This window comes from Hymenobacter sp. B1770, from assembly GCF_049896385.1.
GTDB lineage: Bacteria > Bacteroidota > Bacteroidia > Cytophagales > Hymenobacteraceae > Hymenobacter.
In genome coordinates this window covers 57,672-112,262 of sequence record NZ_JAFCUF010000014.1, presented here as the reverse complement: position 1 = coordinate 112,262, position 54,591 = coordinate 57,672, and the positions used below count along the sequence as shown (strand labels likewise).

General features: G+C 57.0%; 44 protein-coding genes and 1 tRNA gene (1 of these 45 cut by a window edge). 27 read left to right on the top strand and 18 right to left on the bottom strand.

What is annotated here, in order from left to right; all coding sequences use genetic code 11:
* Positions 1–2,816: PA14 domain-containing protein (locus ACP7AJ_RS20260; protein ID WP_426062029.1), on the bottom strand; the 2,816-nt coding region annotated here is incomplete at its 3' end.
* A 997-nt stretch (positions 2,817–3,813) separates the two neighbouring features.
* Between ACP7AJ_RS20260 and ACP7AJ_RS20255 the strand changes: the two genes are divergently transcribed.
* Complete coding sequence (locus tag ACP7AJ_RS20255) at positions 3,814–4,671, top strand: hypothetical protein (protein WP_426062028.1); 858 nt, start codon at positions 3,814–3,816, stop codon at positions 4,669–4,671.
* On the opposite strand, the gene ACP7AJ_RS20250 is transcribed toward ACP7AJ_RS20255, so the two are convergent.
* The 6 genes from ACP7AJ_RS20250 to ACP7AJ_RS20225 all read right to left on the bottom strand — a co-directional run bounded on the left by ACP7AJ_RS20250 (position 4,668) and on the right by ACP7AJ_RS20225 (position 9,394).
* Entirely contained in the window at positions 4,668–6,011 is a 1,344-nt protein-coding gene (locus ACP7AJ_RS20250) for a sensor histidine kinase (RefSeq protein WP_426062027.1), read from the bottom strand. The genes ACP7AJ_RS20255 and ACP7AJ_RS20250 overlap by 4 nt on opposite strands.
* A 203-nt stretch (positions 6,012–6,214) precedes the next feature.
* On the bottom strand, positions 6,215–6,889 hold the full coding sequence (locus ACP7AJ_RS20245) for a response regulator transcription factor (protein WP_426062026.1): 675 nt from the start codon (positions 6,887–6,889) through the stop codon (positions 6,215–6,217).
* A gap of 20 nt (positions 6,890–6,909) precedes the next feature.
* On the bottom strand, positions 6,910–7,821 hold the full coding sequence (locus ACP7AJ_RS20240; RefSeq protein WP_426062025.1) for a hypothetical protein: 912 nt from the start codon (positions 7,819–7,821) through the stop codon (positions 6,910–6,912).
* A 20-nt stretch (positions 7,822–7,841) separates the two neighbouring features.
* Positions 7,842–8,252, bottom strand: coding sequence for a hypothetical protein (locus ACP7AJ_RS20235; RefSeq protein WP_426062024.1), 411 nt, complete (start codon positions 8,250–8,252; stop codon positions 7,842–7,844).
* Between the two features lie 142 nt (positions 8,253–8,394).
* Complete coding sequence (locus ACP7AJ_RS20230; protein WP_426062023.1) at positions 8,395–8,826, bottom strand: hypothetical protein; 432 nt, start codon at positions 8,824–8,826, stop codon at positions 8,395–8,397.
* Positions 8,827–8,968: 142 nt separating this feature from the next.
* Positions 8,969–9,394 carry a hypothetical protein gene (locus tag ACP7AJ_RS20225; RefSeq protein WP_426062022.1) on the bottom strand — a complete coding sequence of 142 codons (426 nt, stop codon included), beginning with the start codon at positions 9,392–9,394 and terminating at the stop codon, positions 8,969–8,971.
* Between the two features lie 689 nt (positions 9,395–10,083).
* Between ACP7AJ_RS20225 and ACP7AJ_RS20220 the strand changes: the two genes are divergently transcribed.
* The 4 genes from ACP7AJ_RS20220 (at position 10,084) to ACP7AJ_RS20205 (ending at position 14,869) form a co-directional block, all read left to right on the top strand.
* A complete protein-coding gene (locus tag ACP7AJ_RS20220; RefSeq protein ID WP_426062021.1) occupies positions 10,084–10,497 on the top strand; it encodes a hypothetical protein in 414 nt (137 codons plus the stop codon).
* An 18-nt stretch (positions 10,498–10,515) separates the two neighbouring features.
* Positions 10,516–11,427: an isoaspartyl peptidase/L-asparaginase family protein gene (locus tag ACP7AJ_RS20215; RefSeq protein WP_426062020.1), complete on the top strand. Its 912-nt coding sequence runs from the start codon at positions 10,516–10,518 to the stop codon at positions 11,425–11,427.
* Positions 11,428–11,725: 298 nt separating this feature from the next.
* Positions 11,726–12,571: a cyanophycinase gene (locus ACP7AJ_RS20210; protein WP_426062019.1), complete on the top strand. Its 846-nt coding sequence runs from the start codon at positions 11,726–11,728 to the stop codon at positions 12,569–12,571.
* Between the two features lie 96 nt (positions 12,572–12,667).
* Positions 12,668–14,869 carry a bifunctional alpha,alpha-trehalose-phosphate synthase (UDP-forming)/trehalose-phosphatase gene (locus tag ACP7AJ_RS20205; RefSeq protein ID WP_426062018.1) on the top strand — a complete coding sequence of 734 codons (2,202 nt, stop codon included), beginning with the start codon at positions 12,668–12,670 and terminating at the stop codon, positions 14,867–14,869.
* 13 nt (positions 14,870–14,882) lie between these two features.
* Here the strand turns inward: ACP7AJ_RS20205 and ACP7AJ_RS20200 are convergent, their stop codons facing one another.
* Complete coding sequence (locus tag ACP7AJ_RS20200) at positions 14,883–15,140, bottom strand: hypothetical protein (protein WP_426062017.1); 258 nt, start codon at positions 15,138–15,140, stop codon at positions 14,883–14,885.
* 289 nt (positions 15,141–15,429) lie between these two features.
* On the opposite strand from ACP7AJ_RS20200, the gene ACP7AJ_RS20195 reads away from it, so the two are divergent.
* Positions 15,430–15,807 (top strand): SPW repeat domain-containing protein, encoded by a 378-nt coding sequence (locus ACP7AJ_RS20195; protein WP_426062016.1) that lies wholly within the window; start codon positions 15,430–15,432, stop codon positions 15,805–15,807.
* A 98-nt stretch (positions 15,808–15,905) separates the two neighbouring features.
* Here the strand turns inward: ACP7AJ_RS20195 and ACP7AJ_RS20190 are convergent, their stop codons facing one another.
* The gene (locus ACP7AJ_RS20190) at positions 15,906–16,571 is read right to left on the bottom strand and encodes an MOSC domain-containing protein (protein WP_426062015.1); all 666 of its coding nucleotides are present in this window, start codon (positions 16,569–16,571) and stop codon (positions 15,906–15,908) included.
* A 939-nt stretch (positions 16,572–17,510) separates the two neighbouring features.
* Here ACP7AJ_RS20190 and ACP7AJ_RS20185 point away from each other — a divergent pair.
* Both ACP7AJ_RS20185 and ACP7AJ_RS20180 read left to right on the top strand, forming a co-directional pair.
* Complete coding sequence (locus tag ACP7AJ_RS20185; RefSeq protein ID WP_426062014.1) at positions 17,511–20,864, top strand: SBBP repeat-containing protein; 3,354 nt, start codon at positions 17,511–17,513, stop codon at positions 20,862–20,864.
* A gap of 440 nt (positions 20,865–21,304) precedes the next feature.
* Positions 21,305–22,774 carry a phage integrase SAM-like domain-containing protein gene (locus tag ACP7AJ_RS20180; RefSeq protein ID WP_426062013.1) on the top strand — a complete coding sequence of 490 codons (1,470 nt, stop codon included), beginning with the start codon at positions 21,305–21,307 and terminating at the stop codon, positions 22,772–22,774.
* Between the two features lie 28 nt (positions 22,775–22,802).
* Here the strand turns inward: ACP7AJ_RS20180 and ACP7AJ_RS20175 are convergent, their stop codons facing one another.
* Together ACP7AJ_RS20175 and ACP7AJ_RS20170 are read right to left on the bottom strand one after the other, a co-directional pair.
* Positions 22,803–23,447, bottom strand: coding sequence for a DUF6030 family protein (locus tag ACP7AJ_RS20175; RefSeq protein WP_426062012.1), 645 nt, complete (start codon positions 23,445–23,447; stop codon positions 22,803–22,805).
* A gap of 58 nt (positions 23,448–23,505) precedes the next feature.
* A complete protein-coding gene (locus ACP7AJ_RS20170; protein ID WP_426062011.1) occupies positions 23,506–23,979 on the bottom strand; it encodes a hypothetical protein in 474 nt (157 codons plus the stop codon).
* Between the two features lie 294 nt (positions 23,980–24,273).
* On the opposite strand from ACP7AJ_RS20170, the gene ACP7AJ_RS20165 reads away from it, so the two are divergent.
* From ACP7AJ_RS20165 to ACP7AJ_RS20155, 3 genes are all read left to right on the top strand, one after another.
* Positions 24,274–24,501: a hypothetical protein gene (locus ACP7AJ_RS20165; protein ID WP_426062010.1), complete on the top strand. Its 228-nt coding sequence runs from the start codon at positions 24,274–24,276 to the stop codon at positions 24,499–24,501.
* Positions 24,498–24,896: a hypothetical protein gene (locus ACP7AJ_RS20160; RefSeq protein WP_426062009.1), complete on the top strand. Its 399-nt coding sequence runs from the start codon at positions 24,498–24,500 to the stop codon at positions 24,894–24,896. The genes ACP7AJ_RS20165 and ACP7AJ_RS20160 overlap by 4 nt, the downstream gene beginning before the upstream one ends.
* Before the next feature lie 367 nt (positions 24,897–25,263).
* Entirely contained in the window at positions 25,264–28,272 is a 3,009-nt protein-coding gene (locus ACP7AJ_RS20155) for a DEAD/DEAH box helicase family protein (protein WP_426062008.1), read from the top strand.
* A gap of 226 nt (positions 28,273–28,498) precedes the next feature.
* Here the strand turns inward: ACP7AJ_RS20155 and ACP7AJ_RS20150 are convergent, their stop codons facing one another.
* Both ACP7AJ_RS20150 and ACP7AJ_RS20145 read right to left on the bottom strand, forming a co-directional pair.
* A complete protein-coding gene (locus ACP7AJ_RS20150; RefSeq protein ID WP_426062007.1) occupies positions 28,499–28,762 on the bottom strand; it encodes a hypothetical protein in 264 nt (87 codons plus the stop codon).
* Entirely contained in the window at positions 28,716–29,141 is a 426-nt protein-coding gene (locus tag ACP7AJ_RS20145; protein WP_426062006.1) for a hypothetical protein, read from the bottom strand. Before ACP7AJ_RS20145 ends, ACP7AJ_RS20150 begins: the two co-directional genes overlap by 47 nt.
* Before the next feature lie 475 nt (positions 29,142–29,616).
* Here ACP7AJ_RS20145 and ACP7AJ_RS20140 point away from each other — a divergent pair, with 475 nt between their 5' ends.
* From ACP7AJ_RS20140 to ACP7AJ_RS20130, 3 genes are all read left to right on the top strand, one after another.
* Positions 29,617–30,105 (top strand): hypothetical protein, encoded by a 489-nt coding sequence (locus tag ACP7AJ_RS20140; RefSeq protein WP_426062005.1) that lies wholly within the window; start codon positions 29,617–29,619, stop codon positions 30,103–30,105.
* Between the two features lie 220 nt (positions 30,106–30,325).
* Complete coding sequence (locus tag ACP7AJ_RS20135; RefSeq protein ID WP_426062004.1) at positions 30,326–30,682, top strand: hypothetical protein; 357 nt, start codon at positions 30,326–30,328, stop codon at positions 30,680–30,682.
* 332 nt (positions 30,683–31,014) lie between these two features.
* Positions 31,015–31,665 (top strand): recombinase family protein, encoded by a 651-nt coding sequence (locus ACP7AJ_RS20130; protein WP_426062003.1) that lies wholly within the window; start codon positions 31,015–31,017, stop codon positions 31,663–31,665.
* Here the strand turns inward: ACP7AJ_RS20130 and ACP7AJ_RS20125 are convergent.
* The 3 genes from ACP7AJ_RS20125 to ACP7AJ_RS20115 all read right to left on the bottom strand — a co-directional run bounded on the left by ACP7AJ_RS20125 (position 31,662) and on the right by ACP7AJ_RS20115 (position 34,575).
* A complete protein-coding gene (locus ACP7AJ_RS20125) occupies positions 31,662–31,919 on the bottom strand; it encodes a hypothetical protein (RefSeq protein WP_426062002.1) in 258 nt (85 codons plus the stop codon). The two genes, ACP7AJ_RS20130 and ACP7AJ_RS20125, sit on opposite strands and share 4 nt — an antisense overlap.
* 243 nt (positions 31,920–32,162) lie before the next feature.
* Positions 32,163–34,046 (bottom strand): AIPR family protein, encoded by a 1,884-nt coding sequence (locus tag ACP7AJ_RS20120; RefSeq protein ID WP_426062001.1) that lies wholly within the window; start codon positions 34,044–34,046, stop codon positions 32,163–32,165.
* Between the two features lie 457 nt (positions 34,047–34,503).
* A tRNA-Glu gene (locus ACP7AJ_RS20115) sits at positions 34,504–34,575 on the bottom strand.
* A gap of 314 nt (positions 34,576–34,889) precedes the next feature.
* Between ACP7AJ_RS20115 and gap the strand changes: the two genes are divergently transcribed.
* The 5 genes from gap (at position 34,890) to ACP7AJ_RS20090 (ending at position 38,473) form a co-directional block, all read left to right on the top strand.
* Positions 34,890–35,897, top strand: a complete 1,008-nt coding sequence (gap, locus tag ACP7AJ_RS20110; protein WP_426062000.1) for a type I glyceraldehyde-3-phosphate dehydrogenase — start codon at positions 34,890–34,892, stop codon at positions 35,895–35,897.
* A 136-nt stretch (positions 35,898–36,033) separates the two neighbouring features.
* On the top strand, positions 36,034–36,903 hold the full coding sequence (locus ACP7AJ_RS20105) for a diacylglycerol/lipid kinase family protein (RefSeq protein WP_426061999.1): 870 nt from the start codon (positions 36,034–36,036) through the stop codon (positions 36,901–36,903).
* Positions 36,904–37,095: 192 nt separating this feature from the next.
* On the top strand, positions 37,096–37,440 hold the full coding sequence (locus ACP7AJ_RS20100) for a translation initiation factor (protein WP_426061998.1): 345 nt from the start codon (positions 37,096–37,098) through the stop codon (positions 37,438–37,440).
* A gap of 66 nt (positions 37,441–37,506) precedes the next feature.
* The gene (locus ACP7AJ_RS20095) at positions 37,507–38,028 is read left to right on the top strand and encodes an HPP family protein (protein ID WP_426061997.1); all 522 of its coding nucleotides are present in this window, start codon (positions 37,507–37,509) and stop codon (positions 38,026–38,028) included.
* Positions 38,029–38,041: 13 nt separating this feature from the next.
* On the top strand, positions 38,042–38,473 hold the full coding sequence (locus tag ACP7AJ_RS20090; RefSeq protein ID WP_426061996.1) for a DUF1622 domain-containing protein: 432 nt from the start codon (positions 38,042–38,044) through the stop codon (positions 38,471–38,473).
* 50 nt (positions 38,474–38,523) lie between these two features.
* Here the strand turns inward: ACP7AJ_RS20090 and kdsB are convergent, their stop codons facing one another.
* A complete protein-coding gene (gene kdsB, locus ACP7AJ_RS20085) occupies positions 38,524–39,270 on the bottom strand; it encodes a 3-deoxy-manno-octulosonate cytidylyltransferase (protein WP_426061995.1) in 747 nt (248 codons plus the stop codon).
* 190 nt (positions 39,271–39,460) lie between these two features.
* On the opposite strand from kdsB, the gene ACP7AJ_RS20080 reads away from it, so the two are divergent.
* From ACP7AJ_RS20080 to ACP7AJ_RS20045, 8 genes are all read left to right on the top strand, one after another.
* The gene (locus tag ACP7AJ_RS20080) at positions 39,461–40,423 is read left to right on the top strand and encodes a LysM peptidoglycan-binding domain-containing protein (RefSeq protein ID WP_426061994.1); all 963 of its coding nucleotides are present in this window, start codon (positions 39,461–39,463) and stop codon (positions 40,421–40,423) included.
* Between the two features lie 159 nt (positions 40,424–40,582).
* Positions 40,583–41,350 (top strand): TIGR02757 family protein, encoded by a 768-nt coding sequence (locus ACP7AJ_RS20075; RefSeq protein WP_426061993.1) that lies wholly within the window; start codon positions 40,583–40,585, stop codon positions 41,348–41,350.
* A 23-nt stretch (positions 41,351–41,373) separates the two neighbouring features.
* The gene (locus ACP7AJ_RS20070; RefSeq protein WP_426061991.1) at positions 41,374–42,048 is read left to right on the top strand and encodes a hypothetical protein; all 675 of its coding nucleotides are present in this window, start codon (positions 41,374–41,376) and stop codon (positions 42,046–42,048) included.
* Positions 42,049–42,194: 146 nt separating this feature from the next.
* Positions 42,195–44,639, top strand: coding sequence for an endonuclease MutS2 (locus ACP7AJ_RS20065; protein WP_426061990.1), 2,445 nt, complete (start codon positions 42,195–42,197; stop codon positions 44,637–44,639).
* A 540-nt stretch (positions 44,640–45,179) separates the two neighbouring features.
* The gene (locus ACP7AJ_RS20060) at positions 45,180–48,017 is read left to right on the top strand and encodes a right-handed parallel beta-helix repeat-containing protein (protein WP_426061988.1); all 2,838 of its coding nucleotides are present in this window, start codon (positions 45,180–45,182) and stop codon (positions 48,015–48,017) included.
* A 339-nt stretch (positions 48,018–48,356) separates the two neighbouring features.
* Positions 48,357–48,794, top strand: coding sequence for an inner membrane protein YiaA (gene yiaA, locus ACP7AJ_RS20055; protein WP_426061987.1), 438 nt, complete (start codon positions 48,357–48,359; stop codon positions 48,792–48,794).
* Between the two features lie 62 nt (positions 48,795–48,856).
* Positions 48,857–49,516 carry a hypothetical protein gene (locus ACP7AJ_RS20050; RefSeq protein ID WP_426061986.1) on the top strand — a complete coding sequence of 220 codons (660 nt, stop codon included), beginning with the start codon at positions 48,857–48,859 and terminating at the stop codon, positions 49,514–49,516.
* A 224-nt stretch (positions 49,517–49,740) separates the two neighbouring features.
* On the top strand, positions 49,741–52,611 hold the full coding sequence (locus ACP7AJ_RS20045) for an MSEP-CTERM sorting domain-containing protein (protein WP_426061985.1): 2,871 nt from the start codon (positions 49,741–49,743) through the stop codon (positions 52,609–52,611).
* Positions 52,612–52,683: 72 nt separating this feature from the next.
* On the opposite strand, the gene ACP7AJ_RS20040 is transcribed toward ACP7AJ_RS20045, so the two are convergent.
* Positions 52,684–54,591 carry the 3' portion of a phospholipase D-like domain-containing protein gene (locus tag ACP7AJ_RS20040; RefSeq protein ID WP_426061984.1) on the bottom strand. 3 nt of this gene lie beyond the right edge of the window, so 1,908 of the gene's 1,911 nt are visible here — the last part of the coding sequence; its start codon lies beyond the right edge, outside the window — the gene reads right to left on this strand; its stop codon occupies positions 52,684–52,686.

Below are 54,591 nucleotides of genomic sequence, written 5' to 3'. Positions count from 1 at the left end.
CTGGTCCAGCCGGCGCAGGAGGCGATGCGCACCTTCTTGGCCGGGTCGGCGTCGGTGCTCAGGTAGAGCTCGGCCGCGTCGTCGCCCACCACCCAGAAGGTGTAGGCCCCGCTGGTGGGGACGCAGAGGTACGCCTGCACGCGGGCCCCGTGGTTGTAGAGCGTTTGGGTGGGCGCTTCGAAGCTGGCGATGGCGCTGCTGCTGCTCGGCGTGCTGCCGGTGGGGATGTCGCTCACGGCCGTGCCGTTCACGTTGTTCCACACCTGGTACGTGGCGCTGCCCGTACCGCTGCACCCCGTGGGGGTCGGCGTGGGGGTTGGCGTCGGCGTAGTAGTAGGAGTCGTAGAGGCGTCGAAAGGCATCAGGTTAGCGCCGGGGATGGGCTCCTGGCGGGTGCCGTTGGGCAAGCGCCACGCTACCGCTAAGTAGCCCGGGCCCCAGCTCTGATGATGCAGGGCTTCGATGTAGTAGCGCGTGCCGGCCTGCAGTTGGATGGTGGCCGACTGCTGGCTGGGGTAGCGGGTGAAGTCGCGGTTGCCGCTGGTCCAGCCGGCGCAGGAGGCGATGCGCACCTTCTTGGCCGGGTCGGCGTCGGTGCTCAGGTAGAGCTCGGCCGCATCGTCGCCAACTATCGAGAAGGTATAGGCACCCGTGGCGGGGGCGCAGATGTAGCCGCGGGCCCGGGCGCCGTGGTTGTAGAGCGTCTGGGAGGGCGTTTCGAAGCTGCCCAAGGTCAAAGTGCTGTTGGGCGTGGTGCTCGTGGGGATGCTGCTCAGCAATGTGCTGTTCACGTTGTTCCACACCTCATACTGCATGCTGCCCGTAGCGCCGCAGGCAGAAGTAGTAGGAGTCGGGGTTGGGGTCGGGGTAGTTGTGGTGGGAGTAGTAGTCGGCGTAGTAGTCGCGGTGCCGAAGGGGATAAGGTTTTCGCCGGGTACGGGCACTTGGCGAGTTCCATTTGGCAGGCGCCAAGCTACTGCCAAATAACCAGCACCCCAGTTCTGCTTGTGCAGAGCCTCAACGTAGTAACGCGTACCGGCCTGCAGTTGGATGGAAATGGACATCTGGCTCTGCTGGGTGGTGAAGTCGCGGTTGCCGCTGGTCCAGCCAGCGCAAGAGGCGATGCGGACTTTCTTCGTGGGGTCGTCGCTGGTGCTCAGGAAGAGGTCAGCGGCGTCGTCGGCCGTAATCCAGAAGGTATAGGCGCCCGAAAAAGGTGCGCAGATGTAACCGCGAATACGTGCTGCGTGATTGCCCGTTGATTTAGAAGGCGTTTCGAAGCTGGTAATCGGAGCGATGCTGTTGGGGGTGGTGTTCACAGGCACGGCGCTTACGCCTGTGGCCATTATGTTGGTCCACTCCTCACGCGTCAGGCTGCCGGTACCTGGGCAGGTGCTGGCGGTGGGGGTGGTAGTAGGCGTGGTGGCCACCGGGGCGCTGCCTTCGGAGAAAAACAGGGGAGTCTCGGTCAGGGCAACGTTCTGGGCGGAGATGGTGGTGCGAGCGTTGGTGCTGGCGTGGTTCCACTCGTAGCGCTGCAAGCTGGTCAGGTTGAACGACGACGGAAAGGAGTAGGTGCCGCGGGCCGATTCCTGGTTGTCGACCAAAGCTCTGGCCCACAATACATAGGTATAGACGCCGTTTTTGCTGAAGGCAGCGCCGTTGAGGCTGCTGGGCAGGGCCAGAGCAGCGGTGCGGGCAGCATCGTAATGCCAGCCGTAGAGCAGCTTGGAGGTGGTGGCAAAAGCCTGGCCAAGCTGGGTAGACTTCTGCGAGCCGGGGGCGTCGCGCTTGAGGTTTTCGTACAAGCCCATCAGGGCCAGTTCGTCGTCGCCACTAACGGAAGTACCCACGGGCGGCGCGTTCACGGACTCACCCAACTGGTAGAAGTAGAACTGCTTAATGGCGTTTACTTGCGTCAGCACCAAGGCTTTGATGCCGAAGTTGCGCTGTCCTTCGTCAGAGGCCGTCCGATTGGCCGAAGTGCGGCGCGACACGTTGGCTTCGCTCATCAGCAGGTGCTTGGCGGGGTAGGTGCTGCCGTAGCCGTACTTAGCCATCACGTTCACCATGTCCTGGCGCTCCTTCAGCAGCTGCTGGATGGCGTAGTCAGACGTGCGGGTGTAGACGAAGTTGTTGATTGCTACGCTCCAGGAGTGGAGCGAGTAGGTGGGGTAGCTGTGGAAGCTCAGCGCGTCGAGGTAAGCACCGGCTTTGAGAGGGTACTGGGCCGAGACGGCGCCACCGTTGGGGTTGTCGGTGTAGCGCAGCAGCGCGTCCATGAACTGGGGGTAACCCACGCCGCCGGTGGTGATGTAGGCATCAGGGCGGTATTTCTTAATTACCTCGTAGCTGATGCGCAGCATGCGGATGTAGTGGAAGATAGGGGCCCGCAGGTTGGGCAACTCGTCAGGCAAGGGAGCGCGGGTCAGCCACACGTTCTTGTCGTAGACGTAGGTGAAGTCGGGCTCGTTTACTACTTCCCAGAAGCGCACTTTGTCGCCGTAAAACTGGAGTACTTTAAAGACGTAGTTGGCGTAATAGTTATTGGGGTTAACGCTGCCATCCGTGTTCCAGATGGGCTCGTACAAGTTTTTGAACAGCCGCGAGGGCTGCGTGCCGCCCGGGTAGATGGTGTTGTCACGGTGAGCTTCGGCGGGGTCTTCCAAAAAGACCGTGAGCTCTTTCATGCCATAAGTGTGCAGATACTTGTCGAAGGTGTTGGTGCGAATGCCGTAGCCAAAGTTCTCAAGAAAGCGCTCGGGTAGGGTGGGCCGAACCGAGTGTACTCCCAGGTCCTGAGAGGCCTTTGCCATCAACTCATCACTCCAATTGGTATTGTAATATCCAAAATTGACACCGTATTGAAAAGGCTCTGAATACGGGCGTACATAGTCATTTGCTGTTTGCGAAGGAGCTTGTCCATTTACGTAATAGACAGACTGGCTGACAAGTAAAAGCAGAAGTGAAAAAAGTCGTTTCAAAGGGTATTGTACTTTTGGTGAAACTTATTTATTATTGAGTGGGGTGTTGTATGGGTAGGATACAATTTCAATCAACTATCACAAAGTTACCTTCCGAATTTTAGAGCGACTAACCTAAGTGAGGAGCAAGACGAGATTATAGGGCCAGCTTTGTGAGTAAGATGATTATTTGATTAGTACTATGTTTATTATCAATGAGATAGAAAAAGCTGGGCAATACCGGCGTTTTATCCAAACCCCGAGCTGTGTCAGTATCATCTAATAGTCAAAGATTTACATCAGGATTAAGCCCGCGCTTTACATCCATTAACTTCTCTATTCCCGATATGGGAATTGGTGCGACGACCCGTAGAAAAAGTGAGGCCATAATTTTATACGTCACTTTTTTCAGGACTACACGTACGGCCGCTGTTAACCTAAATTGATTACAAAATAGAGTTAGATTCATTATATATAATGGTTGGATCCGTGCTTTCCCAATTTGGGAATAACACCCTACTGTCGAGCTGTACAAAAGCCAAGCACAACCACGTTGGTCGTTTGCACTAGCACTATTTGATTTCAATTGAGGGAATCCAGTAACGCCTTGCTAAGGCGAATGCATTGGCTTCCAATAGTTTTAGTATCAATTTTGTCATGGCTTGCTGCTAAAATTTAATACCGAAACAGATTTACATGGGTTCCCTTTTGCCAGTGAGGCAGGATAGCCAGCCGGATTTGTAGGCTCAAAACCGGAGCTTTTCCTGCTTGCTGCGTTCTGTTAGAGGAAACCTTGATTCGGGCCACCTGCTAGCCTTGGCAGAGTGGCCCAATATTATTTGCTGTGCTTATGCTGATGCTACTTCGCGATGCGCTTTTTCCCTTGATTGTGTTCCTGCACGCCGTGCTCGCAGGTGCGCCGGCCAACCACGGGCGGGGCCGGTTTGCGCACGCGGCCTATGGGGTGCGCCGGGTAGGGCGGCTGCCTCCAACGCTACGCGAAAGCTCTGGCCTAGCTCGAGCCGATTCGCTAAGCGGCCTCTGGAGCCACGGCGACGGCGGTGCTCCGGCCCTTCTTGTGCTGGTGGCGTTATCTGGCGCCCCACTGCGCACCCTCGACCTGCCGCTCTTGGTGAATACCGACTGGGAAGACTTAGCCCAGGACCGCGCCGGTAATCTCTACATCGGCGACTTTGGCAACAACCGCAACCAGCGGCAGGACCTAACCATCTACCGCCTCCGCCCGGGCGCTGGCCCGCTCGTGGCCGATACCATTGCCTTCCGCTACTCCGACCAGCACGAGTTTCCTCCCCGTCGGGGCCGCCGCAACTTCGATTGCGAAGCCTTTTTCTGGCATGCCGATACCTTGCACCTTTTCAGCAAAGACCGCAGCCTGCGCCAATGGACCAAGCACTACACCCTGCCCGCCCGCCCCGGCCACCACGTAGCCACTTTGCGCGACAGCATCCGCCTCAACCGGCCCATCACTGCTGCCGACATTAGTCCTGATGGGCACACCGTGGGCTTGCTCGCCTACGGAGGCGTGTTTTTATTTTCTACCCAGTCCGGTCGACGCCTCTTCGATGGTCCCAAAGCCTTCCGTGCGCTGCCCACCACCGGCCAAGCCGAGGGCCTGGTTTTTGTCAATGACTCCACCTTTGTGGTAAGCAACGAAAAAGGCAAGCTCTTTAGGGCCACACGGCGTTAGGCCGTGGCCAACTGCTCCACCGGCGCCGGAAAAATGAGCAGAAACGAGGTTCCCAGCCCCTCAATGGAGTTAACCTCGATAGCAATGCCGTGCAAGTCGGCAATGGTGCGCACAATGGACAGGCCCAGGCCGTAGCTGTCGGGGTCGGTGCTGCCGCCCTTGTCGAAGCGCAGAAACAGCCGTGGCAGTTGCTCCTTGGCGATGCCCAAGCCCGTGTCCCGGATTTCGAGCACGTAGCCGTTGCCCGCGGTTGCGGGCCGTCCCTTCAGGTATAACTGGCCGCCTTCGCGATTGTACTTGATGGCGTTGCTCACCAGGTTGTAGAGGAGCGTGAACAGCAGCCCGCGGTTGCAGTTCGACACTTGAAAGTCGGGTTCTACCTGGTACTTGAGGGTGAGTTGCTGCACCTCCAGGCGCTCCTGTACTTCCTCGCTCACCTCGGCCACCAGCGCAGCCAGCGACACGGTTTCGGTGCGCGGAAACTGGTCGTTCTCAATCTTCGAAATCATCAGCAGCGACTTGATGATGGTGCGCAGCCGGTGCACCGTGCGCTGCGACTCCACGATGCGCAGCAGGTTTTCGTCCGACAGGCTTTCGTCGCTCAGCATGTTGTCGAAGCGGTACTGCAGGGCCGCCAGCGGGGTCAGCAGCTCGTGCGAGGCGTCGGCAATGAACTTGCGCTCCTTGGTAAACGAGTCCTGGATGGTGGTCATCATCTCGCGCAGGCTGTCGTCGAGGTAGCGAAAGTCGGTGGTGTTGGTCAGAATGGGGTCGAAGTTGAACGCGGCCGGGTGGTGCGTGTTTTTCAGCCGCTGCCGGATGATGGTGCCCAGCGGGGCCAGCAGGTAGCGGAAAAAAGCCAGGTCGGCCAGGGTAGTGAGGGCCACGGCCACCAGTAGAATGGCAAAGGCGTAGCCGCGGAAGTTGCGCTCAGTTTCGCCGATGCTGCCCGTGCTGCGCCCAATTTCAAGCAGGTAGTACTGGTTGCCCTCGGCAAAGGAGTAGCTGAGCACGCGGTACTCCACAATCTCGTCTTCCACGGCCCGCTTGGCGTCTTCGATGAGGTCAATCTTCGGCCCGGGCGGAATTTCTTCTAGTGAAATAAACTCCTCCTTCAGCAGGTTGTAGCTGCCGTAGGAGGACTGGCCGCTTTCGATGAAGTCTGAGATGCCGTTGCGGCGAATCAGGCGTAGCACCTTTTCCTTTTTCTGCGCCAGCCGTTGGTCAGTCGAAACCAAGGCCAGCCGGCTCATCACCTGCGGCAGCACCCCCACCAGCAACAGCAGGATGGCCACCCGTGAGAGGGCGTTAAACAGCGAAAACTTGGTGCTGAGATTCAATTGTGTGGAGTGGTCTTGTTAATAGTTGTCCGTTGCAGACTAGTCGGCCAGAAGTAAGCGGAGACAAAAGCACGTCATGCTGAGCTTGTCGAAGCATCTCTACCGAACGGAACCCGAACGAAGCGGTAGAGATGCTTCGACAAGCTCAGCATGACGGCCTGATGACCCCATAAAATATTCAACTAGGAATCAAATACGCCTTCTTACAGTCGCACACGGTAGCCGAAGCCACGCACAGTTTCGAGCCATTCCACCTCGGCATACTGGCCGAGCTTTTTGCGCAGGTTTTTGATGTGGGCGTCGATGTAGTTGGAGTCGAACCCGGACTCGGGAAGGTTGCCCCAGATGTGCTCGCTCAGCTGCAGGCGCGTCAGCACGCGGTTGCGGTTGAGCACGAGGTAGCTCAGCACGTCGAATTCTTTTACCGAGAGGGTTACTTCCTTGCCCTCCTGCAGGATGCGGCGGTTTTGTAAATCAAGTTGAAACGCGCCTACCGGCACCGTGGGCTTGTGCAGCCCAAAGCGGCGGCGCGTGATGGCGTGCATGCGGGCCAGCAGCTCGGGCAGCGAAAAGGGCTTGGCCAGGTAGTCGTCGGCGCCCAGCTCCAGTCCGCTGATGCGGTCCTCCACAGCGCCCCGTGCGGTGAGGATAATGACGGCGGCGGTCAGCTCGTTTTGCTTGGCTTCGGCTAGCACGGTCAGTCCATCGCCATCGGGCAGGCCCAGGTCCAGCAGCACGAAATCGAAATTGTTGTCGGCGAGCTGCTGGCGGGCTTCGCGGGCCGTGCGGGCCGTGGTGCAGGTGAAGTTTTGCTGGTAGAGGAAGATGCCGAGCTCGCGGGCCAGGGTACGCTCGTCTTCGACGATAAGAACGGTCATGGACAGGGCGAAAAATCAGGCTATAGGTTGAGGGAGAGGCTGGTGGTGAAGTATGAGCGGGCCGTCGATACGTCGTCGGGCAGCAGGTTCACCGGCAGGGCGTAGCGCCAGGCTGCCTGCACCGACCATATGCCCAGGGAGTAGGTCACTGGCACACGCAGCTCGTAGTTGAGCACCCGGAACTGGGTAGTGGTGGTAGTGGTCGTGGTGGTCGGAGAGGTGCCCGTGCCCGCGGGGCCCCGTCCTGGCACGGGGCGCGACTGGTTGCCGCGCACTTGCTGCTGCTCGATGCTGGTTTCGGCAAAGCGCTGGGTGCCGGCCGTTACGCTCACCCGTGGCTGAATGGAGAGGTAGCCTTTCGGAGTGAGTACTTTGTCGATTTCGAAGTAGCGAGACTGGTCGAGTACCAGGAAAAAGTCGTTGGTTTCGCCGAACAGGTAGGAAGCATTCAGCCGGGAATACACATAGCCCCAATCTAGCCCCACGTACCCATCAAGGGAGTTGTTGATGCTGGACTTTACCAACGGGCTGTTTTCGGCAAACAGAAAGCGCGAGTAGCTCACCGAGGCGTCTACCTTTTTGGAAAGGTCGCCGTCCCAGCCCACCGACACGTCGGTTTCATCGATGAAGCTGCTCGTGTCGAACAAGTTGTAGCTCATTACTGAGCCCCACACCCCAACGCGGCTCTTATACGTGAGCTCGCCAGCCGCATAAGGCAGCCGGGTAGTTTGGGTGCGCCCAAAAAACGAGGAGTTGTTGCCGTAGCTGAGGGTGGCCGTGAAGCCACCGTGCCGGCTGATACTGTCAGTAGGCGCACTGGGAGTGCCGCTGGGCTGGCTGCTGCTCACTGCTTGGCCAGCAGCCGGGCCGCTAAGCCAAGCGTTGAGAAATACAATTCCCAGTAGCGGCGCGATGCCGCGTAAAAAAAACATAGTGTTTCCGGCTGTAAGGGTTATTGTCTGCGGCCCAGGCCGGCTCCGGCGGCGCGTCCGGCGCCTGATGCGGCGCCGCGGGCCCCCCGGCCGGCTTCGGAGGCCCGGCTGCCGCGGGCACTTTGCTCTGGCCGGGCACTGCGGGCACTCTGTTCCGGGCGGGCACTGCGGTCGGTCTGGTCGCCGGCCGCTACCTCGGTTGCGTCTTCGTCAACGCGCAAGGGCTTGCGCTTGCGGCCGGTCATCGGCACTGCTTTCACAGGCGGCTCGGTGGGAGCCGTTTGCGCGGGCGTTTGAGCCGGGGATGTCGGGGCGGTTTGGACCGGCTCGACAGCCAATGCCAGCTCCAGGTGCGCGTGTTGTGCCCGGGCCTGGGTGCCGCCTAACACTACCAGCAAGAAGAATAAGAAGAAGCGGAACACAATTTTCATAATAGCCAAAGGCAGGCACCTGCGGAATGCGGAAACAAATTACGGCATTTCAATTAAGGAAAAGCCGGGTTATCGGCTAACCGGGACGGCCGCGCCTCCGAGGGTATCAGAAGCACGGCCGACGGTTGGCTCAAACAGAGAGCTAGCGGCCGCGACCAGCGCTGCGCTGCTGGCCGGCACCGGCTGGACGGTTGCCACCGCGGGCGCTGCTGCGGTCGGTGCCGCGGGCCGAGCGTTCGGCACGCTCGCGACCAGCGCTGCGCTCGGCGCGGGCTCCGCGCTCCGTGCGCTGGCCCTTAGCGGCCGAGCGGCCGCCGCTGGCCAGGGTGCTGATGGCCGCGCCTTTGTCGGCGCCGGTCAGCGTGGTGCCTTGGGCCAGAGTCGAAACTGCCTGGCCATTGCCAGCCGCGGCGGCGTTGTCGCTGCGGCGGTCCTGAGCGGTGCGCTTGGCCTGGGCTTCCACCTTGCGGGCAGCCGACTGGTTGTTGGCGCCCTGGGCTGTGGCAGCAGGAGCCTGGGCCAAAGCAGCAAACGAGCAGAAGAGTGCGGCGGCGGAGAAAAGCATCTTTTTCATGGGAAGGGGTTGTTAAAATGTTGGAGAGAAGAAGATTGAGAAAGCTGTTGTCGAAGTGTTAAAGAATGATACAAACCTACCGGGCCAACATGATGCGAACATGATAAGCGGCAAGCCTGCCAGAACCAGAAAAAGCTAGGGCTTATTTGCCATAGGCCGCCAGCCAGTCGGCGGGCAGGTAACTGGGGGCCAGCTGGTATTCCTTGAGCTGCATGAAGTTGTTGAACTGGCCGGCCGTGAGCACGCGGCGCAGGGAGGCGTGGTACTGGCGGGTGAGGCTATCAAGGTGAGCTTCGGCCGGAGGGAAGCCGGCGGCCTGCCAGTCCAGCACGGTCAGCTCTTCGAGGTGCTGGTGCACGCAGTGCTGTACGGCCGGCTGCTGCCGCGCCTGCAGCCGGAGCCGGTCGGCAAAGTAGCTGGTGAGGGCGGCTGCCTGCACCCGCACGGGGTTTACTCGGGGCTCGGGCCGCTCTTGGTCGAAGGCCGCTGGCCGGGACTGGCGCGACTGAGCGGCGCAAGGTTGGATAACCAGGGCCAGGGCTGCAAGCATGATGAAAAGCTGGTTCATGGTCAGGGGATTAAGGAGCCAAAAGAATAATAGCAAACCTACCCTTGTCAGATGAAGCCAACATGATAACAGCACCTCTTTAGCAAAGAATGAGCGGAACCGCAGGCTGGTTTCCTGAGGCCGTCCGTACTGGTTACCGCTGCCACGTTCCAGTTATATTCGAGCGTACAGGTTTCGGCTAATGCTGGCTGCCTGGGCCAGTCGTGTCGGAGCTTTGAGTTTCGCTGAATTAGGTCATAAAAAAAACACCCCCAGCCGGCAGCCGGGGGTGTTTTACTATTAAAAACTAAGCAGGGCCTACTCGCGCACCAGACGGCGGGTGACGGTGCTCGCTTTGGTGGGCATCGTTGTGGTCAGTACTTCCTGGCCCAGGGCGTTGAACACCCGTAGCTGGGCCTGCTGGCAGTGGCTACCCAACTAAACGGTCACCTGGCCGTTGCGGGTGGGGCTCGCATACAGGCCTAGCGCAAAGCAGCCAGTGGCGGTAAAAAGTTGGGAGCCGAAACAGATTGATGCCTGACTTGGCCAAGCACCTGAAGAGACCTGAGCGCAGTGCCCGGGCCACTGCCTCCGTATCGGTACGGAGTAAAATCTACGTGTCTTTTACGCCAAAAACCGTGTTTATACCCTCTCTGTCGCTATGCTTCGGCCCGTTTAAGAGGTGAACCGTTCACTGCTGTATCCGCTGTATGAAACCTGCACCTGCTCTGGTTGCTGAGGACGAAAAGCCGCTCCACAATGCACCATCTTTTTGCGTGAGCCGCTCCGAACACGCCCCCACGTATTATCAACTGTCGCTGGAAGATGACAAGGGCTGCGTGGCCAACTGGGTGATTCCGCTGTCGCTTAAGAAGCTGAGCAAGCAGAGTGTCCTGCTATGGTTGCTGCCCACCACTTCCACGCCCGATTCGCTGGCCTGCGTGGAAAGCGGGCCCGTGCGGCACGTGCCCAACCGCAATGGCCAGCCCGCCAACCTCCGCCAAAAGCTAACCGAGGGCCGGCTTCAGCTCAATTTCAGCGGCCATTGGCTCAGCGGCTACCACCGGCTCCGCCGCCTGTCCGACAGCAGCGGGCAGCTCTGGCAACTCACCCCAATTAGCTAATCTCTCTTTTTAGTCTATATGAGTAACTACGCTATTGTAATTCACGGCGGCGCCGTGACCGTGAAGCCCGGCGAGCTAAGCCCTGAAGAAGAAGCCCAGCAGCGCGAAGGCCTGAGCCAGGCCTTGCAGGCCGGCTGGCAAGTGCTACATGACGGTGGCACCGCGCTCGAAGCGGTAGAAACTGCTGTGCGCAGCCTCGAAGACAACGAACACTTCAATGCCGGGCGAGGCAGCGGCCTTACCCAGCAGGGCGAGGTGGAGATGGACGCCGCCATCATGGACGGCCGCACCCTGCAGGCGGGCGCAGTAAGCGGCGTGCAGTACGTGCAAAACCCCATCAGCCTGGCCCGGGCTGTGATGGAAAAAAGCCCGCACATATGCCTCACCAATGACGGAGCCATTGAACTGGCGCTGGAACAGGGACTCCCCCTGAAAGGACCCAGTTATTTCATTACCGAAAAGAACCAGCAGAAGTGGCTGGAAATAGTGAGGGAAGAACCCATAAGCGCCATGCACGACACGGTGGGCGCTGTAGCCCTCGACAAGGACGGCAATCTGGCTGTGGCAACCAGCACAGGTGGTATCGAAGGCCAGCTAAAAGGCCGCTTGGGTGACAGTCCCGTCATCGGCGGGGGCACCTATGCCAGCAACGAAGCCTGCGCGGTATCCTGCACCGGCGATGGCGAAGTCATCATGCGCGGGGCCCTGGCCCATGAAGTGTACGCCAGGGTGAAATACGCGGGCCAGCCATTGGTTGAGGCCTGCCGGGCCGCCGTGGACCTGCGCGACGAGGACCTGAAAGGCGACAAAGGCATGATTGCCGTGGACAAGGACGGCGCCATCGCCCTGGAATTCAACAGCAACGTCATGCGCCGCGCCTTTCGGGTAGGCGAGGGCGAGCCCTACGTGGGCATCTGGAAGGATGAATAGGCACGGCTTTGCGTGAGCCATAGCCAGGCTCGGAATACGGGTAAACCGGCCCCAAATTCCGTATTTCTAGCGTCTACGGCAATATTTTCTGTCCGTAAATAAAAATGAGCTCCTCGATGCTGCGACACACAGGCGCACCGAGGAGCTGGGGAAGCTACTCGTGGACTCATTTCTTCTTCGAACATCCCCACTACCTCCACAGGCGCTCTGATGGGCTCTGCTCCCAAGAGCGTCTGTGCGCGGTAATGCCCGTGGGACCTGTATGGTCTGAACGGTTTTTTAATCACCAATCTACTTTATGACCATTCGTACCCAAACCCCCAAAGGGCTCTTGCTAGCCATTGGGGGCCGAGAAAACCGCGTTGTCCCGGGCCAAAACGGCCCCCAAAATGAAGAAGGCGTAAGGGACGAGTCGGCAGACTTTATTCTGGAGCGCTTCGTGAAAGAACTGCCAGCCAAAGGCTTGGTGGTGGTAATTCCTACTGCTTCGGAAGAACCCCTGGAGGCCGCAGAAGAATACATCAAGGTGTTCACGGCCCTGGGGGTCGACAAGGTGGAGGTGCTGGACATCCGCAACCGCATACAAGCTCATGAGGCTGAAGCTTTGGAGACTATCAGTCGGGCCGATGGCGTGATGTTCACGGGCGGCGACCAACTCAGGCTCACGGCCATTTTCGGGGGCACGCCGCTACTCAGGCGTTTGTATGAGCGCTACGTGCAGGAGCCCATCGTTATAGCCGGCACCAGCGCCGGTGCCGCGGCCATGAGCACGCCCATGATTTATCAGGGCCGCAACGATGCAGGCTTTGTGAAGGACGAAATTCACATCACCACGGGGCTGCAGCTGCTGCGAAACGTGGCCATTGACACGCACTTCGTGGCCCGCGGGCGCATCGTGCGCATGGCCCAGATTATCGCGACCAACCCCGGCTGCATCGGCTTGGGTCTGGAAGAAGACACAGCCGTGCTCGTGACCAAAGGCAGCGAGCTGGAAGTCATCGGCAACGGCCTCGTGGTGGTGGTAGACGGCCATTTTTGCACCGGCAACACCATCCACGAAGTGCGGCCCGGCGAAGTGTTTTCCATCCGGGACTTGCACGTACACCTGCTGTCGCGCGGGCAGTACTACACCCTGCCGGAGTAGCGGAAGGCCACCGTTTTTGGCTCCGTACCGTAGTGCATACTACTTACTCACCGCCGGGTATCGCCACTACGAGCAGCAGGCCAGTGTTACAATCCCATGTCTAAAACTATTATCGTTTCCAATCGTCTGCCTACCAAAGTGCAGCGCAATGCCGAGGGCCTCACTTTTCAGCCAAGCGAGGGCGGCCTGGCCACCGGGCTGGGCTCCATCTACCGGGCCGATGGCAACGTGTGGGTGGGCTGGCCCGGCTTGTTTGTAGATGACCCAGCTGAGCAGACCGAGGTATCCGAGCGCCTGAAAGCCGACAGCATGGCCCCGGTGTTTCTCACCGAAGCCGAAATCCGGGATTATTACGAAGGCTTCAGCAACTCCACGCTCTGGCCTACTTTTCACTATTTCTCCCAGTTTGCGACTTACGAAGACGCCCACTGGGCTGCCTATGTGGCCGCGAACGAGAAATTTTGCGAAGCTGTGCTGGCCCTCACTGGACCCGACGACACCATTTGGGTGCAAGACTACCAGCTGCTGCTTTTGCCCGAGATGCTGCGCAAGGCGCGTCCACAGGCCACTATTGGCTTCTTCCTGCATATTCCGTTTCCTTCCTTCGAGCTGCTGCGGGTGCTACCCTGGGGCAACGAGCTGCTGCGCGGCATGCTCGGCGCCGACCTCATCGGCTTCCATACCTACGGCTACATGCGGCACTTTCTCAGCGCCGTGACGCGCATGCTGGGCCTGCCCAACCAGAGCGGCCTGATTGAGACGCCCACACGCACGGTGCTGGTCGACGCCTTCCCCATGGGCATAGACTACGAGCGCTACGCTGAAGCCGCCAACTCGGAGGCAGCCCTGGCTCACGAGCGGACGTACCGCGAAGCCCTGCGCGACGTGCGCGTGGTGCTGTCCATTGACCGGCTCGACTACACCAAGGGCATCGCCCAGCGTCTGCGGGCCTTCGAGCAGCTGCTCATCAACCACGACGAGTGGTGCGGCAAAGTAAGCCTGCTGATGGTGGTAGTGCCCTCGCGCGACCAAGTGGCGCAGTACGCCTCCCTCAAGGAGGAAATCGACGAATTGGTGGGCCGCATCAATGCCCGGCATGGCTCCATCAGCTGGAATCCCATTCACTACTTCTACCGCTCGTTTCCTTTCGACGAGCTGGTGTCCCTTTACCGCCTGGCCGATGTAGCCTTGGTGACACCCGTGCGTGACGGCATGAACCTGGTAGCCAAGGAATACATAGCCTGCAAAACCGACCAGCGCGGCGTGCTCATCCTCAGCGAGCGGGCCGGTGCCGCAGTGGAACTCACCGACGCCCTGCTCATTAACCCCACCAATACCAACCAGCTGGTGGAGGCCCTGCACGAGGCCCTGCGCATGCCCGAAGAAGAGCAAACCACCCGCATGGCCAACCTGCAAGCCCTGGTGCAGCAGTACAACGTATTTGCCTGGACGCAGCTGTTCATGGACCGGCTGGCCTACAGCAAGATAAAGCAGCACACCCTAAGCACCGATGCCCTCGACGACGAGTCCCGGGCCCAGTTGCTGCGCGACTACCAGGCCGCGCCGCAACGCCTGCTGCTGCTCGATTACGATGGCACCCTGGCCTCGTTCCACGCCAACCCCCAGCACGCCCGCCCCGATGCCGAGCTGCTTCAGCTCCTGAGCGCCCTCTGCGACAACCCCCAAAACCAGGTCATCATCATCAGCGGCCGCGACCGGGGCACCCTGGAGAAGTGGCTGGGCCACCTGCCCCTGCATTTCATTGCCGAGCACGGTGTGTGGCTGCGCCGGGCGGGGCAAGAGTGGAGTTTGTTTCAAGAGCTGCGGGCTGGCTGGAAGCGCGAAATGCGCCCGCTACTCGACCAGTACGTGCGCCGCACGGCCGGCTCCTTTATTGAGGAAAAAGACTACTCGCTTGTCTGGCACTACCGCCGCGTCGACGCCGAGCTCGGAGCCATGCGCGCCCGCGAGCTTATGAACCACCTCACCTTCATGACCTCTAACACCGACCTGCAGGTAATGGAAGGCAACAAGGTCATCGAAATTAAAACCGCGGGCATCAACAAGGGCACGGCCGCCGCCCGCTGGCTGGCCACCGAGCATGCCGATTTCATCCTGGCCATCGGCGACGACCGCACCGACGAGGACACCTTTGCCGCCATGCCCCCTTCGGCCTACACCCTGAAGGTGGGTGGTACGCCCCGCTCGCTGGCCCGCTATGCCATCGACAGCCCGAAAGAGGTGCGCCAGCTGCTGCGCAACCTGCAGGAGGTGCAGGCGCAAGTGGGGCAGGTGTAACCCGGTTGGGTGCTTACCGCATAATTTTGCCGCGCAAGTCCCAGTGGCTGGACTTTACTTCCATGCTGCCGGGCTGCCGCTTAATGGTGCGGGTGTAGCGCTCGCCGGCAATCATGCCATCGGGGCGGCGCTTGCCAAAAAACAAGGTCACGGGCTCGCCGTGCTCGTTGGTGACGAAGGTGATGTCGTAGCCCTTGAAGACGTCGTTAATGCTGGTGGAAGGCTCGAACGTCTTGCTTAGTTTCTTGTCTAGTTCAGGGTGAAGTGGCATTCGGGTAGTAAGTAAGTACACCCGTTTTACGGTTTCCTTTCGGGCAATGGTTGGCACATTCGCTTATAATTTTTATTAGCTCAACCTTAATACAAACCAACTTGGCGACCCTGCTTGAGCCCCAAGTAGCTACTGCCATTGTTATCTGCGACCCGGTCTAGGCAAGCCGAAATTGTCACATGTAAAACGCCGACTTGCGTAGCCAGTGATTAAGCTCAGCATTATCATTATTCGGGAATAACTCGTATCCCAAATAAGTCTATTCCTTTCAATACTTACCGCTTATCTCATGAAAGTCATCTCCCCAGCCCTGCACGGCATTCTCGATTATACCATGTCCGGTGTCTTCTTGGCACTGCCTAGCGTCTTTGCATACACGGGCCCCATGGCATGGGTATGCTACGCCCTGGCAGCAGGATATCTAGTAGTATCCTTGCTTACCAATATGCCGTTTGGGCTGTTCAAATTGATTCCTTTCCCGATTCACGGTGGCTTCGAACTGGTGAGCGGGTTCGTGTTTATTGCCTCCCCCTGGCTATTCGATTTCTCTCAGGATAGTACGGCTCGCAACCTCTTCATCGGGCTGGGCGTGGTCTTCTTGGTAGTTTACTTGCTAACCGATTGGCGGCCCCAGGAAAAGCGCGATACTGAATTGGAATTAGGGTAATTCCTGGTTGCTGCTTTTGGTCTTATGTCAGCGTCATTACTACTTTTTAGTGCATTGTAATAAGCTGGAAAAAGTGGTGCCGCGGATGCTTGCCGAGGTCAAGCAAGTAGCCCGGCCTGCCGCATAAAATGCGTCCTTAGCGAGGCCGGCAGGTACGAAATGCTCAGCAGGGCCTGCACTGCCGTTGGGTCCTGCCGCACTCCGTAAAACAGGTCAATCACGTCCTGAATGGTGGTGGCGAACGGCGAGGGCTGACACAGCACCATTGCATCGCCGGCCTGCACCACCCCCGGCCGCCGCACCTGAAAATAAATGCCGCTGCGGCCCGCCGCTGCAAACCGCGGCACCATCTGCGGGTCGCCGAACCGCAGGTTGAGCTTGTAGCAGGGCTGCCGGGGCTGCACGGCGCGCAGCACGGCCGTACCGATTTCGAATTCGTCCCCCACCCGCACCTCGCTCTCCAGCAAGCCTTGCGTGGTGAGGTTCTCCCCGAAAGCCCCGGGACCCGGCAGCGTGCCGGCGGGCAGCGCGTTTTCCCAGTAGGCATAATGCTCGTGGGCGTAAGCATACACGGCCTTATCGGGGCCGCCGTGCACGCGCAAATCGGCCTGGGCATCGCCAGCCAAGTTGTGGCCCGCCAGCGCAACGGGTCCTTGCATGGGTTCCTTAAAAATGGCGGTGCGCACCACGCTGCCCTGCCACCAATGCTCCTGGGGCAAGCCTACGTTGACGGAAAGAACCTGCATAGCGGGAGGCAAAGGCATACGAATCCAGGATAGCTTCAACAACAAACGCCCCCGCGAAAGTACATGGGCTGTCTGGTTACATTTCTGGTGGCCGGAGTTCGATAAGCATTACCACACTCTTTGTGAGGCCGAAGCTGCTAAACCTTACGACTGCAGCGCATAAAATCTCACTCTGGGTAAAGTAACCTAGCGGCCGACACGTCTGCCAGAGTAACTATTCGGCGCGGGCATCGCCCTGGATTTGCCCTACTTTTTATTGCTGACTGAGGTCATGAAAGCCACTTTGTGCTGGCTTGGCACAGTCATGATTTTTGGGCGTTGCGATGTCCGTTCAATCGTAGCACCAGTCTCAATCCTCCAGTAGTGCGGACCACCTGGGTATCCCTCAAGAACGGTATACGCCTGGTGAGGCCAACAAGCACGTGGTGCAGTCGGCGGAGGCTGGGCACGTAGCGTCCATCTTGGTTTGGGCCGGAACTGATGTCGTGTAGGGGCAGTCCTTGCTCCGGCTCAGCATAGCCGTAAATACCCCCCAGCAGCGGGCATAACTGTGCCGCTCATCTTCACTGCCTCTCGCTCGTGCGGGGCGCATTGGCTGGCCGATTATGGGCCAGCTTTCCATAATGATGGTCAGCCCATCTACGCGTCTGGAACAAGGGACATTGGAGGTACTGCTGTAGGCTAGTACAAGGCAGCCATATCAGTTCTCAATCATCGGCTGTTACCTGCTGCGCAAAGATTATTTATTGCCTATGACTGTTTGAATTTAAATGAGAATTAATTAAATTTAATACATAGGGCCCAGTGTGGGCGCCTGCCCTGCGCGGCACATGAATGAGCTTTGTTCTTTGAAATAATTATTTGATTATTAATGATTTGACCGTTGAATGTTGTTTCCGGTATCCATTCTGTCAGCAAGTGTACCAGTGTATCCTGTATCATTCAAATCATTTAACCATGAAGACATTCTTTACGCGTATGGTACTGCTGGTCGGTATCTACCTAGTGGTATTACCCACCGTAATCAGTAAGCCCTTAGGGGTGCCAGGCAGTGGATTGGCTGCGGTCGCGAAAAGGGCAGGCCAGCAAGTAGCGGCCGGGCCAGTGCGGGACTTAGCACCCGCGGTGTCGACGACAGAGTTTCGCCAGGAGTGGGTGGCCCGCTACAACGCGCCGGCTTCGTTTCGGCAGGCCAGCTACGAGCTGGCCCGCGCAGTGGCGGTAGATGCGGCTGGCAACGTCTATGTGACCGGCATCTCCGCCGTGACGTCCAATTCCTTGGAGGCAGCCGACTACGTCACCATGAAGTACTCGCCCACGGGCCAGCAGCTGTGGGCGGCCCGCTACAACGGTCCGGCCAACTCCCGGGACGAGCCCAATGCCCTGGCCATGGACGCCGCCGGCAACGCCTACGTCACGGGCATCAGCACCGGTGTGGGCAGTGGTACCGACTATGCTACCGTGAAGTACTCGCCTACCGGCCAGCAGCTGTGGGTGGCCCGCTACAATGGGCCCCAGAATGGCTATGATAATGCCTGGGCGCTGGCCATTGATGCCACCGGCAACGTGTACGTCACCGGGGACTCCGACGGCGGCAGCACCTCGGGAGATTATGCCACGGTTAAGTATTCGCCGGCTGGCCAGCAACTGTGGGCCGCCCGCTACAACGGCCCAACCAATGGCGGCGATTACGCCCAGGCCTTGGCGCTTGATGCCGCCGGCCATGCCTACGTCACGGGAGTCTCGTACCGCGCCGACAACAGCACGTCTGGCGACTTTGTCACCGTCAAGTATGCGCCCACGGGCCAGCAGCTGTGGGCCGCCGTCTACAACAGTCCCAACAATGGCTATGATGAAGGCCGGGTGTTGGCCGTGGACGCGGCTGGCAATGCGTACATAACCGGTTACTCCTTCCTTAATGACGCCGCTCCCGGCGATTTCCTGACGGTTAAGTATTCGGCTGGCGGGCAGCAGCTGTGGGTGGCCCGCTACAATGCTCCGGGCAATGAATCAGACTATCCGTATGGCACCGCCGTAGACGCGGCGGGCAATGTGTACGTGACGGGTTCCTCGCAGGGCCCGGGCAGCGGCGACGACTATGCCACCGTCAAGTATTCATCGGCGGGGCAGCAGCTGTGGGTGGCTCGTTACAACGGGCCGGCCAATGGCAACGACGTAGCCCGGGGAGTGGCCGTGGATGCGAGCGGCTATGTGTACGTCACGGGCTATTCGGCGGCAGTTGGCAGTGGTACCGACTACGCCACACTGCGGTATTCGCCTCAGGGCGAACAAATCGGGCTAGACCGCTACAATGGCCCAGGCAACGCCACTGACGAGGCCCAGGCCCTTGTTGTAGACGCCGCCGGCCATGCTTACGTCACGGGCCATTCCGCTGGTGCCGGCTTCAGCAGCGGCCTGGACTTTGCTACCATTAAGTATTCTTCGGCCCTGGCTCCCTGCCAGCCCGGCGATGCCTCTCCTGTGGCCGCCGCCGACGCTTTTACAGCCCTATGCGGCCCGCTGACCATTACGCCCGCCCAACTACTGGCCAATGATTCTGACCCGCAGGGACGCCCCCTGCAGGTGGCTCGGCTGGGTACTCCCAGCCACGGCACACTCATAACCAATTCCAATGGCTCGTTCACTTACACCCCAAGCCCGGGCTTTGTAGGACAGGTTACCTTCTCATATGCAGTGCAGCAGGCCGGGCCGGTGCTGGCCTCCCCCGAAACAGGCCACTATTACGAGTTTGTGCCGGCGTCCGACATCTGCTGGACGGCAGCCAGGGCGGCAGCTTCTGCTCGTAGTTTTCACGGCATGCAGGGCTACCTCACTACTATTACCTCGGAAGACGAAAAGAACTTCTTGGCCGGCAGGGCGCAGGGGCAATACTGGTTTGGGGCGGCCGATGACGCCGTGGAAGGGGAGTGGCGCTGGAAGACCGGCCCCGAGGCCGGCCAGCTCATCTGGCGCGGCGGGCCCGCCGGCATCGGCTCGGCCTACACCCACTGGCTGCCGGGCGAGCCCAACAACTTCACGAACCAGTGGCGCCCTCAGGGCGAGGACTACGGCATGCTCCATGCAGCCTCCGGCTTGTGGAATGACTTGAATAGTTGTGGCGAAGGCAGCAGCCTGCATGGCTACGTGGTGGAATACGGGGGGCTAGAGGCCTGCACTCCCGTGCTCTTTGCGGTGGGCACGGTTACCATTACGGTGCCTGCCCCGGCCGCGGGTCCTGTGGCCAACCCCGATGCATACCGCTATAGCTGGGGACCCAAAAGCCAGCTGTTCATTAGGCCCGCCGACCTAATGCGCAATGACTTTGACCCCCTCGGCCGACCGTTGCAGGTAAACGAAATCAGCAAGCCCAGCACCGGCGACTTGTTTGCTTTCCAGGACGGCAGTGGCAACTACACGGTCAACTACGTGCCGCCTTCCCGCTTCGAGGGCACGGCCACGTTCACGTATGTGCTGGAGCTGGCTGGTTCGGTCCACGCCTTGCCAGCCACGGGCCACTACTACGAGTTTGTGAGTGCGCCCGGCATCTGCTGGTCGGCGGCTCGGGCGGCGGCTGCCGGGCGCACCTTTCAGGGCATGCAGGGCTACCTGGCTACCATCACCTCGGCAGCAGAATTAGACTACTTAAAGCGCTTCAGTGGCATCCATTGGTTCGGGGCGGCCGATGACGCCGTGGAAGGGGAGTGGCGCTGGAAAACCGGCCCCGAGGCCGGCCAGCTCATCTGGCGCGGCGGCCCGAGCGGCACCGGGTCCGCTTTCAGTAACTGGAGCCCGGGCCAACCCGATGACTACAGCAATCCCTGGCGGCCCGAAGGAGAGGACTATGGCGCGCTATACAGCGGCTCGGGCCAGTGGAATGATTTGGGCAACTGCGGCGAGGGCAGCACCGTGCAAGGCTACATTGTGGAATACGGTGGCCTGGAACCCTGCACACCGGTTCTCTTTTCGGTAGGCACCGTCACCATCACCGTGCCCGCTTCCGATTTTCCGTGGCGGTCGGCCAGTGGCTCCGAGCCAGCGGCCGGAGCAGCCATCGCGCAGCTTGAAGCTGCGCCCAATCCCAGCGACGGCCAGTTCCGGGTGTGGGTAACGGCTGGCGTCGCCGGCCCCATTCGACTGGATTTGTTTGACCTACAAGGGCGGCGCGTGCGATTGCTATTCGCGGGCACCCTCCAGACCGGTGAATCGCACGCAGTAGGAGTAGCGGCCCCTGACCTGGCGGCGGGGCTATACCTCGTGCGCCTGCAAAGCGGTGCGCAAGTGCAGCAGCTGCGGCTACACATCCAGAAATGAGGCGACTACTCGCCTCGAAAGCAGTACAAAGTTTTCCTGCCCCCTAGAATGCAATGCTTGAGTCAACATTCTGCCATTCATTTAAAGCCTTGGCAACGAAAGTGTCCAAAGTCGTGGAGCCCGGCAGGTAGCTATTAGCACAAATAGCTAAAAAGAAAAAGGCTCTCTGCGCAATGCAGAGAGCCTTTCGTGTAGTCCGTAGGGGAGTACGACTTTTTATAATATGCCATTAATACCATTTAAATAAGGTTTTTGGTATCGGAAAAAGGACATGTTGGATAGCTTTTGACTGGTGTTTGATGGAAGTGAAATGGTATTAAAATCGGGTTTAAACCCCTTTTTCGCCATATTTGATAATGTTGGATAATTATGGACTACATTCGTGAGCTGCCTAATGATGCAGTTTACCCAACACATTGAACTTTAGCTGGAAAAATAGCATGAAACCTATTATCAGTAATTCGGCTGTGTTGACCTTAATTGCTAACGGGGCAAGCATTACGCCCGATCTGGCGCGCATTTACACACAAAAGCGCAGTGGGCACCACGTTACGCTACGCGTAACCCACGCTCGAAGAGTGTTGGCATATCTGCCCACTGGGCTTTATGTAATGCCCGACGAGTTCAACCCAAAGACCAAACAGCTCGCCGACGCTTTCCTCAATGAGACGCTGGCGGCGATGCTGAGTCGAGCGGGTAAAGTGGTCGCCAGCACCTTGGATCCCGCCAAAATCAAAGCCGGATGGGAACGGCAGCGCGTGACGTTGCAAGGCGAAAGCACGGTGGAAACGATGGATTCGATAGCCGAACACCGCAGCTACGTAGAGCTTCAAAACATGGCTGCCCGGTTAGAGAAGGAGTTGGCTTTGGTTCACGAAGCCATGAAGCAGATGGAAGCCGACAACACAGGGTTGGCAATTGGACCGGTTACCTCGATAAGCGAGCGCAAGGACTTCGATCAAGCCCTCGCTGCGTTCATGGCGGAAACCGAAGATAAGCTGACGCTTAAGCCGCGTGATTTTCAAATGTGGCAGACGTGGAAGGCACGGTTGAAAGAATGTGCGCAACACCACCACTTAACCCTCACCCTGCTCGGCTTCAACATGAAGTTTTACGCCAAGTACAAGGCGTATCTGATGGATGTACGCGGAAATAAGTTATCGACGTTTGGCGCTCACGTTAAGCGGCTCAAATCGTTCCTCAAGTGGGCGGAGCAAAACGGCTACACGGTGGGCACAGGACACAAAAGCAAGGCGTTTGCCATTGTTGAGGAAGCCAAGACGATCGCCTATCTGTGCGACAAAGAGTTGGACATGCTATGGGCGTACAAGCAAGTCAAGCCCGAGCACGCGAAGCAGATCGACCTGTGCCTATTCCAGAGCCTGACCGGGCTCCGTATTTCGGATGCCGCCAAGAAGCATCATATCACCACGCTCGTGATCGACGGGGTAGCCGTTGAATACCTTGTTGGCAAGTGTAAGAAGACGGGCGGAATGTACAAGGTGCCCTTGAGCTTGGATAACCGCATCAAACAAATCTTGGTCGGGCACAACCACAACATGGCGATCATTACGGAGGCGTACTACAATCGCACCATCAAGGAAATCGTCGCCGAGATGTACGATCACCACGGTGTGTCGATGCCCACCGTAGTCGTGGTCCGCGAAGATGCCAAAGGTGTAGCGGTGTCCACCGAAACCCCGATAAACCTTGAACTAAGCACGCACAGCAACCGCAGATCCTTTGTTTCGCGACATATCAACAGCGACGAGTTTAAGCACACCGACGTATTGGAAATGCTTGGCAGCACGGATATGAAAGAGCTACAGAAATACATTCAAGTGGATTCAGGCGCGTTGAATGCGAAGGCTGTCGCCAACGCGAAGACACGGGCAAGCAAACGCCAGTAAGTAGTGTTGCCTAAGTAGCCTGATAAGTTTACTTGTTCCGTGTATTCGGAGTGATTCGGAGTTTATACGATTCGATATTGACCGGTTGTTTTGTGAGTTGAATCGTGTAGTCGGCGGTTTCGTATTCAAAGTTCTTTTTCCCAATGGAACCGACCAATAGTTTCGGCTTGGGAATGCCCATCTGAGTAAATGCCTTGCTCACCACCTTTTTATACGCGGCAAGGGCGTATCCACGGTTGGTTTCGTTGAAAATGTCCAACTGGATATCCACTTGATCCGCATACTCGGACTGTTCCCCGGTGACATAGCAGAAGATGTTCGTGTACAACCCCGAGTTGGGCATCGGCGACCCAATGTTGAGTTCTTCGGATAAGCTGGCGTATTGTTCTTCCGAGTAATGCCACGGACTTAATGCACCCACGCCGATGGTGGATAGTTTCCGTCGTAGCCCGTCAGGGTCATTGAATAACTTAACGCGGGCAACCTGCGGCGGTTGGGTCGCAGGATCCGGCAACAGATAGCCCGGGGTTTCTTGGGGTGGGGCGGCAGCAATCGGCGCGTCGGGGCTTTTAAAAGCGTTCAGGATGCCTCCCACCAGCACAAAAAACAGGGATACAGCGACCGTATAAAACAGGATGGGATAGGTGATTCGATACTTGTTGAAGATGTTCATGGTTGGTGACGAACTTAAGTAGTTATCATTTTTTTCTTAGCTGGAGAGCTACGAATGGCTACTTGGCATCGAGCACGAGGTAAACCCCGTTCTTGGTGTAATAAAACATCTGGTCGTTGAGGACGGTCGCGTTAAAGCCGTTCTTGGCGCGGTAGGTGTGCCGGATCCGCCACGCGGGCTGTCCGTCATGGGCGGCAATGGCTTGTGGCTCGCTCACCCCTCGGCTTTCGTACGAGTCCCAATCGTTGAGATTCGCCCGTAGGTAGGGGCGCAGTACCTTGTATTCAGCGTGGTTCGCGTCCGCTTCCTTGGGCTGCGCGGCTTTGGCAGCAGCTTCGGCTTCCTCGGCTTGTTGCTTATCGGCTTTGGCAGCCGCGTCGGCTAGTTCCGTTTTGGTGGGGACGTGGGGATTGATGGCGTTGCTGATGCGCGTTCCGACCACGACCAGCACCAAGAACAAGAAGAGAGACTTTTTGGGGTGGTGTAAGCGGTAAAAGTTAAGCTTGTTGTAGAGAGTGGTCAGCAACTTCATGTAGATGAAAACAAGGCGTAGATAGCAATGATACGATATTATTAGCTACGCACCCCTAAGGTCTTTTCCAAGTACGGGTGACACTGGTCCCGAAATCCCCTGAGTCCCCAAGGCGCCTTACCACGGCGCTTTTTTTATGCAGATGATCGAAATGATTGTGCTTGTAAATCAATGAGTTGAAAAATACTTTCTTGGAAATTTCAAACTAAGCCTCGCCACCGACCCATAAGTAGAAAGGGAAACACGAAGGGGCGTTTCCTTCTGAAATATATAGAGAAACAAAACTATTCAACCATGCAGACAACCATTGAAATCCACGGCATTAGCTACGTGACTGCCCGGGACATCGAAGCCTACTACAAGCTAACCCGGAAGCGGGCATGGCAAGAACTACAGAAGGCGAAGCTGAGCTACGTCAAACTGCTACAGACGCATTTCTACCCGGTTGACGAGGCACGTGGCTATTTCGACCAGTTCGTGATCGCCAATCCCCGCTTCAACAAAATTGGGCTAACGGTATGAGCCATGCCCACGACATGAACAAGCAAATGCTTGCCGTCGCCAAAGAGGCGAATGAGACTGCGAAAGCCTTTTACTACACCGCCGCAGGTAAGCTAGTTGAACGCAGAAACTGGTATGACTTAGGCGAGGGGGTATACGATGACCCACCCACTTTCCACTACCTCTATGACCACTTTAAACAGTTCAGAAACATGCTGATAGAGCGCGGGGGAACCGTTGTCTCCTTTTTGGAGGGGTTCGGCGATCACGTGGTTTATAACCTTGTCAGTGAGCCGGGCACCACGCCGCAGGTCATGACATATTGGTTTTTTAGCGAAGGCAGCTACCGGGCTTATCTCGCCTACGAACAGCGGCGCGCCCGCACCGGAAAAATTGAGAATTTATTAGATGAGTAGCTCTGAAACCCACACCTCGACAACTTGGGATGACGCCCTAGACGCGGAGTTCAAACAGATAATCGCCCTTCACGGCACGCCCTACTTTGCCGAAAAGTATCACGATTACCACACCCGGCTAGAGCGTTACCGGGAGCCGAGCGAGGCGAAATTAGACGAGATGGTGGCACTGTATCACCAGAACAGACACATTTGGGAGGATGAGCTAGGGTATGAGCACACCGACGCCCAGCGAGAAAAATTGTACCATTTGCTGTGCGCCGCGAGCGCCCGCCGGGCGTTGCGGTGGGCGTGGCACACGAACCAAAACAAGGCGTGGTACGCGAACCCACGCAACCGACACCTATAAAAAAGTAGAAAATGTAAGATGAAAGACAAAGACAAAAGCATCAGTTTTCAGAAGCATTGCAACACCGCGACCGTGCTGGAAACGAGTGCTGCCAACGTACACAACCTGCGCGAACTGCTACACGCGCTGCGTTCGAACCAATCGGTGTTCGCCGCCCTACCCGTGCCGTGCATTGCCGACGCCAAAGCGCACGGGGAACTGCCCACCGTCGTTTTTACGGGCGTTTATAGCACGCGTAGCGCAGCCGGGCTGACGAGTTGGAACGGTGTTGTGGCGCTGGATCTGGACGCGGTAAAGGAGCTAAAAAACGTTAAATCACTAAACTATTTTGACGGGGAAATACAGAAAGTTATTGCCACGTTGAAGAACGTCGGTGATAATAACCAACCGTTTCAACTACATGGCTACACGCGGTCCAAATCGGGCAAAGGGTTGAGGCTATTGTACGCGGTCAACCCGTACACCCACAATTACAAAGACGTTGCGGTTTATTATTCTGACTTATATAACGCGCTGGCTACCGTCGTTAATAACTTATTGACTCGGAACGGGATTAGCTGCTTCTTTATCGATGATCAGGCAGCCGACATCAGCCACCCGTTTGCGCTCGTTGCCGACCGATACGCGGAGTACATCGGTGCCGAGGTGCCCGTGGAAATCCTGCACAAGTTGTTGACCACGTACACCAAAAGCAAAACCCGGCGCTCGGGCAACGTTACCGAGTCCATTGACTTACAGCATTTCAGCAGCACCGTGCCGCTCTCGGCTTTTCAGTTGAAGCCGGGCGTGACACTCACTGATCACCAAACCACCTACACCGTCGCCAACGTCATCAGCTACCTGTATGGCGATACCGGTCGGGCGCTGTATGAGGGTCTGGTGAAACGGGATAACGGCGGTCAGCTACGTGCCAACTGGAAAGGCTACTACCGCACGGGGCTGAGCAACGCCGCCAAAAACGAGGCGAGCTACGTGGCGAGACTCACCAAGTCCATTAGTTACTTCAGCAACAACACGGTTAAGAAAAACTACGCGTATGGTGCCGAGAAGGGCAAGGTCTATCGGCTAACCTCCGACCACAACACGTTCGAAGGCTTTGGCGAAAAGCTGCACATTACCAAGTACTTGACTGAGCGCGAGCGGCACATTGTGTACGCGATCAAGAAGTTCAAGCGGGTGGTGATTAAATCCGACACCGGCACCGGGAAAACTACCCTTATGAAGCGGTTGGTCAACCATTTCCCGACGGAGAAAATTGATTTTATCGCCCCGACGCTTAGCATCGTTCAACAACAGGACGTGTTGCAAATCACGGGCGATAAGAGCCTCACCGACACGCAGAGCGGCGCTCGAATCGTCGCTACGACTTACGCCAGCATCAACAAGTTAGCAACCCGCGAAGCCAGCGTACTGGTGATCGACGAGGCGCACCATTTGCTGGAAGATTTCACCAAAGACTTTCGGGAGGGTAATATCAAGGACATTATGAACGCCATGAGCCGGTATGATCACGTGGTGCTATGCACCGGTACCGCCCACAACCTGAATTTCCGAGGCTTTCAACTCATCGACGTTAAGCGCGACACAAGTAAGAATATAAAGCTGGTTGAGGGAGTGGATATTGATAACTTCTTAAATCTCGCCTATACCCCCGGGCAAGTGCTGAGCAACGGGACCGTGCTGCAAGCCACCGACACGGTGCTCAAAACCATTTACGTCACGAACCGCGAAACCGGGCAGGAAATCCGTAAAACAGCCCTGCGCGGCGGGTACCGACCTGATCAAGTCGTGTTCCTGCATTCGGACGCAAAACACGACGAGGTGTACAAAGCACTCGTTACGGCTCAGGTGTTGCCCGGGACGGTGAAGCTGTTGATCACGACCAAGCTACTCGCCGACGGGGTGAACATCAACAACCGGTACGCGCAGGTTGACGTGTTGTTCTTTCCAAGTCGCAAAGACAACCTCTCGTTTAACGAGGTGAAGCAGTACAGCGCCCGGTTTCGCAACGCGCGTAACCTGACTCTGTACACGTCGGTGTACGCCCCGCGCACGGTTACGGATTACCACATTCCCTCGTATGGTAAGCTCGCCCAACTCGCCCACACACAGAACCGGACCGTGCGCGAAAGCGCGGGATTAGAGTTTGATAGCTACGGATTAGAAGCGGTGGGCGAAAACGTGAAAGCCATGCAGTCAAAGGTTGACTACGTGTACTTTAACAGCAACACCATGCTGCACGAAGTAAATGAAGTACAGCTTCTGAGGCAACACCAGTTGCGGCTGAACATGTTTTACCGCAACGTGTTGGCGGTGCGCGTAGCGGTGCTGAAAGAGCTAGGCATCGACCTTGTGCAGCACGACGTGAAAAGCAAATACGCGCTAAACAAAGAAATCAACGGCGTGGTCCGCGATCGCAACCAAGAAAAAAAGGCGGCGGATCGGGCGAACTTTGTCAACCTGTTGAACGCGACGCACCTCCTTACCGACCGTTACCAGAAGCAGTTGATCAGCCAACACAACGAGATGCTCGCCAACGGCTTCACCCGCGACAGCGTCATTGACATCATCGAAACGGGCACGGGTGACAGCATCGCCAACATGGTGCGAACCAGTCGTTATTTTCACAACTACAAGCGCCTGAAAAATGGAACGAAACCACGAATAGGCACCGACTTGGATTTGAACGACGTGGCAATGATCGCCTTTTATATACAAGTTGACTTGTACATAACCGGGCACCATATCGGGGAGTTTGACCCCAAAGACCCCGCGTTTACGGGCTACTTGAACGGGTTGCGCCGTGCGGTGAACGCGAAGTTTCAGAGCAGCCTCTCAACCACCATTAAACCGGCGGAGGTGGTGAATATTGTGAAGGTCATGTACTGCGTGGTGAGCAGTTACCGGGACGACGCAGCCGGGAAAACCTCCCGGTATTACCGGATTGTGCAGCGGTACAAATTAGCCGACTTTCAGGTGATCAACCCAATAAAAACCATTCCCTGCTTAACTGAGGGCATGTTTTAGGCTAAATTGTCCACAGTTATAATGTAAACTATATTAATATAAATTACATTATAACTGTGGACTTTTTGCGTGAGATCAAGTAAACAAATTATGAAATTCTGGTATATACAGTGTCTTTAATCTTGGTTGGGGGAGCCGTCGCGGGCTCCCTTTTCTTTTTCCCTGCCGAACGGAAGCCGTGAATGCCGTACGGTTTCAATAGGTGAGTGTCCATCATGGTCGAGGCTTAATGGCAATCAATACAGCACACCTGTTCGGGATTAGCGGCTTTCTCCATCGCTTCGCGTCCTTCTTTGAACGAGAAGTACGCTAATCCCACCGCGCCGATGGCGTCGGCGTACGCGAAGCCGGTGAGGTGGTAGACGAGGCTAGACACCAACAACACCACCGACATGTAAAGGCACACTTGGGTACACTTTCCGTCGGCAATGATCGGCGCTGAGTTAAGCTCGGTCCCGATTCGGATTTTGGCGCGGGTTAGCCAGTACATCACGGCAATGGAAACCAGCGACACGATCACCCCCCCCAAGCGTTGTATCGGGGCGCTTGCCCAAAACTACGTTCAGCACCGCGCCAATAACGAGCAAGGCGGTCAGGAGGTAAAAGCCGACGCCCGTTACCTGTAAGGCATTCTTTTCAGGTTCTGTGCGGGAACTGTTGGGGTTGGCGACAATGCGGCGGATCATGAGCAGCACGCCAATGCCCGAAGCCACTTCGATGAAGCTATCCGCGCCAAACCCGAAAAGCGCCAAGGTATCGTCTTGGTAACCGAAGTAGGTTGCAATCAAACCTTCGATGAGGTTGTAACCAACGGTGAACACACTCAAGTAGTAGGCGGTGTCGAACAGCTTGTTTTCGGTGGCGATCATGGGCGCACTGCAATCTTTAAGACTAAATCCGCTCCCCGGCGAGTGTGCTCGGGCGCAGCACCAGCTTTACCAAACGCATGGGTCGAGTATTTGGTGCGGCGCACACTGGTGGCAAAAGCCGAGCAGGGGGGGGGTGGTCCGGAAAGTCCGCCGCCACAAATGGGCACGATCCCTTGCGCGTACTGTGCCCAAAATCTCGCCGCGCTGTATCAGAAAGTCTGGCGAATTTAACCGTAAGGGACCTAGCCTTGATATATAGTGTAAATGGCTAATCGACATGAACAAGTCCTTAACACACTATTAAAACGGTCAACAGTACGTCAAGAAGAAGCAGATCGCCTGCTACGGCATGCCCTCAACCTGTTTGCAACGAAGGCTGGTGCAAGCCGATGTGCGTAAGGTGGTGGAAGGGACGCGTTTCTATTTCTTGCTGTCGGACATTGAAAAGCTATTACAGAAAAAATAAACTCAGCTTATGTGCGATCTATATCCTTTACCCTCAACGCCTGAACTCCAGAATTTGCTCTCGTACGATGATTTTGAAGATTACAACTCGGAGTCCGATGATTACATCACGGCGTCGGGGCTGACCATCGTTCAACTTGACTCGGTGCCACCGAAACACTCGATTCCCCCGCAGGCATTTGTTCGTGAATTACAATGCCAATTAAGCAATGATCACGATCATTTGACGTTCGCGTACGTGCATAATTCACATCGCATGAATCTGATATTTAATGAAATACCCGACCTTTTGCTTTTGATGAAAGTCTTCTGTATCGTCACCTCGAAGTTGGTATACTTTGAGTTGGAGGGCATAGACGAAGTTATTTTCAACGCCGGGAAAGATGATGAGGTTGTCTTCCAGAACGTCAGTTCAATGTTGCAGCAAAACATGACAATTATTCCCGCGATCTTGGACTTCGTGCAGACGCACTATCGCACCACGTACTTGAACGACTAAGCGACGGACTTCCAATCTCACCTCCGCGGGTGCCGGAAACCGGGTCCCTTGTCGGACGACGCACTCACGCTAACAGGTTCCCAGGGAACGCTTGCAGGGTGGATTTGGCGGCAGGGCATGTAGTCAAAGAACACGAAACAATTTTTTCTGAGAGAGGTGCTATTATTACATAGTTGTATCGTAATATTGCCAACGTAATTTCACCTTACTCTTAATTAATATGAAAAAAGTAATCTTGGCAATGAGTCTGTTGTTGTGCACCTCCTACGCCAAAGCGCAGATCGTAACGTTGAACAAGGACAGAGTTGAAGTAAGAAACGAGCAAGGCAGCTATGTTACAAGCCGCAGTGTTTCTGGACTCAAAGATGCAATCGGTGGTAATGGCTTTGTTGTGTTTTGGTATGAAAACGGTCGAGTAGAATCGCGGGACATGGAACAACTGAACCTTATTTCTTCAAGGTCTTTTTCCGATGTGAAAACCGTGAGAGCATCAGGTAAAAATATCGTAGTGCAATACACCAACGGAAGAACGGAGATCCTAGATCCAAAACTGAATCGTATCAGTTCAAGAATTTAGTTGACTCGGAATTGATAATTTGCTAAACCAACCTTTGTTCATTGACCCGTTATGACAGCAGTCGTGGCGGGTCAATGACTTTATATGGGACTTCCGTACTGTCGCTTTAAATTGAACATAAGTTGATCGCTGCAAACGCGACCCTTGCAGGCGATGCACTCATACTATCTCGTTACGAACAAACGTATTCCCACACCTACGGCTGATTTTGGGTGCAGTGTCGGTGAATTTTCAGAGTCAAATGGAGAATGTATCAATTCAGCAACGAACCTTGCAGTAGTGGTATATATTTTATATTTGATTAATCGCTACTCTGACAACGCCGCACCGCCATGAAATCCTACGTTACTTACCTGCGAGTATCCACCGACAAGCAAGGCGCGAGCGGTCTCGGGCTAGAGGCACAACGCTCCGCCGTTGCTTCGTTTGCAAAGGACGCGACCGTAGCCGCCGAGTACGTAGAAGTTGAGAGCGGGAAGAACAACACCCGCGAAAAACTAGCCGCTGCAATTGCCTACGCCAAGAAGCACAACTCCGTGCTGCTGATTGCCAAGTTGGATCGGTTGAGCCGCAATGCTGCTTTCATTTTCACGTTGCGCGACAGTGGGGTAAATTTCATCGCTGCCGATATACCCGACGCCAACAGCCTCACGATTGGCATTTTTGCTACCCTCGCGCAGCACGAACGCGAAACGATAGCCAAGCGCACCAAAGACGCCCTAGCTGCCAAACGCGCCCGTGGCGAGCAGCTAGGTAACGCGAATAACCTCACAGCCGCCGGTCGGGTGAAAGGACAGCAAACGCGCCAAGCCAACGCCAAGACCAACAAAGCCAACGTACAAGCCGCCGAACTGATCAAACTGCACAGCGAAAAGGGCAAGAGCCTACGCGAGATAGCCGCATGTCTCAACTCTAAAGGCTACACTACACGCCGGGGCTGCCAGTTCACTGCCACTGCCGTTCAGCGGTTGCTAAACTCCTAGCCTTCATAAAGCCTTTTGGTTTGTGCATTTGCATTGTCTGACTCCTCTGTCAACAGGTTACACACTTCGTCTATGGTCAACCGACCGATCGCATATTTTGCTAACAAATGCTGTTCCCGCTGCGAAGAGGGATATCCTTCACTTGCCATAAAACGGATCAAATTGACAACTGCCTTCTGCCGTTTAGCCACTATTGCTTCCTCCATAGCAACATAATACGGCGTGATCGTAGCAACAGGAGAAATGAAAAACACGGATTTTGCAGTGAAAAAGCACTATTGTCACCCGTGTAACTACTTAGCTTCAGCCATTGGGAGCCCACATTAGAAGGGCTAAGAAGGGCAAGGGTCGGCTTGCGCGCCTACTGCACTTTCAAATCTTCCCGGGGCAAAAAAGCGTGGATAGAGCTTAGTCTCCGCTTCGGAGTTCGTTGAGCGTTATGGTGAGGAATGCCATAATATGAGCAGTTTGGTTATTCAGGATAATTTAGAACACACCTATACTGTATGTGTAGGAATGCGTTTCGCGCTGATGAACCTGACAATTTTTTCGTCAAGCTCGACCTTACGTAGTCCTGTAGCAATGCTCTGCGGTCGCGTCCCTGAGACGCTCTGGACCAAAGTTCTTAGGCTTAAGAGAGCTTTGAAGAATGTGATCCCAAACTGCTTTTGATCCTTGATAGCCGCCTTCACCTTGTCTACCCCTGCTACTACATCTTTCTGAGTGTACGCTCCCAATATCTCATTGAGCACCAGAGGACCTAGATGTAGTCTGCCATAAGATAACAATACCTTATTGAAGGGCTCTATTTTATCGGCTTTTAGAAAAATCCTAATCTGTTCTTCGATCGCTTGGTCGATGAGGATTGGCACCAAATAAACTGAATAGTTATTCTGCTTTGCGTCGTCAACCGAGGGGAACACCTTGTCATATGTGTTCGTGAATGTGACCTTCAGGGCGTTTTTAGCCGCCGAAGGTTTGAAGGAGATCTGCGACGTGAATAATTGGAAGAGTTGCTGTATAGTTACTATGTTCTTGATCCCTTGATTCTTGTAAAAATTAATCCGTCGCTCATAGTATATGCCTTCTTGCTCCAAGAACCGCTCAATATTTTGCTGAATATTATCATTCGCTTTGAGGGAGAATGCCTTGATGGGCGTTTGCGAATTTGTGGTTTCGGTAATGCGATAAGTTAGCTCAGGATCGTTGGTTTCAATGATTTTAACTAGCACCGTAGCTTCGTCGTTTAGGCACTTATTCTCAGGACTGTTGAGAAACTTTAGATCCGATTGACTCAGTTTTTCGCTGGCTTTTTGCCTCTGCTCAAGCTCTTGGTAACGCTCAAGGTTGTAGAGCGCGATGTACAAGGCATTGGAAGTTTGGCAACCATTGACGATCTGGATGCCATGTAGCCTAAATGCGTCATTGGGAAGTTCTTCAACCAATCTGCATGTAATCGTTAACCCATTGTTGAAGCTCCAGAAGTATTTCGCTTCATGCTCATCCGAACTAGTGTCTAATATCTTCGAATTTAAGTCGTTGCGCTTGTAGTAATCTCGGATATTAGCTTCAAATAATTCTCCTTGCCATTTCTTGACCAGTTGGGCGATTTCTCTGGCTTTTACAATCGAAACGTAACCATTTAACTTGTTATCCCCTGCCTCGGTGATGTACTTCAGTGTTTTCTGGTACTTCACCCGCCCGACGATCTCCTCGGAATTTTTTGATAGGTTCAGATTTTTCTGAGCGTCAACTATTTCAATAGAGTTGTTAACGTAGCCACCATCAACAAGCTCTTTCTTGATGGCAGCGATCTGAGAATTTAACAAGAAATTCTCGGTGACGTTGCTCTCCATCCCATTGAAGACCAGATAGAGCTTCACACTGATTTGGTCAGTTCTGAAGTTGTCATTCTCATAAATACTGGTCTTGATTCCATTCAACAGCTCCATTTTAGCATGAAGGAATTCGTTTTGGTCTTCTTCGAGATCTTCGTTTAGGAATACCCTTTTTAATCCCTCGTTGAACTTGAGTAGATCTGACTGCTCGATTCCGCTTCCTTTCTTGAATTGTAGGAAGTGAAATACGAAGCGTGTATCACGGTTGTAACCGTGCAATTCATCTTTGCTGTTAACGATCTCCCCATTAGCCGTGAGGTAAATGGCATCAATGCCATAATCATGCTTTTCCCCTCTAAACAAGCAGTCTACTATACCTTCTTCTAAGTCCTGTGCCTCGATATTCCTAAAAATATTTCCAAGGGAGTAGAGCATAAAAGCAATGCCCATCTTATGGCTTTCTTGTGAGTAAGCTTCAAAAATCTCAGGACGATTCGCTATTAGCTTGCTTAAGTTGTTTTCAACAATCTTGAAAAGGCTCATTGGTTTTAACTAACAGATGGTAGAAGTGTGGCTGGCGATCTCAAAGCTAAGAGGTTTGGCAGGTCCAACTAAGTACCGCCAAGAATACGGAGGGGTGCGATACCATGCGGTAAAAGCAGGGAGGGGCAAGGCACTGCCGTTAATCTATTCCTACAAAGATAGCGTGGCACGCTACGTTCGCCCCTTGTCCCTCTGAACCCTTCACTACTCCCAATGCTTGCCGTAGTGGGTTCCTTGACGAGACGTACGCATCACGGCGCAATGCCCAATAATGTGTATCGAAGGGACAGGAACCACGCGTTCCCGTAACTCGCTCGTGTCGAATGGGATCAATCAAAGGAGCCCGAACCGGGTCTATCCAACCTATCCAACATTCCTATCCAACAGGCAGCGGGCGGAAACCGCGCAACTGGTTGATAGACAAAGAAAAAGCCACCCTTTGGAGGTGGCTTTCTTGTAGTCCGTAGGGGAATCGAACCCCTGTTGGTAGAATGAAAATCTACTGTCCTAACCCCTAGACGAACGGACCGTTTTTGTTTTGGTGGTGCAAAGATACGGCGCGCTTCTTTCCGTGCAAGTTGTTGTCTGAAAAAAAGTGCTTCACGAAGCAAAATGCGTTGTTTTTCAGGCTCAAAAGTTTTTTTGTGGTCTGTTGGCGGACGCTGTTTAGTGTTTTGTACGGCAAGCGCAACTCATCCTTCGAGGGCATTAGTCCGTAGAAAAGTCCCCAAGGGGTAAGCGAAGACTGTATTGTTAGCTAACCAACGTTAGGCTGCTATCTTCGCCCCGCGTTTCAACCGGCTGCCAGTGTGGCGGCCAGTCACCTTTTTTTCTTGTTTTGCTATGGCAAAAATTAAAGTCGCCATTAACGGCTTCGGCCGCATTGGCCGCCTCACTTTCAAGTCGCTGCTCGGCCGCGACAACGTTGAAATTGTCGCAATCAACGACTTGACCGACAACAAGACGCTGGCTCACCTGCTGAAGTACGACTCCGTACACGGCCGTTTCGACGGCACCGTGACCTACGACGAGGAGAGCCTGACCGTAAACGGCCAGCGCATTTCGGCCCTCGCCGAGCGCGACCCCAAGCTGCTCCCCTGGGGCGATATGGGCATCGACGTAGTTCTCGAGTCTACCGGCCGCTTCGTAGACGAGGCTGGCGCTGGTCAGCACCTCACCGCGGGGTGCAAGAAAGTTGTTATCTCGGCTCCCGCTACCGGCAACATCCCCACCGTGGTGCTCGGCGTGAACGAAGACATCCTGACTGGTAGCGAAACCATCCTCAGCAACGCCAGCTGCACCACCAACTGCCTGGCCCCGATGGCTAAGGTGCTGGACGATGCTTTCGGCATTGAGAAAGGCTACATCACCACGGTGCACGCCTATACTTCGGACCAGAACCTGCAGGACGCGCCCCACAAAGACCTGCGCCGCGCCCGCGCTGCTGCCTACAGCATCATCCCCACCAGCACTGGCGCGGCCAAAGCCGTGGGCCTGGTGTTGCCCCAGCTGAAAGGCAAGCTCGACGGTCTGGCCATGCGTGTACCTGTTCCGGACGGCTCCATGACCGACCTGACCGTGGTTCTGAAGCGCGAGGTAACCAGGGACGAAGTGAATGCTGCTTTGAAAACGGCCGCCGAAGGCCCGCTGAAAGGCATCATCGAATACACGACCGACCCAATCGTGAGCATCGACATCGTGGGCAACCCGCACAGCTGCATTTTCGATTCGGAGCTGACTGCTGCCAACGGTACGTTGGTGAAGGTTATTGGCTGGTATGACAACGAATTCGGCTACTCGACTCGCACAGCTGACTTGATTCAGAAGCTCGGCGAGCAGATGAACGGTTAATTGCTGCACCCGTAAACTACGCCGCTCGCTTTGCCATTTCTGGCGGGGCGGGCGGCGTTTTTTTTGCAATCCCTGGTACTTCTCTTCGCCATTTCTCCTTTTTCATCATTCGCCAAGCACCAGCTGGGCGTTGCTCATGCCCAAAACCTGTTTTATTCTGAATCCCATGGCCGGGCCCAGCCGCCGGCTCGACATGCCCGCCCTGATTGCCGAGCATTTTGGCGCGTTGGAAGCCGATTATGAGATTCGCCTGACCGAGTTTGCCGGCCATGCCGTGGAACTGGCCAAACAAGCCGCCGCCGATGGCTTCCGGGTAGTAGCAGCCGTGGGCGGCGACGGCACCGTGAACGAAGTTGGCCGCGGCCTGCTGGGCACCGATGCCGCCCTGGGCATTGTGCCGCAGGGCTCCGGCAATGGCCTAGCCCGCCACTTGGAAGTGCCGTTGGCCTTGCCAGCCGCCCTGCGGCGGCTGGCAAGGCCAACTTTCAGCCGCATGGACGTGGGGGTGATGAACGGCCACCCTTTCTTCTGCACGGCCGGGCTGGGCTTCGATGCGCATGTGAGCCAGCACTTTGCCGAAGCCGGCTCTCGCGGCCTGAGCACCTACCTGCGCGTGACGCTACGCGAGTACCGCCGCTACCTGCCCGTGCCGGTGCGCGTGGAGTTGAACGGCCAAATCGAACAAACCAACTGCTATGTGCTGGCCTTCGCCAATGCCTCGCAGTACGGAAACAACGCCTACATTGCGCCCTTGGCTGACCTGCGCGACGGCCTGCTCGACGTATGCCTGATTGATGCCCTGCCGGTGATTCGGGCCATGAAGGTGAGCCTGGGCATGGCCCTTGGCAACTTGCCCCAGTCCAAGGCGGCCGAGTATTTTCGGGTGCCCCGCGGCCGGGTATCGGCGCAGGCGCCCATCGGTTTCCATGTGGACGGAGACTATCTGGGACACGCCACCGAATTTGAAATAGAAGTGATGCCCCTGGCACTGGCAGTGGCCGTGTAGGCAGCGGCTGAAGTACACTGTAGTAGGTATCGTTGCTCCGGTCCGTCCTAGGCGGTCCGTCTGGTTGAAGGGCGCGCTGCCTGCTCCAACGGCAACCGGTCGGCCCGCCTAGGACGGACCGGAGTAACGACACACTTTTACTTATTACCCGCTCAAAAAGCTTATTAAGTAACAAATTAAAGTAGTGCCACTATGAAAGCTGATAAAAACCAACGGCAGGGAGTGGTTTATTCCACCAATCCCGACTTCACTTATCAAACCAACGAAATTGAGGCCGCTACTACGCTGCCTCATCAGCAGCAACAGCTTCGGGTGCAGCTCGATAAAAAGCAGCGTGGCGGCAAGCAGGTAACTTTGATTACTGGCTTTGTGGGCACCGATGCTGATTTGCAAGCCCTGGGCAAGCTCCTCAAAACCAAGTGCGGCGTGGGTGGCAACGCCAAAGACGGCGAAATCCTGGTGCAGGGCGACTTCCGCGACAAAGTGCTGGAGGTGCTGCTGAAAGAGGGCTACAAGGCGAAGAAAGCAGGCGGCTAGCCCAAGGCACCTCAACGGGCGCACTTGCGTATGCAAGGCAAGCCGGCCTAGCGCTGGCCTGCGCTTATGGCCCCAACTCCCGTTCCTGCCGAACCTATGGCCTCGCCTGGCCGCCACCGGATGGGGTGGCGGGGCGAGTTGCTGCTGGCTGTGCTGCCCACCGTCACCGTGCTGCTAATGCTTTGGCTCCTGGAGCTGCTTAGCAACCAGCGCCTGCTGTTTGCCTCGCTGGCTTCCAGCTGTTTCCTGATTTACCTTGACCCCGGCCACCGCTCCAACAGCACCCGCACTCTGGTGCTGAGCCAGCTCGCGGCCGCTGGCCTTGGCTACGGCGCGCACCTGCTGCTGGGGCCCGGGTACGTGGGAGCTGCCCTGGCCCTGGTGTTGGTCATCGCCTTCATGATACTCACCGACTCCATGCACCCGCCTGCGGTGGCCACGGCGCTCAACTTTGCTTTCCGAGCGGGCAGTGGCGAAGGCAACTTGCTGTTGTTTGGGCTGGCCGTAGGGCTGGTACTCGCCCTATTGGCCGTGCAGCGGGGCTCGGCTTATATACTTGGCCGTCTCGCGCATTCTTCCCAATCTTAACCGCCCATTGCCTATGCTGCCCTTCTTTGCCGTGCTGTCGGTCCTTGAGCCTCCTGCTGCGTCCATACACAGCCGGGCCGAAGGCGGAGTCATGGAGGTCATGCTGTGGCTGAAGCTGGGCATTGAGACCCTGGGTGCCATCATCATTGCCGTGGGGGTTATCAGTGCGGGCTGGTTGCTGGTCAAGTCCTTCGCCAAGCGAGATGCGGCCAATTTTACGGCCATTCGCCTGACCTTGGCGCGCTACCTCGCCCTCGCCCTGGAGTTTCAGCTAGGGGCCGATATTCTTTCCACGGCCATTGCGCCCAGCTGGGAGCAGATTGGCCAGCTGGGCGCCATTGCGGTTATTCGCACAGCGCTCAACTATTTCCTCTCGCGGGAGATGAAGGAGGAACAAGAAGAGCTAAACCCGGAGAAGAAGATTGTAGACCGCGCCGATACTTAAGCGGCAGGGGCTGGGGGTACATCCGTGGCACCTGTTTTTTGTTGGCCAAATTAAGCCAAGCGGGTGCGGGCCTTATGCACGTCCTCGGGCGTGTCGATGCCAAACGCATCCAGCTCGGTTTCGGCGCAGCGAATTTGAAAGCCGGCTTCGAGCCAGCGGAGCTGTTCCAGGCTTTCGGCGGCTTCGAGCGGCGATACGGGCAACTGTGTGAGTTGCTCGAGCACACTGGGTTTGTAGGCATACAGGCCCAGGTGGCGCAGGTAGCGATGATGGGCCAGCCATTCGGCGTGCTCCCGGCCCCGCTGGTAGGGCAGGGGGTGGCGGCTGAAGTACAGGGCATGGCCCCGCTGGTTGAGCACTACTTTGGGTAAATGCGGACTGAAAAGCTCCTCCTCCGAAAGCACAGGCTTCACCAAGGTGGCGATGTCGGGCGCGGTAGCTTCGTTGGCATACAAATCGACCAGGGCATTGATTTGGCCCGGGTTAATGAACGGCTCGTCGCCCTGAATGTTGATGATGCAATGCACGTCGGCTGGACTGCCCAATTGCTGGTAGGCTTCCCAGAGGCGGTCGGTGCCGCTGGGGTGGTCGGGGCGGGTGAGTACGGCTTCGCCGCCAAAGCCCCGGACGTGCTCCAGGATGCGCTCGTCGTCGGTGGCTACCACTACGCGGGCTAGGTTGGCTTGCCGGGCCTGCGTCACTACCCGTTGTATCATGCTCAGGCCGCCGAGGTCGACCAAGGGCTTGCCAGGTAAGCGGGAGGATGCAAAACGGGCAGGAATAAGGCCGAGAACCATGGCGAAAGAGCAGAAAGGAAAAGCAGAAACGAACGCAAGTCAGCAATAATGCTTCAAATAAAGCGCTTTGCCCGCCGTTGAGGCGAGCGAAAGCCAATTGCCCGCGGGTTTTTGCGTTATTTTGTGGTTGCTAGCTGCCGGGCTGGCTTCCCGGGCGGGAACGGTACGGATATTTGAACAGGTTGATTTTATGACTATAATTCTTTCGCTTCTCACGGTGCTGGCCTTCGGCGGCCCCGGTCCTGGGAAAATGGGACCTTCGAAAAGCGCTCCAACTGACTCGATTGGCGTGGAAATGCGCAACGGCCAACGCTTCGTGAAGCACCGCGTGGCGGCCGGCGAAACCCTCATGGCCCTCACGCGCATCTACCGCGTGACACTGGCCCAGATTACGGCTGCTAACCCTCAAATCGCCAACGGCTTGGCAGTGGGTCAGATTGTGTTTGTGCCCCGGCCCTTGCCAAGCGGCCGCGCCAAAGCGGCGGCGGTTAACGCAGCCGCTGCTCCAGTAGCAGCGGCCGCCGCGCTCCCCGCAACCTACACCGTCGCCAAAGGCGAAACGCTGTTTGGCATAGCGCGGCGTTTCCAGCTCACGCCCGATGAGCTGATTAAGCTGAACAAGCTGCCGGCCAGTGGCGCTGTGCGCGTAGGCCAGCAGCTGATGCTAACCGCATCGGAAGCTGGCGCGCCCGCCCCCGCAACCGCTGCCACTCCCAGGCCCGCCCCCGCGCGGGCCGCAGAGATAGAAGCCGCACCCTCGCCCAAAGCTCCGGCGCCCGATAAACCCGCTCAGATTGCCACCGTGACCCCACCAACTACCGAAAAGGAGAAGGAAGAGGTTGAGAAAGATGAGCGCACGCCCACACGTGCCGCCGAATTGCTTTCCCGCGTGGTAGAAGCCGGCCTCGGCGCGCCCATCGACAAGAGCGTGACTGATAAGTACCTGGCTTTGCATAAAACGGCGCCCGTGGGCACCATCATGCAAGTGCGCAACAACATGAATGGCCAATCGGTGTACGTGCGCGTCATTGGCAAGCTACCCGATACGGGCGAGAACAACAACATTCTGGTGCGCCTCTCCCCACGCGCCATGCAAAAGCTGGGCACCAACGATTCCCGCTTCCGCGTCGAAACCAACTACATTCCGCAGTAGGCAAACGGCCTAAAAAGCTGAAGCCAGAACGTCATGCTGAGCGGAGCCGAAGCATCTCTACCGCAACACTAAAATCAATTAGTTACGCAGTAGAGATGCTTCGGCCCTGCTAAGCATGACGTTCGGCTTTCTGGTTATTGCCCGATAAAGATTTCTCCTTTGAATATTGCCCAGCTTCGCCGTCAGCTTGACGCTCAGTACGAGCGCTACAACCGCCCGGAGTTCATTGCCAACGACCCCATCCAAATTCCGCACCGCTTCACAAGAAGGCAGGACATAGAAATCAGCGCCTTGTTTGCGGCCTTGCTGGCGTGGGGGCAGCGGCCCACCATTATCAACAAATGCAATGAGCTAATGCGGCGCATGGACGACGCCCCGCATCAGTTCATTACCCAGCACCACGACGAGGACCTGAAGCGCCTGCTGGGCTTTTGCCACCGCACTTTCTGCGATACCGACCTGCTATACTTTGTGCATTGGCTGCGTTGGTGGTACGCTTCCAATGACTCGCTCGAAACGGCTTTTTTGCAAGGCAACACGCAGCGCGAGCGGCTCGAGAACTTCCACACGCAGTTTTTCAGCCTGCCCGATGCCCCCGGCCGCACCCGCAAGCACGTGGCCACGCCGGCCCGCAAATCGGCCTGCAAGCGCGTGAACATGTACCTGCGCTGGCTGGTGCGCCGCGATAGCCACGGCGTAGATTTCGGCCTATGGACCCAACTCTCGATGGCTGATTTGATTATGCCCATCGACCTACACGTGGAGCGGCAGGCCCGCCCGCTGGGGTTGCTGACCCGCAAGCTGGTGGACTGGCAGGCAGCTGAAGAGCTAACTGCAAATTTGCGCCTGCTGGACCCTGCGGACCCAGTGAAGTATGACTTTGCGCTGTTTGGAGCTGGGGTGGATAAAGCAGGGGTGGATAAGTAGAATTCAGGTTAGATTTAACCTCTATGGAGCAACGGATTGAGTTAGTAATAACCCGACCAGGCAGGATGTTGCTGGTGTGGTTTGGGGGTTTGGCGGTGTGTATCAGCGTGGCTATTGCAGGGGTAATAGCTGTCGAAAGATTGGGTGAAAATGCAGTAATTGTTTGGCTGGTCCTCATCATAGGAGGAAGCCTTTTTGGGCTGTACTGGCTAGGTAAGAGGAATGGGGCAAAGCCTGTACTGCTAACCCTATGGGAGGATAAGCTACTGGTGCAGGACCTAACCACTGGAAGGGAGCGGGACGTGCATTACGACAATATTGTATCATACCAGCATTCGGAATTTGATGGGGTCGAATTATTGAGAATAAAATTGAAGGATGGCAGTAAGGAAAGGATTGGAATCAACGACATGCATAAACACCAAACTTTGTCTCCACTGTTGAAGGAATTTGAAGCCGCATTGGCTATACATCAGCGCGCCTCGAACGGCGCAGCTAAAGTGGTTCGCGAAAAGACCTTTTTTGAGAAAAGTATCTCCACGGTGTTGCTGGTTATGTTGAGTGGGCTTATGGCTTGGGTAACATGGATGATTTTTACTTCAGATAAGCCTTTGGGAGCCGATATTCTTGGATGTTATGCTAGCTTCATTGCTTATGCTATGGCTTGGTGCAATGCGCGGGTGCAACGGGCCACTTAGATAGTTAGTAGCCCAACTGCGCATTTTGGAGGAGCTTGTTTTACTTGCTATGGCTCTTTTGCTTTTGAGAGCGTAATCGCGAATCTTTCCCGCCCCGCGCGGTGTTTACCTTCGCATCCTATCCTGAATACCGAAAGACTACTTTCTTGCTCTTACCCCAACACTTCGAACAAAAAATCGGCTTCACCACGCTCCGCGAGCAACTCGAAGCCAATTGCCTTTCCGCTCTGGGCCGCCAGTACGTGGCCCGCATGGAGTTTCAAACCAAGCACGAGCCGCTGCTGAAGCTGCTGCAACAGGCCGACGAGTTTACCTACCTGCTGCGCTCCGGTGCCGACTTTCCGGCCTCGCATTACTACGACCCTAAACCCCACCTCAAGCGCGCCGCCCTGCCGGGCTCCTTTCTCGACGTGGCCGCGTTTTTTGAGGTGAAAATGAGCCTGCGGACCATCCGCCAGGCGCTTACGTTCTTCACCGAAGCCGACCCCGGCCTGTACCCCACGCTGCGCCTGTTGGGCATAGGTGTACAGGTCGACCGCAACTTGCTGACTGCCATGGACAAAGTGGTGGACGACGAAGGCCAGGTGCGGGACGATGCCTCGCCGCTGCTCCGCCAGATTCGGCAGGAGCTCATTGCCCGCCAGGGTCAGTTGCGCAAGCAGATTGCCGGCATCCTGCGCCACGCCAAAAACGAAGGCTGGATTCCCGGCGACGCCGAGCCCACCATCCGGGGTGGCCGCCTGGTGCTGCCCGTTATTGCCGAGCACAAGCGCAAGGTGAAGGGACTGATTCACGACGAATCAGCCTCGGGCCAGACGGTTTTTATTGAACCGGCCGAAATTTTTGAGCTCAACAACGACATCAAGGACCTCGACAATGCCTATCACCGCGAGCTGATTCGCATTCTCACCGCCCTGACCGACCAGCTGCGCCCGCACCTGCCCGACCTGCGCCGTGCCTATTCCTACCTCGGCCTGCTCGACTTTATCAGAGCGAAAGCAAGGTTGGCCGTGTCACTCGATTGCCGCCTGCCCGTGATGCACAACAAGCCGCTGCTGAAGTGGCACGGCGTGCGCCACCCGCTGCTGCAGTTGGCTTTTGCTCAGCACAAGCGCGAAAACGGCGACCCCCGCGAGGTGGTGCCGCTGGACCTGGAGCTGAACCACGAGCAGCGCATTCTGGTCATTTCCGGCCCCAACGCCGGCGGCAAGTCTGTGAGCCTGAAAACGGTGGGCCTGGTGCAGTTCATGCTGCAAATGGGCCTGCTCATCCCGTGCGCTGACAACTCCGAAGCCGGTGTATTTGAGGATATTTTCCTGGACATCGGCGACGAGCAGAGCCTGGAAAACGACCTGAGTACCTATTCCTCGCACTTGCTAGCCATGAAGCAGTTCCTGCTGCTGGCTGGCAAGAAAAGCTTGGTGCTGATTGATGAATTTGGCACCGGCACCGAGCCCAGCCTGGGCGGCGCCATTGCCGAAGCCGTGCTCGACCAATTGAACAAGGCCCGCGTGTTCGGCGTCATCACCACGCACTATACCAACCTGAAGAACTTCGCCGAGCGCACGCCGCACCTCATCAACGGTGCTATGCGCTACGACCCCGAGAAGCTGCAGCCGCTCTACCGCCTCGAAGTGGGCAAGCCAGGCTCGTCGTTTGCCATCGAAATTGCCCGCAAAATCGGCCTGCCGAAGGACGTGGTAGAGCGCGCCACCCAGCTCGTGGGCAAAGACAAAATCCGCTACGACCGCCTGCTCGAGGGCCTCGAAAAAGAGAAAACCGAGCTCGAGCAACGCACTGCCGAAGCCGCCAAAGCGGAAAAGCGCCTGAAGCGTGCCGCCCAAGAGTACCAGGACCTCAAGCAGCACCTCGAAGACACCCGCCTCGAAACCCTGCGCACCGCCAAGCAGCAGGCCAAAGCCTTGCTGGTGAATACCAATCAGCAGATTGAAGCCACCATTGGCGAAATCCGCCGCGGCCAAGCCGACAAGGAAATCAACAAGCAGGCCCGCGAAAAGCTGGAGACCTTTGTGCGCACCGAGTTGCAGATTGAACCGCCCAAGCCCAAAGCCTCGCGCGAGCGGGCTGAAGCCGGGGCTCTGCAGCCCGGCGACAAAGTGGCCCTGTTCGGCCAGGAGGGCCACGGCGAAGTAGTGAGCGTGAAGGGCAACACGGCCGAAGTCATGTTCGGCGGCATGAAAACCCTGACCAAACTCAACCAACTCGAAAAGCTGGGCCGCGCCGAAATCAGGGAGCGGGAGCAGGCGGCCAAGGCCCGCGCTGGCAAGCTCAGCGGCGGGAGCTCAGGCGGCGGAAACGGCGTCAACATCACCGACCGCATGGCCGGGTTCAGCCCCACGCTGGACCTGCGTGGCGAGCGGGCCGAAGACGCCCTCACCAAAACCATGAGCTTCGTCGACGATGCCGTGATGCTGGGCATGCCCGAAATAAAGTTTCTGCACGGCCGCGGCAACGGCGTGCTGCGCCAAGTGGTGCGCGACTACCTGCGCTCGCAACGCGCCGTGGCCAGCGTAGCCGACGAACACGCCGATAGGGGAGGTGACGGCGTGACCATTGCGGTGCTCAAGTAGCGCGTCGGCGCCGGCAGCAGCTTTTTGAGTTGCCCCATTACCAGAGGAGCCCAGGTCTGATTAAGACCTGGGCTTTTTATTTCATGAAGTTTAAGCGGATTCAACTCAATCGGTATTCATTCGGAAAGCCCCGGTGCCACCAGCAGCTAAGCTAGCGCAGAGCAAAGGCCATGGTGCGTGTGGAATGCTAGCAGAACTGTCACCCCAAGTCCGCGGTACGCGCGTTGCAGAGCAATGTGTTTGGCAAACTGTAATTGTATAAATCCAATCTTAATTTCGCTTAATTAAATACTGTGTCTAGCGCGGGGTTTGCGTCAGACACTGCCTAACGTTTCAATTGTTATGTTTTGAGGCTAGATGAATAGAATAAGTTATATGTCTAAGTTATTGTTATTCAATAGGCTGTATTATGATAAATGATGGGTTGTGCCGATATTGCACTGATGAGCTTGGCAAAGCTCGTCTATTCGCTATTCCACAATACGGTACATGATAACAGCTCGACATTTGTCACTTCGTCTTTCATTACTTATCTTCTTCTTGGTTGCTGGACTAGTCCGGACGGTCCACGCAACAGATTATTATGTATCACCCAACGGCAGCGACAGCAATACCGGCACGGCCTCTCATAGCGCGTGGCAGACCATCGACATGGTCAATAGTCGCACATTCGGCCCCGGCGACCGGGTGCTTTTTCAAGCCGGCCAGACGTTTGCAGGCACCATTGTGCTCACAGACACTGATGGGGGCGTAGTCAGCAACCCCGTCATCGTCGGCTCATTCGGTACTGGCCGGGCCACCATCAATGGCGGCGCTGGCTCGGGCCTGTCCTTGCGGGGCACCACCGGCATCCGGGTTGTTAACCTGAACTTTAAAGGTCTGGGCCGCAAGACGGGCAACTACAAAGGGAAAGGCGTATCAGTGGCGCATGCCAATGGCATCAGCATCGACCAGGTCGATGCCAGTGGTTTTCAGCGTGCAGGCGTGGATTTTGCTTATAGCACCAATGTGCGCGTGACCAACGTATTTGCTTACAACAATGGCTACGCGGGCATTACGGGCTACGACTCCAACGATGTGTACATCGGCTACTGCCGGGCCATTAGAAATTCCGGCGACCCCACTATCACTACCAACCACAGCGGCAACGGCATTGTGGTGTCGGGCCGGCGCATCGTTATCGAGTACTCAGAGGCGGCCTATAATGGCTACGACATGCAGCAGGTGCACGACAACGGGCCGGTAGGCATCTGGTGCCACGACACCGACCAGATAACCATTCAGCACTGTATCTCGCACAACAACTCCAGCACCAAGGGCGATGGCGGCGGCTTTGACCTGGACGGGGGCGTGACCAACGCCGTGGTGCAGTACAACTACGCCTACGAAAACAAGAACTATGGTTTCCTGGGGTGGGAGTATGGTTCGTCCGCTCAATGGTCGGGCAATGTGTTTCGCTTCAACATCAGCGCCAATAATTACGGGCCCGGCCTGCTGCTCGGGGCCAATGGCAGCCAGGGGCTGCAAAACTGCGAGGTGTACAACAACGTGTTTTACAGCGCCGAGTATCCGGCCGTAACCCAGATGGGGCCTACGGCCAATGTCAACCTGCGTAACAATATTTTTATGGGTCCTAACTCCGTCAGCCTGGTGGCCACCGCGAGTGGCCTCTTGTATCAGGCCAATGCGTATTGGAGCACCAATGGGGGCTTCAATGTAGGTGGTTACGGGAGCCTGCAGGACTGGGCCAACGCTACGGGCCAGGAGAAGCTAAACGGCACCCTGGTGGGGATTAATGCTAACCCCGGTTTCCAGGACCCCGCCAATTACCAAAAGCTGACCGACCCCACCCGACTGCCGTCACTTACCTCCTTTTTGGTGCCTACCAGCTCGCCGGTAGTGGACAAGGGCTTGAACCTCCGCGCTGCCTTTAACATCGACCCCGGTATCCAAGACTTCTACGGCAAAGCCTTGCCAACCAGCAACGGCACTGACATAGGCGCACAGGAAACCGGCAGTGCCACCACGACTACCACGCCGACGACCACAACTGGCTGCTCCGGCATGGGCAGCCTGCAGTACCAGGTGTGGAACAACGTGTCGGGCACGGCCGTGGGCGACATCCCCACCGGCAGCACGCCGAGCAGCAGCAGCGCTATCCCCACCTTCGAGGGCCCGGCCTCGGCCGCCTACAACTACGGGGCCCGGGCCCGCGGCTACCTCTGCGCCCCGGCCACGGGGGCCTACACCTTCTGGATAGTGGGCGACGACGCGGCCGAGCTCTACCTGAGCACCGACGCCGACCCCGCCAAGAAGGTGCGCATCGCCTCCTGCGCGGGCTGGACCAGCTCCAACCGCGACTTCACCCGCTACCCCAGCCAGCAGTCGGCCACCATTCAGCTGCAGGCCGGCACGCGCTACTACGTCGAGGCCCTGCACAAGCAGGCCTGGGGCAACGGCTACCTGGCCGTGGCCTGGCGCTTGCCCAACGGCACTCGCCAGGAGCCCATCCCCGGCAGCAGCCTCCTGCCTTTTGGGGCCGCCAGCCCAACCCCGGCGCCTGCTCCCTCGCCCACGCCCACGCAGCCCAACCTGACCCTTAACCCTGGGTTTGAAGCCGACTTGGCACCTGTGCAGGCCCCTCAGGCGTGGCATACGTGGGCAGGCAGCGCGGGCACCGATGCCGACGCCGACTACACTACAACCACTGGCGGTGCTTACGCGGGCACTTATCATGGAGCGCATCGCAAGGACAGGGCCTACGAAGTATATACTTACCAGGTGGTTAAGGAGCTGCCCACCGGCTTTTACACCCTGCGGGCCTGGACTAAAAGCAGCGGGGGACAAAGCCACGCTCTGCTGCTGGCCAAGCATTTCGGGAGCGGGCAGGTATCGGCCCGTGTGCCTGCCAGCGCGGGCGGTGTGACCGGCGCCTGGCAGCAGGTCGAACTAAAAGATATCTACGTGACGAATGGCAAGTGCGAGGTAGCCTTCTACTCGAACGCGGCGGCGGAGCAATGGCTGTTTTATGACGAGGTGACGCTTGTAAGCCAATCTACTGCCATCAGCAGCAGCGCCACAACAGCAGCCGTGCCCGTGGGCAATTACTCAGAGGTGCAGGCTAGGCCGCAAAGCTGGCCCAATCCGGTGCAAAATGAGCTGCAGGTGAGCTACCCCAGTGCCGAAAATCAGGTTGTAGAGGTGCAGTTGTCGAACTTGCAATCGGCACGGGTGCAGTTGCGGCACAAGCAGCTGGTGGTTCCCGGCAACAATCAGTTCAGCCTCAATACCAGTTCCCTCAAGCCTGGCCTTTACCTGCTCCAAATCAACGGCGGGAAGCAGCCCTACTCCCAGCGCATCAGTGTGGAGCGTCCGTAGCCGCGCTCGGGCAGCCAACCTCTGCAGGTGATGACAGTAGCGAATACAGCAGCTGCCGGCTGTTTTCTCAGTTTAGAACCGGCCTAAATTATCGATTTAGGGTTGAGTATTGGTTCTTGAAATGTCTAATAATTCGTAAAGAGGCCCAGGTCTGAAAAGGTCCGGGCTTTCTTGTTACGCAGGTTTTATATTGAAGGAGGCTAAGGAATTCAGAATGTCAAAAGTCTAATGATATCAAATATCAACTAGTGCAGGGTAAAGGCTCATGGTAGGTTTGCTCAACTTCAACGGGTAGCAGTGGCTGTCCGGAGCTCAACTTCCCAACCCCCATTTTTTGCCATGAACCCGCACATCACCAGCCAGCCCGTTGCCCAACAAACTTCCCCGGCCTTTATCGGCGCTTCCTGGGCTGCCCTGCTCGTGGGCTTTGCCGCCTACAACATTGGCCTTTGGAACGCCGAAATGTCGCTGAACGAGAAGGGCTACTATTTCACCGTGCTTATGTACGGCCTGTTTGCCGCCATTTCGGTTCAGAAAAGCGTACGCGACCGCCTCGAAGGCATCTTGGTTACCAACCTCTACTATGGCATCAGCTGGGTTTCGGTGCTTCTCACGGTGGCCCTGCTGACTGTTGGCCTGTGGAATGCCACCCTTATGCTGAGCGAGAAAGGCTTCTATGCCATGTCGTTTGTCTTGAGCTTGTTCGCGGCCATTGCGGTGCAGAAAAACACCCGCGACAACCTACAAAACAGCAAGCCCGAGCAGGCCAGCTACTAAGAAGCTACTTGAACGCCTATAGTAAACTACCTTCGATTTTGCCTTAGCCCGTTTTATTTCTCATGAAGCCAGGTTTTTATTTCCCATTGTTCGTGCTGCTTATGGGAAGCTGTCAGCCGGAGGTTACCGTTTTTAGCTCATTTCCTCATGAGACGTATGTGGGTTACAAGCTAGTCGGTGACACCCTCCACGTAGCCCGGCTGTTAGAAAATGGAAGTCAGCATGAGTTGCACCGAGCAGTTCTCATCGAAGGCCAAGAAACGGTGCAGCAGGCAGCACAAGTGCAGAAAGTGTCAACAGACAGTTTAGCAAAAGTGAAATCCGAACTGCAGGCCGCTTACCAGTGGCGTCCCTTTGTAAGCCAGGAAGAAGAACTTCTCTTTGTGCAGGTGACTCCCGCACCTGAGCACCAGAAGGAAAGCCTGCTCAACGTCATGGCCATCATGAGTGAGCGGGGTGATTTGGAAGATGCAATCGGCGAAGCATTGGAGAGCAAGCAACTCGGGGAGTGGGCGGCTGGCGATTTAGGCCCTGGCGGCATGAATATGTTATTCAATGTGAAGAATGCCAAAGAAGCGCTACCAGTCGTTATCCAAACGTTAGAAATACACAATGTTCAGAGCCGCGCACGCGTAGCCCGCCGGCTAATGACCAAGTCAGATGAGTGGCGCTACGAAATTGTGTTTCCGATAAATTTTACTGGGCATTTTAACTCTTTGTAAAAGAGGGTAATCTGGATTCGCGAGTGGGGTGATGTTAGCAAGCGCAAAGCAGCGTTTGTCGTGATTTTAAATATATACTTTGAAATACAAAGTTCTTTACGGTGCATTTGTGGCGAAGGAACAAAGACTGGTTTGAGGCCATGCGTGCTGGCGCGCTACCTAACAGCTGGCAGGCTATCCCAACTTTTACGCCGGGCAAAACCGGTCCCAGAACCATGCACAGTATGCGGAATCCCAAGTGGCTTTTATTGGTCAATACCGCGCCGGTGTTGCTGTTCATGGCCATTTGCTATGGCGAGTTTTCCATAGTGCACACGCTGCTGCCGGCCGAGAGCCTAGTGCTGTGGCAGCGGTTCGGAATGGTACTGGGGTTGCTGGTACTGGTGGGGGCGGGGTACGCAGCCGTGCGACTGGTGCAACGGCAGCCCCTTAGTGCCCTATACAGTATTGGGGCATTGCTGGCCTACAGCTTGTTGCTCTGCCTCTTTACTTCCAACGGCAACGAGGTGCTGCCCCGCAGCGTGCCCCGCTGGATGGTGCCCACCGACCTGCTGCTCATGGCGTGGACGTTCCTGATGCCCACGCTGGCCCACGCCATGCTGGGGCTGGTGGCCAAGTTTACGCCCGATGACCAGCCCCAGCATGTAGGCGCCAACGTGGCGTTTGCCGTTCTGACGCCGCTCGTTTGGCTGGTAGTGTTCCAGGTGATGGGTTGGTTGGTGCCGGCCAGCTGGCCGGCTTTTGCAACGGTGCTTTTCGTGGGTGCATGGGTGCTGTGTACCCTGAGCTTTTTCTTCTTTCTGGTGCGGTCGGTCTACATCATTGCCCAACGCCAAACCGGATTCTGGGCCGAAAGCCAACTGGTGTGGAAAGTCGTCATCACCCTGGTGCTGCCCTTGGCCGGCCTGGCCTTGAACAACGGCGTGTTCTGGGGCAGCGGAATTGGGGAGCAGAGCGGCATTTTTGGCAATTTCACCAGCCCGTGGTTTTACCTTTTGGCGATTCTGAACAGCTTTCTGCTGTGCGTGCCCAGCCCGGAGCGCCCGGTGCCGCGGCTCCTGCTGCTGGCGGGGCGCAGCGCGCTGTTTGGCTACACGTTCTACTTTTTTCTGGTGTTCCTGCCATTTCTGCCGCTGTCCATTCCGGCTATTGTTCTGCTTGGAACGGGCTTTCTGCTGCTGGCGCCGCTGCTGCTGTTCATCGTGCACGTGCGCCAGCTTAGCGTTGACGTGGCCGTGCTACGGCAGCTCTATTCCAAAGCCGTGGTGGTGGGGACGCTCGTAGTCGGCCTGGCAGTGTTACCGCTGTACTTCACAGCCAGCTACTGGCAAAGCCGGCAGGCGCTGCACACGGCCCTGGCCTATGTGTATACCCCCGATTATGCGGCAGCTAACCACGTAAATGCCCCTGCTTTGGCGCGCACCCTGGAGGTTATCAGGACGAACAAAACCCGGGATTGGGACTTCCTAACGGGCTCTCAGCTTCCGTACCTGTCGGCCTACTTCAACTGGATAGTGCTCGATAACCTGATGCTGTCGGATAACAAAATCAACGACCTGGAGCAGGTGTTTTACGGTCCCAAAGACCAGATGATGAATGCCCTGCCAGTAGGCCTGCGGCCCATGGACCGCAGCAATCAGGCTGCTCCGGAGCTGCGAAGTGTATCGTCCAGCAGCACCTACGACGCCCGCCAGCAAGCCTGGGTGAGTTGGGTAAATCTGGAAATAGCCAACACCGATACCACCACCCGAAACGGCGAGTACAGCACCAGCATTGCATTGCCCACGGGCTGCTGGGTGAGCGACTATTACCTGACCATCGGCAACCGGCAGGAGCGGGGCATCCTGGCCGAGAAAAAAGCGGCCCTGTGGGTGTTTACCCAGATTGTGAACGAAAACCAAAGCCGCGACCCCGGCCTGGTAAACTACCTCGGGCCCAACAAAGTGGCCGTGCGGGTGTACCCGGTGATGGGCCGCGAGCCGCGCCGCACCCGCATTCAGCTGTTGCACAAAGAGCCCTGCACCCTGACCATTGACGGCCGCGCCGTGACGCTGGGGAATGCCCATACCGCCCCGCTGGTAGCTGCCCCGGTTGCCACCCCCGACCAAGGCGTGGTTTACCTGAGCGCTCTGGCCAAGCAGCGTCTGCCGCTGGTGCAGCGCCGGCCCTACTACCACTTCCTGATTGACGGGTCCATAGGCCAGCGGTGGCCGCTCGCCACGTACGAGGCCCGCATAGCACAGCAACTAATCCAGTCTCTGCCCCATGCTGCCCCGCCGCGCTTCAGCATAGTGAATGCCTACACCACGCCCCTGGCGGCCGATGCCGACTGGCGACAGGAGCTAAAACGCCATGCACCCACGGGGGGCTTTTTCCTTACTGGCGCCTTCCGCCGGACGCTGTTCGAAGCGCATCAGCGCCCTACACCCACTTATCCCGTGCTCGTAGTCGTGACCGATAACCTCCAAAATGCAGTGCTGGACGAGGATTTCGAGGACTTCAGCAGCGCTTACCCCGAGAGCGAGGTGTTTTACGTGCTGGGCGCCGATGGTCAAGCCGTGCCGCATTCGTTGCGCCGCACTTCCCGGCAGCCCGTGGCCGCAACCGGAGTAGGGGTGCGGGCCACTGCTCCAGCAGTCCGGGCCTGGCCCAACGCCACCCAGCCCCAGACCTACCTGCCCGACAACGGCCAGGCCAATATTGTGCTGGGCGCGGCACAGGCAGTGCCCAGTCCCGGCGCCATCGCCAACAACCGCTGGCTCGCGGGCCTGCTGCTGCGAGGCTACAGCCAGTGGCAAAGCTTTCACCCCGAAACCACCGACCGGGAGCGGGTGCCATTCATTCAAGCCAGCTTTCGCGCAGGCATCATGACCCCGTTTACATCGTTTCTGGCCCTGGAAAATGATGCCCAGAAGGCTGCTTTGTATCGCAAACAGGCACAGGTGCTGGCTGCCAATGCCTCGCTCGATACCATGGAAGAAAACCCGGTGCCACCCATCGAAACGCCCATTGACAGCGGCGTGTGCCTACTGTTGGTAGCGGGCGGGCTCCTGGCCGGGTGGCATTTCCGGCGGGCAGCTCAGCCGACAGCCTAGGGCTGAATAAGTTGAATAAAAAAGGCGGCTCCTGATTCAGGAGCCGCCTTTTTTAGAATATGGGGCGATGGATTATTCCACCACCACGCGGCTTACCTGCGTGGTCTCGGGCGTGGTCACCTGCACCAGGTACAGGCCCGACTTCAGCGAGGTAGCGTCAACGGTGAGGTCGGTGCCGTTGTAGGGCTGGGTGCGCTCGAGCACCACGCGGCCGGTGGCGTCGCGCAGCACCACGGTGGCGGTGCGGGCCGAAGTGCTGGCCAGGTGCAGTTGGAAGCTGCCCCGCGTGGGGTTGGGGTAGGCCTGCATGGTGCTGGCCTGCACGGTGCCGGTGCGGGTAGCCAAGGCCAGGCGGCAGGCGGTGATGCCCTGGTTTTGGGCAGCAATGCGGGCAGCGTATTCCTGGTAATACTGGTTAGTGATGAGGTTGTCGTGAATGACCAGCGTGTTCTCATCGTTCTCGATGTCGGCCGAAGCCGTCCAGTTGTGCGAGCCCACAAACACCGTGGGGTCCGAGTGCGGCGCACTGGCGTCCACAATCAGCGTTTTGTGGTGCATAATGCCGGGGAGGCGGTCGAGCAGGTAGCGCGTGCCCATGCCTGCACGGATGCTGCGGAACACGAAGCCCGCCACGCCGCTGGTGTCGTTGGTGAGGCCGTCGGAACAGGCGGCGATGTTGCGCTGGGTCACCTGGTCGGCTAGGGCGCGGCCCACGTCGGAGCGCGTCACGAGCATCGAGAGCACGTGCAGGTCAAAATCGGCGGTGCGGACGGTTTCCAGCAGACGGGAATTTACGTTGTCGGTGGGCGAGAACCACGACTCCACGCGCTTGCCGCCGATGAGCAGGTAGTGCGGGGTGTTGTCGGTCTTGCGCGAGCCAAACAGGCGGGTGGTGCCGGGCGTGGCCGTGCTGCTGCCCCACATTTCCTCAAACTCCATGGTGTAGACGCGGGCCAAGCTTTGGTCTTGCACCGTGATGGCGTTGTTGGGGTCGGTGCTGAGCTGGGCGGCTGTCCAGTTGGTCGAGCCCGTCCAGACCATGGGCAGGTTGGGGTTGGTGCTGTTGGCATCAATCACCACAAACTTGTTGTGCATGATGCTGGTGGTGTTGAACGTGCCGCCCGCGGGCCGGAACACGCGCGGAATACCCGCCGTCAGGTTGGGGACGCTGAAGTTGTTGTTATCGTCTTCGTAGATGACGCGCACCCGCACGCCGCGGGCATGGGCGGCGTTCACGGCGTTTAGAATCACGTTGTTGTTCCAGTTGTAGATGGTGATGTCGAGCGTTTGCTGAGCCCGACCGATGTAGGCCGCCAGCGTGTCGGCAATGCGGCCGTTGGCGCAGTGAATGGCGTTGTTGTTGGGCAGCGCCAGCGTGTTGTCGACGGAGTTAGTGAAGTAAGTCTGCATCCGGCCCGACGAGAGCGAGGCCGTAATCATGGGCGTCACGCGCGACTCGGAACGCCCCGTGGCATTCACCGATACGGCCTGCACGTAGTACACCGTGGCCGGCTGCAGGCCCGTGATGGCCAGGCCGTGCTCCGTAACCTGCGCGGTGTTGGTGAGCGTGGTGGTGCTGGCCGTGGGCAAGGTGGGCGAGGTCGAATACAGCAGCTGCGTATCGCCGGCGTTCTGGGTCTTGAAGCTCACGGTGAAGCCCGTGGTGCTGATGTTGGTCGGTACGGGGCTGCTGGTCAGGTTGGGGGTGTTGCCCTGAATAAAGTCGGCGTACTTGCGGTTCAGCAATTGGTAGCCGCCGGTAGTGCCCGCCGTGGTCGACGTGTATTGGCTCATGATGCCAACGGCGTCGAACGTGCCGGTAGGGCTGGGCTTGCCAATCAGGCCGTCGGCGCCGGTGGAGTTGGTGGGCACATAGGTGGCCAGCGTGGCGCTGTTGTTGAGCCGGTACGCGGTGTTGGCCGAAAACGAAGTGACCGTGCCGCCGCCGGTGGTATTCACCGATGTCAGGCCGTTGAGGCG

Coding starts and splice junctions, on each gene's coding strand:
- ACP7AJ_RS20190 (WP_426062015.1), bottom strand. CDS start 16,571: ATGCCTTTGCCTCCCGCTATGCAGGTTCTTTCCGTCAACGTAGGCTTG.
- ACP7AJ_RS20215 (WP_426062020.1), top strand. CDS start 10,516: ATGAGTAACTACGCTATTGTAATTCACGGCGGCGCCGTGACCGTGAAG.
- ACP7AJ_RS20150 (WP_426062007.1), bottom strand. CDS start 28,762: ATGTACTGGCTAACCCGCGCCAAAATCCGAATCGGGACCGAGCTTAAC.
- ACP7AJ_RS20160 (WP_426062009.1), top strand. CDS start 24,498: ATGAGCCATGCCCACGACATGAACAAGCAAATGCTTGCCGTCGCCAAA.
- ACP7AJ_RS20135 (WP_426062004.1), top strand. CDS start 30,326: ATGAAAAAAGTAATCTTGGCAATGAGTCTGTTGTTGTGCACCTCCTAC.
- ACP7AJ_RS20185 (WP_426062014.1), top strand. CDS start 17,511: ATGAAGACATTCTTTACGCGTATGGTACTGCTGGTCGGTATCTACCTA.
- ACP7AJ_RS20140 (WP_426062005.1), top strand. CDS start 29,617: ATGTGCGATCTATATCCTTTACCCTCAACGCCTGAACTCCAGAATTTG.
- gap (WP_426062000.1), top strand. CDS start 34,890: ATGGCAAAAATTAAAGTCGCCATTAACGGCTTCGGCCGCATTGGCCGC.
- ACP7AJ_RS20170 (WP_426062011.1), bottom strand. CDS start 23,979: ATGAAGTTGCTGACCACTCTCTACAACAAGCTTAACTTTTACCGCTTA.
- ACP7AJ_RS20220 (WP_426062021.1), top strand. CDS start 10,084: ATGAAACCTGCACCTGCTCTGGTTGCTGAGGACGAAAAGCCGCTCCAC.
- ACP7AJ_RS20070 (WP_426061991.1), top strand. CDS start 41,374: ATGGAGCAACGGATTGAGTTAGTAATAACCCGACCAGGCAGGATGTTG.
- ACP7AJ_RS20180 (WP_426062013.1), top strand. CDS start 21,305: ATGAAACCTATTATCAGTAATTCGGCTGTGTTGACCTTAATTGCTAAC.
- ACP7AJ_RS20130 (WP_426062003.1), top strand. CDS start 31,015: ATGAAATCCTACGTTACTTACCTGCGAGTATCCACCGACAAGCAAGGC.
- ACP7AJ_RS20195 (WP_426062016.1), top strand. CDS start 15,430: ATGAAAGTCATCTCCCCAGCCCTGCACGGCATTCTCGATTATACCATG.
- ACP7AJ_RS20235 (WP_426062024.1), bottom strand. CDS start 8,252: ATGAAAATTGTGTTCCGCTTCTTCTTATTCTTCTTGCTGGTAGTGTTA.
- ACP7AJ_RS20165 (WP_426062010.1), top strand. CDS start 24,274: ATGCAGACAACCATTGAAATCCACGGCATTAGCTACGTGACTGCCCGG.
- ACP7AJ_RS20240 (WP_426062025.1), bottom strand. CDS start 7,821: ATGTTTTTTTTACGCGGCATCGCGCCGCTACTGGGAATTGTATTTCTC.
- ACP7AJ_RS20120 (WP_426062001.1), bottom strand. CDS start 34,046: ATGAGCCTTTTCAAGATTGTTGAAAACAACTTAAGCAAGCTAATAGCG.
- ACP7AJ_RS20210 (WP_426062019.1), top strand. CDS start 11,726: ATGACCATTCGTACCCAAACCCCCAAAGGGCTCTTGCTAGCCATTGGG.
- ACP7AJ_RS20045 (WP_426061985.1), top strand. CDS start 49,741: ATGCGGAATCCCAAGTGGCTTTTATTGGTCAATACCGCGCCGGTGTTG.
- ACP7AJ_RS20050 (WP_426061986.1), top strand. CDS start 48,857: ATGAAGCCAGGTTTTTATTTCCCATTGTTCGTGCTGCTTATGGGAAGC.
- ACP7AJ_RS20225 (WP_426062022.1), bottom strand. CDS start 9,394: ATGAACCAGCTTTTCATCATGCTTGCAGCCCTGGCCCTGGTTATCCAA.
- ACP7AJ_RS20145 (WP_426062006.1), bottom strand. CDS start 29,141: ATGATCGCCACCGAAAACAAGCTGTTCGACACCGCCTACTACTTGAGT.
- yiaA (WP_426061987.1), top strand. CDS start 48,357: ATGAACCCGCACATCACCAGCCAGCCCGTTGCCCAACAAACTTCCCCG.
- ACP7AJ_RS20155 (WP_426062008.1), top strand. CDS start 25,264: ATGAAAGACAAAGACAAAAGCATCAGTTTTCAGAAGCATTGCAACACC.
- ACP7AJ_RS20175 (WP_426062012.1), bottom strand. CDS start 23,447: ATGAACATCTTCAACAAGTATCGAATCACCTATCCCATCCTGTTTTAT.
- kdsB (WP_426061995.1), bottom strand. CDS start 39,270: ATGGTTCTCGGCCTTATTCCTGCCCGTTTTGCATCCTCCCGCTTACCT.
- ACP7AJ_RS20095 (WP_426061997.1), top strand. CDS start 37,507: ATGGCCCCAACTCCCGTTCCTGCCGAACCTATGGCCTCGCCTGGCCGC.
- ACP7AJ_RS20255 (WP_426062028.1), top strand. CDS start 3,814: ATGCTGATGCTACTTCGCGATGCGCTTTTTCCCTTGATTGTGTTCCTG.
- ACP7AJ_RS20105 (WP_426061999.1), top strand. CDS start 36,034: ATGCCCAAAACCTGTTTTATTCTGAATCCCATGGCCGGGCCCAGCCGC.
- ACP7AJ_RS20080 (WP_426061994.1), top strand. CDS start 39,461: ATGACTATAATTCTTTCGCTTCTCACGGTGCTGGCCTTCGGCGGCCCC.
- ACP7AJ_RS20100 (WP_426061998.1), top strand. CDS start 37,096: ATGAAAGCTGATAAAAACCAACGGCAGGGAGTGGTTTATTCCACCAAT.
- ACP7AJ_RS20090 (WP_426061996.1), top strand. CDS start 38,042: ATGCTGCCCTTCTTTGCCGTGCTGTCGGTCCTTGAGCCTCCTGCTGCG.
- ACP7AJ_RS20230 (WP_426062023.1), bottom strand. CDS start 8,826: ATGAAAAAGATGCTTTTCTCCGCCGCCGCACTCTTCTGCTCGTTTGCT.
- ACP7AJ_RS20205 (WP_426062018.1), top strand. CDS start 12,668: ATGTCTAAAACTATTATCGTTTCCAATCGTCTGCCTACCAAAGTGCAG.
- ACP7AJ_RS20200 (WP_426062017.1), bottom strand. CDS start 15,140: ATGCCACTTCACCCTGAACTAGACAAGAAACTAAGCAAGACGTTCGAG.
- ACP7AJ_RS20245 (WP_426062026.1), bottom strand. CDS start 6,889: ATGACCGTTCTTATCGTCGAAGACGAGCGTACCCTGGCCCGCGAGCTC.